A 57,671-nucleotide genomic window follows, 5' to 3' on the forward strand; every position below is an offset into this window, starting at 1 on the left:
ATAAAGTTAGTTTGTCTAGCATCTAAAATAAAAATTGACGTTTCACGTTGTTTGTTTCGTTCAGTTTTCAAAGAACTAAAAGCGGGTGAAGAGAATCGAACTCTCGACCAGAGCTTGGAAGGCTCTTGTTTTACCACTAAACTACACCCGCGTGGTCGGGAAGACAGGATTTGAACCTGCGACCCCCTGGTCCCAAACCAGGTGCTCTACCAAGCTGAGCCACTTCCCGTAATTGGCGCGCCCGAGAGGAGTCGAACCCCTAACCTCTTGATCCGTAGTCAAACGCTCTATCCAATTGAGCTACGGGCGCTTATTCATGATGTTTTTTCGTCGTTGTATTTTGGCGACTCAATTATCTTATCATACTGCATTTTCAAATGCAAGTACTTTTTTAAAAAAGATTTTTGATGCGGCCGAGAGGACTTGAACCTCCACGGGGTTTCCCCCACTAGGCCCTCAACCTAGCGCGTCTGCCGTTCCGCCACGACCGCGCGGAAAAAACAAAAGTGAGCCATGAAGGACTCGAACCTTCGACCCTCTGATTAAAAGTCAGATGCTCTACCAACTGAGCTAATGGCTCGTAAATGGCTGGGCTAGCTGGATTCGAACCAGCGCATGACGGAGTCAAAGTCCGTTGCCTTACCGCTTGGCTATAGCCCATCGAAATACTTATCTTATTTTCAAAGACAAATGTTATTGTACCATAATGACCAATAAAAAACAACTGCCAATTAGCAGAAGTTAAAATGGCGGTCCCGACCGGGGTCGAACCGGCGATCTCCTGCGTGACAGGCAGGCATGTTAACCACTACACCACGGGACCATTTAATCTTTACATTAATGTCATTTCACTTTTCATTATACTATTATGGTGGAGGATGACGGGATCGAACCGCCGACCCCCTGCTTGTAAGGCAGGTGCTCTCCCAGCTGAGCTAATCCTCCGAAGTGGTGACCCGTACGGGATTCGAACCCGTGTTACCGCCGTGAAAGGGCGGTGTCTTAACCACTTGACCAACGGGCCAATATGAATGGCAGAGAAGAAGGGATTCGAACCCTCGCACCGCGTTCGCGATCTACTCCCTTAGCAGGGGAGCCCCTTGAGCCACTTGGGTACTTCTCTATAAATATGGCTCCGCAGGTAGGACTCGAACCTACGACCGATCGGTTAACAGCCGATAGCTCTACCACTGAGCTACTGCGGAATAATAAAGACAATTTGTATCTTATAAAAATTCTCATCGTAAGTCAAGAAGTTTTTTCACAACATCTTGTACAAACGTGACATGTTTATAATATACTGGATTGCGTTTTCACTGTCAAGATGTTTTCTTTATCAAGATTAGTTTCCCTTTACACTTTCCGCAGACATATCTTTTTGTATTAATTTGACGTCTTCTTACATATTGAAGTGAGCATCCCATACATTCATACATATAAACCTTTTTTTCCTTCTCTTCATTCATCATTCGTTTACAAAACCGCGGCGCATCAACTGCCTTTAACAGTTCGCGAAAATCCTTATCCCGGTGCTTATATCCTCTTCCTGTAATATGTAAGTGATAATGACAAAGTTCATGTTTAACAATTCCAACTAATTCTTCTTTCCCATACATTTCGTAATATCGATAATTCAGTTCAATATTGTGTGTATTCAATAGATAACGTCCACCAGTTGTACGCAACCTACTATTAAACAGTGCCTTATGTAAAAACGGCATTCCGAAATATTGTAGCGATACTTCTTCCACTAGCCGCTGTATTTCTTGCTCATCCATTTTCATTCCTCCTAAACAAAAAAATATTTTTACACTTTTCTCCTCTCTTATACATATATTAAATAGTACATATACCCATCCTCATTCAAGAAGCGTGGTTTCTAAAAACATAGCAAAAATAGAAATCCACTCACCAACCTCTCATCAATATTACTTTACATTTATGAGAGTAGGATTAAACAAGGAGGGATTCCTATGCCTACATGGCTCAAAAAACAAATGCAACGCGCATATTTTGAAAAAAACCGGTATCAAATTAAATTATTAAATGAATGCTGGTTTTATTATAGCAAAATACATCAAAGTTCTTAATCCATTACACGTTTTATCCTATAAAAAAAGAGCAGTTTCATCTGCTCTCTTCTCTTACTATTCAATCGGCAACATAGATAATGCAACGCGACCTTTTTTCGTATCAATATCATCTACCCATACTTTGACGATTTGTCCGACAGATACAACATCTAACGGATGCTTCACGTATTGTTTGCTTAGTTTAGAAATATGTACTAAACCATCTTGTTTCACACCTACATCAACAAAAGCACCAAAATCAACAACGTTACGAACTGTTCCTTCCAGTTCCATACCACGTTTTAAATCTTCTAATTTCAAAATCCCTTTTTTCAGAAGCGGTTTAGGCAACTCATCCCTCATGTCTCGCTCTGGACTAATGAGTGCATCTATAATATCAACTAATGTTGGTTCTCCAACTCCCGTTTCTTGCGACAACTTAGAAATCTCTACTTCTTCTAAACTCTTTTGTAATTGCGGTTGCCCTACGTCATCTTTTGATAATCCTAGACTCTTCAATAACAATTCAACATTTTTATATTGTTCTGGATGAATACCTGTACGGTCTAACGGATTTGCCCCTTCTAATATACGTAAGAAACCTATACATTGTTCATATGTCTTCGCACCTAGACGTGGTATTTTCTTTAAGTCTGTTCGTTTTGTAAATTTCCCTTCTTCTTCACGCTTTGCTACAATATTTTTCGCAACAGTTTTTGATAAACCCGAAACATATTGCAACAACGCAACTGAAGCTGTATTTACATTCACACCGACTTGGTTAACTGCCGTCTCTACTACAAACGTTAATGATTCATTTAATCTTTTTTGAGATACATCATGTTGGTATTGTCCAACCCCAACTGATTTCGGATCAATCTTTACAAGTTCAGCAAGTGGATCTTGCAGACGTCTACCGATAGAAACCGCACTTCTTTCTTCAACCTGTAAATCTGGGAATTCCTCACGTGCTAAATCAGAAGCCGAATACACACTCGCACCAGCTTCGTTTACAATAATATAGAAGACTTCTCGTTTCACATTTTGTAATACATCAACTATAAATTCTTCCGATTCTCTAGAAGCTGTACCATTCCCAATCGCAATCATTTCAACTTGATATTTATCTATAATAGAAAGAACTTTCGCTTTTGCATCTTCATATTTACGCACCGGTGGATGCGGATAAATAACATCAATATATAGAACTTTCCCCGTATCGTCTACGATAGCTAATTTACAACCCGTTCTATATGCAGGGTCTACAGCTAACACAACCTTTCCTTTCATTGGAGGCTGTAATAACAAATTACGTAAGTTCTCAGAGAAAATATGTATCGCTTGTTCCTCAGCTGTTTCTGTTAATTCTTTTCGAATCTCCCTTTCAATAGAGGGTTGAATTAATCGTTTATAACCATCCTCTATTGCTAATTTTACATACTGTGCACTTTTTGAATCGTTATCACGAATTACTTTCTTATATAAGAAAGTTACTATCTCATCTACTGGTGGAACAACAGAAACTCTCAATATATCTTCTTTCTCACCTCGATTCATCGCTAATACGCGATGCGGCACGACTTTCTGCAACGGTTCTTCATAGCTGTAATACATTTCATATATATTTTTTTCATCTTTCTCTTCATCTTTTACAGCCGAAGACATAACACCTTTTCTAAAAGTCACGTTCCGAATCCAACTACGATATACCGCTTCATCTGAAACGATTTCTGCAATAATGTCTTGAGCACCTTGCAATGCTTCTTCTGCAGATTGCACTTCTTTCTCGGCATTTATAAACTCTATTGCCTTCTGATTCGGATCTTCTTTCGTATATAACAATAACCATTCAGCTAATGGCTCTAATCCTTTTTCTTTTGCAATCGTTGCTTTCGTTCTTCTCTTCTCTTTATACGGACGATATAAATCTTCTACTTCTTGCAACTTTGTAGCTTTCACAATTTGCTGACGTAATTCTCCTGTCAGTTTCCCCTTCTCATCAATAAGACGAAGAACCTCTTCTTTCCTATCTTCAAGCTGCATCATATATTGCCATCTCTCTAAAATCATACGAATTTGCACTTCATCTAAAGAGCCTGTCCATTCTTTTCGGTAACGAGCAATAAATGGAACTGTGTTACCTTCTTCTGTTAATTGAATAACATGACGAACTTGCTTTTCGGTAAAGCCTAATTCCTTCACTAACATTTTCATTAACGCTTGTCGATTATCTACCATTTCCATATACAACCGCAACCTCCTCTATAATAAAAAAAGTTGCCCTTCAAAGAGAGCAACTTAAACTGCCGATTTAAAAATCTATTAGTCCTAAACTAATTTGTAGCGCTTCATCTACACGAATCATCATCACTTCATCTAAGTGAGTGATTTTGTCCGTTAAGCGCTGCTTATCGATTGTTCGAATCTGCTCAAGTAAAATAACAGAATCTCTCTCAAAACCGTACTTTTTCGCATCAATTTCCACATGAGTGGGTAATTTCGCTTTTTGAATCTGTGCAGTAATAGCCGCTACAATCACCGTTGGACTAAAACGATTTCCGATGTCATTTTGAATGACAAGAACCGGACGAACGCCTCCTTGCTCAGAACCAACAACTGGGGAAAGGTCTGCAAAATACACGTCGCCGCGTTTTACAATCAAAATATTACCCCCCGCTAACTAAGCGTTCTACTGTATGAGCTGCTTCATACTCTGCTAAGAAAGCTTCAGATGCAATACCAAGATTAATTTTTCCCATTTCAATGTACCCACGTCGCATTGATTCATGTTGGTAGCGTTTCTTCGTCTTATGTTGACGCAATAACAGTTGTGTTGCCTGGCAAATTAGTTCATGGCGATTCTTATTCTCTTGTTTTCCAATTCCGTCCAATTCCGTTACCATTTGCTTTGGCAACCGAACCACGATTTCAGTAGTTACACTTGATTCGGACACAAAAATACACCTCCACCGTCAACTACACACCCAAATATATATATGACACCTATTGTAATAATACCATTGTATGGAGCCTGTTGCAAAGACTTCCTTATTCCTTGCTTATGTTTTCCAATTCACAAACAAAACATTCATATTCTTTTATTTTTTATCTCATTACAACAAGAAACGGAAGAGTTTCCACGTTAAATTATGTTAAAAGTAATGATAAGTAAAAAGCTTCTCGTCAAAAAACGAACTTATTCTTAGCCACCGAAAAGTCCTCTCACATGACAAGAAGCAAATCATACTACATTCTATATATCATTCAAATAATTGATTACTTCCACAACTTTACCGTTCCGTATAAATATTCTCGGCACACGGAAACTAATCGTTGTAATAATTTCATAATTAATAGTCCCTGAATATTCCGCAACCTCTGTAGCGCTAATATATTCATCTCCTTGCCTTCCAATGAGTGTAACTTTCGTGCCAAGAGGCACTTCACAAGGAAGGTGAATCATGAATTGATCCATTGTTACTCGCCCTACAATCGGTACCCTTTTACCATTTACAAGCACTTCAAATCCTTGTAATCTTCTAAGCCAGCCATCTGCATAACCAATTGCAACAGTCGCAATCCATTCTTCAGTTTTCGTTCGATAAGTGACGTTATAACTAATTCCATCCCCTTTAATCACCTGTTTAATATGAGCAACTTTCGTATGCAATGATAGCGCTGGTTCTAATTTAAACGGTAAAAAAGGGCGTATTTCTACAGATGGAGATAACCCATACATCGCAATGCCAATTCGTACCGCATTAAATGTAATCCCTTGAAAACGTAGCGTTGCAGCACTATTAGCTGTATGAACAAACTTAGGATCCACTCCGAATTCTTTCAACCAACTTAACTGCTCCAAAAATGTGTTATATTGCTTATCAAAGTAAGAAGTCTCCACCTCATCTGCCGTTGCAAAATGCGTATAAACTCCTTCCAATTCTAAGAATGGTGCACCTTCTAAGCTTTTTAAAAATCCTTTTAATTCTTTACGTTCACGTATTCCAATTCTCCCCATACCACTATCGAAATTAATATGGTATTTCATCGTAGACGAACCATCCCAAAGTTTGATTGCTTCATCTACCCATTCCTTTTGAAAAACAGTTAATGCTACATCATTTTCAGCAGCTACATTTATATCACGAGGAGGAGAAGGACCTAACACTAAAATCGGCGCAGTAATACCAGCTCTTCGAAGCACTAAAGCTTCATCTAAGAACGCAACTGCTAACCTTGTCGCCCCCGCTTCTAATGCTGTTTTAGCCACCGGTACATAATCGTGCCCATATGCATTCCCTTTAACTACGGCAAAAATTTCTACACCACTTGGGATAAATTCTTTAATATGTGTAACATTGTTATAAATCGCATCTAAATCCACTTCCACCCAAGTGTCACGGTAAAATGGCGCTTCTTCCATAAACACACTTCCTTATACACGATATGCGAAGCTTATTCTTTTATATGCTTCTTTTATGAAATCCACCCTTCAAACTAAGAAAAGACGTGGTGCACATATATCACCACGTCTAAGAAGTTTACTTCACTTGCTTCTCTGTAACTGAACGAGCAACCATTAACAGCTCCTTCGGCTCTAAACCTTTAGACACGAGCATATATTCTACTCCGTTATGCGACCACGTTAAAGAGTCTTTCGTCAATGCTCCAATTGTAAAGCCAAGATCAACTAATTCTCCGCTCACACTTATCGCTGACGAAGCCTCTGCAACTTTTGCCTTTTCTTGTATTAAAGTAAAGGATTTCTTACTTCCAGTGTATGTGAGTATCGCACGCTTGCCACTGTCTGTCTTCAACTCTTTTTCATCTTTCAAAGTCATACCTTGCGGCGTATCACGCGGATACAAAATAGCAAATGGTTTTTCTTCTTTCGCTGTCGTTTGAACATCTACTTGCGCTCTAGACATATTTTGTTTCGTATCAAATGCACCTTTATCAAATTTCGCATCAAATTTCACTTTAGAGAAATCTACTTTTACAAGAACATTTTGATCATTATCCATTAACTTCACCGAAACTGGTGTTAAATCACTTTTCTTCAATGTAATCTCTTGTTTCGGCAACATGTTTTGGTGTTGATAATTTGTTTTTGTTTTAAAGATATAATACTTATCTGTTTTTTCAAAAGTAAGGTTTTTCTTATCCTGCAAAATATCCCTCACAAGGGATTCGTATAAATAAGCCTGGCTACTATTTTGCGGCCAATCACTTTGGAAACGGAAACTCTTATTAAGCGCTGGCGTTAATACAAATACACCTTCTTCATTCCTTAAAATAATTTGACTTTGATCTTTTTTCGCATTCTGCAAATTCACACGATAAAAAGAAGGTTCCTTATGCCATATTTCTACCTTATACTCCTGAGGCTCATTCCCTGTTTTAATAGATAATTTCGCTTCAGCTTGATAGCTTTTCAACCCTTTTACTTTCGCCTCTAAATCTCTCACAACATCATCTTGTTTCTTTTCCATACAACCGGCCAACACAAAAACGGTTAATAAACCGACAAGAACTAAAAACAGACGCCTTTTCATCACTTCAGCCCCTTTGCCCCTATAAATGAATGGAAGATGTACCTTCCTTATCGCTACCACAAATATATGAGACAAAGATATAAAATATGCAGACTAGCGTGACGAGCTTTCTAAAACAACTTGAGCAACAGCAAATTCCTTACTATGACTAATTGATAAATGAACAATATGCTCTGTACTTGTAATAAGAATCGGCTTACCTCTATCATCATTTCTTACTTCAATATCTAAAAAACTCACTTCTTTCCCGATACCAGTCCCTACCGCTTTTGAATACGCCTCTTTCGCTGCAAATCTTCCAGCTACAAACTCTGTAAGGCGACTTCCCTTCAGCCCCTTTGCAACATTACGTTCACTTTCAGTTAAAATACGTTCCATAAATTTAAGCTTTCCATCTATCATTTTTTCAATTCGATTCAATTCAATAATATCGATTCCAATCCCTACAATCATTTCAAAATCCCCTTCTTCTATTTAGCTTTCTTTTTTCATATTGTAAGAATAACAGAGAATCTTTCTGATGCAAAAGGAGTGATACTCACAACATGCTAATACCATCCGCCCGCATTTCCTTACAACCAATCACCATCGCTTTACTTCTCATACAATTAATCATGATTATATTAGGTGATTTTCCCCTCTTTCCTATGGCAGCTTCTAATGAATATATCGCTAAAGGAGAATGGTGGCGTCTCCTAACTTCCCTGCTCGTACATGTAGACTTACAACATTTTCTTTTTAATAGTATTTGTTTATTCGTGCTTGGCTCTTCTATTGAAAAACAACTAGGGCACTTGTCTTTCATCATTATTTTTTTCCTTTCTGGCATTCTCGGAAATATGTCCTCTTATCTTATTATGCCTTATGAATATATTCATGCCGGGGCATCTGGTGGCATTTTCGGATTGCTAGGCGCACAGTTATTTCTATTGTATAGCCGATATCGTTCTTCCAATCCAAGAGACATCGCTATTTTTTCAATTATGATATGTATATTGCTACTATTCACTTTCTTCAATCCCTCTGCCAACCCTATCAGCCATTTAACAGGATTGATCATTGGTGGTATTTGCACTCCTCTATTAATAAAAAAACTCGATGGTGCAGAGCTCATTTAATATAAAAGCTCGCACCATCGACAATTTCCACATCTGTTTGTTCACTTAAATCTCTCATGAGTTGAAATAAAGACTCATCCTTCTTCTTCGCTTCAATCATACAATCAATTTGCGGAACACTTCCTTTTATCTTTTTTAAAAAAGATAAAAAAGTATCTACATTAATAAAGTCCGCATGTGCCCTTGGGTCTTTTCCCTCTCTAGGACTAGAAATGTGCATTTTCACCGGTAACAAAGACGATTCCCACGTATGTATAACACGCGCCCAATCTTCATGCCAATCTTCTCGATCATGATTCATCATATGATGATGTAAATCAAATACAACGGGAATGTCCAACTTTTCTCCTAAATATAATGTGTCCTCGAGCGTAAAAGTTGTATCATCATTTTCTAACATAATCATTTCCTGAATACCTCTTGGGACGTTAGACCAATTCTCTATAAAACGCTCTAATGCGAGCTCTTTATCTTTATATCCGCCCCCAACATGCATTACACATCGTTGCTTATGTTCAATTCCCATACCTTTTAATAATTTTCTATGCATTTGTAATGTCTTGACAGATTGTTTAAAAATATTCTCCTCGGGTGAATTAAGTACAACAAAATGATCTGGATGAAAATCAATACGCATATTCATTCGAATAGCGTAATCACCTAACACTTTTAAATTTTCTTTTAAGGGACGAATGTAGTTCCACTCTAACAACTCCTCATGATTCGCTAAAGGAATCAACTTGGAACTAAGTCGAAAAAAGGATATATCATGGCCTTTGTTATGTTTTAATAACCGTAAGCAATTTTCCAAATTCGAATTAGCAATTCTTTCAAGTTTACGAATCGCCGCTTCCCGATCATCTATTTTTTGAAACTGCGCGTACGTCATCGTTTGAGATGGGGATGCGTTTTTCAAATGTACACTCATCGCAACATACCCAAGTCTTACAAGCATGTAGCACCTCATTTCTACACAAGTTATTATGTAGTATGTACAATTACAGAAATAAAAAAAGAGAATGCCGGAAAAGGGCATTCTCTTTTTTACTATTAAGCTTGTGGCTTACGGCTATGATGTTTTCTTTCGCCGCGTCCGTTTGAAGATCCTGGGCGACCTTGACCTTCTCCACGACGACCACGGTTGCCGCCATCACGATTGCGATCACGGTTACCGTCACGATTACGACCATCACGATTGCGGTCACGGTTACGACCATCGCCACCGCGTCCATCACGACTACGATTACGGTTACCATCACGGTATCCGCCTCCGTTACCGCCGCGTTTTTTAGAACCGCCACCTCTTGCAACAACTGGTGGTTCTGATGTTAAAGCGATTGGAGTTGTATCTGGCTCTTTTGTCATCATTTTTAAAGCAGCAGCTACTACTGTTACAGAGTCGTTCTCTTCTAACATTTCTTCCGCAATACGCTTGTAGTATGCTAAGTTTTCATTTTCAATTGTGTTTTGAAGTTTTTCAGCGATTAAACGTTGTTGACCTTCTAGTGCCTCGTCAAGTGTTGGTGCATCCATGCGGTCCATTTTACGTTTTGTTGTACGCTCGATATTTTTTAATTGTCCAGATTCACGTGGTGTTACAAATAGCATTGCAATACCTTTTTTACCTGCACGACCAGTACGGCCAATACGGTGAACGTATGATTCTGGATCTTGTGGAATATCGAAGTTGTATACGTGTGTTACACCTGAAATATCAAGACCACGTGCAGCAACGTCTGTTGCAACAAGAACTTCAATAGAACCTTCTTTGAACTTACGTAATACAGACATACGTTTCGCCTGAGTTAAATCACCGTGGATACCTTCCGCAGCATAACCACGTAAATTTAATGCTTCTGATAATTCATCAACACGACGCTTTGTACGACCGAATACAATCGCAAGCTCTGGAGATTGAATGTCTAATAAGCGTGTCAATACATCAAACTTTTTCTTTTCTTGCACTTCTAAATAGAACTGCTGAATGTTTGGCATTGTTACTTCTTTTGCTTTTACTTTAATGTGTTGAGGCTCAGTCATGAAACGCTCAGCAATACGACGGATTGGATCCGGCATTGTCGCTGAGAATAGTAATGTTTGGTGTGTTTCTGGCACATCTGTTAAAATTGCTTCAATATCTTCAATGAAGCCCATGTTTAACATTTCATCCGCTTCGTCAAGAACAACTGTCTCTACGTTTTGTAAGCGAAGTGTTTTACGGTTAATATGATCTAAAATACGACCCGGCGTACCAACAATAATGTGTGGGTGTTTTTTTAGAGCACGAATTTGGCGGTTAATATCTTGACCACCGTAAATTGGTAAGATACGAACGCGTTTATGTTTACCAATTTTGTATAGCTCTTCTCCAACTTGAATTGCTAATTCACGCGTTGGCGCGATAACAATACCTTGAACCGATTCTTTATGTGTATCCACTTTATCTAATAGTGGTAATCCGAATGCTGCTGTTTTCCCTGTACCTGTTTGTGCTTGCCCAATAATATCCTTACCTTGCAATGCATGTGGAATTGTTTCAGCTTGAATTGGCGTAGCCTCTTCAAAGCCCATACTTTCAACAGATTGCAGTAAAGAATCACTTAATCCTAATTCTCGAAATGTTGTCAATGTTACTTCTCCTTTTCTATCCTATACTTATCATTTAAAAAAAGGCGTTTTCCGAATTTGCGGAAAAGCCCTTTTCCTGAATGCTCACGTATATAAACGGGCGTATATTCTTCACGAAAATACTTCTAAACGTTATTACACTTTATCAATTATAAGTTTTGTATGTGTAAAAAGCAAACCCAACTGTTACCTTATTTTCATATTCAGAGGTTTTTTCTTCACTTTTATTTTTTTATATTTACTGTAAGCGCTTATTATAAGTTTCTTCTTTTTTCGTTGCTATCATCCCTATTTATATACACCAATTATTTCAACATCGTAATTACTTCTTCCAATTTCATACCGCGAGATGCTTTTATTAATACAACATCTTTTGCATCGACTACTGCTTGCAACTCTTTTACTAACTCTTCTTTATTATCATAAGCCTTTACACGTTCGTTAGGGAAATTAATTTTCGCTCCTTCAGCAATTTGAGCCCCTAATTTACCATATGTGAACACATAGGAGATTTTTGCTGGATCGATTAATTTACCTACCTCATAATGAAACTGTACTTCTTGATCTCCAAGCTCTAACATATCGCCGAGAACAACAATCTTTTTAGAGAATCCATCTAAACCATTCATTAGGTGGAATGCTGCTTCCATAGCTGTTGGACTTGCATTATAAGCATCGTTGATAATTGTTAATCCACTATTTGTTTTTACAATTTCCATACGCATGCCTGTCATTTGAAGTGTTACTAAACCTTCTTTCATCTCTTCCCACGTTACACCAAAATGTTTCGCAATTGCCATAGAAGCAAGCGTATTATACACATTGTGTTTCCCTAATACCGGTAGATAGAATGAAATGTTTTCTTCTCTATTCATTTTAAAGTGTGTCCCAGTTGCTTGTAACGTTACAGTCGTTGGATAGTAATCATTTGCTCTAGCATCACCAAACGTAACTGTTTCAGCTATTAAATTCATTTCAGGAACACGATTCGTTAATAACGGCTCATCTCCGTTATATACGAACACTCCACCTTCTTGTAATCCTGTCACAATTTCTAATTTCGCTTCAGCAATTGCCTCACGAGAGCCTAAGTCCATTAAATGCGCTTCACCAATGTTCGTAATGATAGCTGCATTTGGACGAGCTAACTTAGATAAGAATTCAATTTCCCCGCGGCTTGACATTCCCATTTCTAATACAGCTACTTCTGTATTTTCTTCTAAGTTTAAAATAGTAAGAGGTAGCCCGATATGATTATTGAAGTTTCCTTCTGTTTTTTGAACTTTGAATTTAGTCGCAAGAAGACTTGTTACAATATCTTTTGTAGATGTTTTACCGTTACTACCTGTCACACCAATCACTTTAACGTCCAATTGGTCGCGATAGTTTTTTGCTAACATTTGTAATGCTGATAGCGTGTCTTCCACAAAAATAACCGGAAGATTCTCAGGTGGATTTGCTACATCTTTCATCCATAATGTCGCCACAGCTCCATTTTCAACAGCTTTATCTACAAAAGCATGTCCATCGAAACGTTCACCTTGAATCGGAACATATAAGTTTCCTTTTTCGATTTTTCTCGTATCAATAGACACTCCTTGTATAGTAATTCCCTCATACTGCTCTGCTAATCCCGTACCATTTGTCATTTGTTCTACTTGTTTTAACGTTCGATTTATCATAAAAACACTCCTTACATAGAGGAAGCACTATTCCTTCGAATAGTGCCTCCTCCTTTTTTTGTTAGATTGTATATTTAATTTTTTGTTTTTCTTCGTGACGCTCCATTGCTAAACGAATTAGCTCTTCAATTAATTCCGGATACGGTAATCCAGTATGTTGCCATAGTAGAGGGAACATACTAAACGGCGTAAATCCTGGCATCGTATTCACTTCGTTAATATATACTTCTCCATCTTTCGTTAAGAAGAAATCAGCTCGCGTTAAGCCAGCGCCATCTAACGATTGGAATGCAACAATCGCATCTCGCTTAATAACATTAGACTCTTCTTCTGTCATTTCAGCTGGAATAATTAACGCTGTATCACCATCGATGTATTTCGACTTATAATCATAGAAGTCTTTTTTAGGTACGATTTCACCTACAACTGAACATTTCGGTTCATCATTACCTAGTACACCAACTTCTACTTCACGTCCAACGATATTTTCTTCCACAATAATTTTACGGTCAAATTGGAATGCTTCTTCAAATGCATTCTCAAGTTCTTCACGATTTTTACACTTATTAATCCCAACACTTGAACCAAGGTTTGCTGGTTTTACGAAGCAAGGGTATCCTAATACTTCTTCTACTTTTTCATATGCTGTTTCACGATCTTTTTCCCATGCACTACGAATAAATGATGCATATTTTGCTTGTTTCAATCCAGCTTCTGCAAAGATGTTTTTCATAACAACTTTATCCATACCAGCAGCAGATGCTAGAACACCATTTCCTACATACGGAATGTTCATTAATTCTAATAATCCTTGCACCGTTCCATCTTCACCATTTGGTCCATGTAGTAATGGGAAAATAACATCGATAGCATTTTCCTCAGCATTTGTAGATGGAATGATTTCTGTGCTTAATGATAACGGAGAAATCGCATTTTCTGCACCGCTCATTTTTAGAACTTCAACATCTGTTACTTCACCTTCAATACGCTCACCGCGTACCCATTGACCTTGTTCTGTAATATAAATTGGATGAATCTCGAATTTATCTTGATTTAATGCTTTAATAGCAGCAAGAGCCGTTTGTAGCGAAACTTGATGCTCAGCTGATTTTCCACCATATAATAAACCTAATTTAATTTTTGTCACTGAAATCACCCTAACCAATTGTTTTCATTTTTCTATTTTAGCACTTTTTATAAAAATAGGTAGTTCCTATTTGAAATAAAATGCAACTTCCACAAATAATTAAATGACACCACTTATTGGTTTTCTATACTTTTTCCACTTAAATTTCTTCATAGATATATAAAATTGCAACTCAATCTAGTTATGTACCTAAAATATGTAGAAATCCCCTTTTTGTGTATGTCATCTAATTATTAAGAAGATTGTTTGGTTAGTGTGCTTTTTTGCCTTTGTTCAACAAGGCGGTCTAAAGAAATATATACAATACCTGCAACTACACAACCTACAGCTAAAATTGTAAATAGAAAGTGGCCAAGTAATCGGTCTAATAAAAAACCTCCAAGAAGTGGGCCGAATGCACTTCCTGTAATCCACTGCAAACTTGCAGCTCCCATATAAGTCCCCCTCAAATGCTCAGGGGCCAAATTCGCTACAAACGTCATCTGTACAGGCGACATAATCATCTCACCTAACGTATATATGGCATATACAAACAGTAAAGTTATTAAAATAATCGTAGCATTTGTATCAAGTCCTCCAAACCACTTCGGTAACCACCCTATGAAAAATAACCCAATCCCAAACAAACATGCACCATATAACATCGTCTTTCCAACAGGTTTATCTGTGACCCATTTTGAAATTTGAAATTGGAACAACACAACTAATAGTCCATTTAAAGCCATTAAATATGGATATGGATTGTTAGTTCCAAAAATATCTTTCATTTCATTGTCAAAGTGCAGTGGCAACATGCCTTCTGTTTGAGAAAATCCCATCGAAATAATGATACCTGCTAATAAATAAATCATGAGTGCCTTATCTCGCAATACAATTTTCCACACTGCTCCTGATTCTTTTTCTGTATCACCTTCTTTATTCGTACTCTTTGGCATTGTCTCTTGAATAAGGACGAATACAAGTAATGCATAAAATAACATCGTAGATGCGGCAATAATAAACACAAGGTTCTTCGATAACATAACTACTGAAGCCCCCATTATCGGACCAATTGCAGCACCTATATTGTGTCCCATTCGCAATAAACCATATGCTTCTGTTCTTTTTTCTGGCGCCGTTACATCCGCAACCATCGCTGATGCAGCTGGATGAAATAACGAATTACTTAATCCTAAAAAAATAGATAAAATCGCATATGGAATAAATCCTTCTATAAATAAAAAACCGAGCATGAATACCGCATTGCTCGCCATCGAAAATATCATAATCGGTTTTCTTCCATATATATCAGCAATTCTTCCCCCTATAATTGATCCAAAGCTTGCAGCAATTGGAGAAAGCGCCATAATCACTCCGACCTGCAATAAAGAATCCACCTTATCTTTTAAATATAATGCAAAAAAAGGCATCAACATCATCATTGCAATTCCATTTAACGTCTCACCAATAAACCGAATCCATACGTTACGATCCATCTCCCTTAACTCACGCCACGTATTTTTCATCATTTCACCCCTTTAGTTCGCCAACAATTATCTTATAATACATTCAGAAAAATGTAAATTTTCAAATAAAAAAATCCATTCTAACAGAATTAGAATGGATTTTCCTACTTATAGATTTGCTACATCTTCTTCGTCTTTACTATTATTTAAAGCACTATGTTTACGGCTATATAAGAAGTAAACTGCAATACCGATAACCATCCATATCCCAAAACTAATCCAAGCCGTTCCGGATAATTGAAGCATTAAGTATAAACAAAAAATTACTGTTAACGCTGGTAAAAATGGTACAAGCGGCGCCTTAAATGCTCTTGGTAAATCAGGATGTGTTCTTCTCATTACAATAACAGCAACAGCTACAAGTGCAAAGGCTGATAAAGTCCCCATATTTACAAGATGCGCTAATACATTTAAATCTATTAATCCTGAAATAAGCGCTGCAATAATTCCCGTTGTCCACGTATTTAAAAACGGTGTTTTAAATTTCGGGTGAACTTTAGCAAGACGTTTCGGCAATAATCCATCTCTACTCATTGCATACGAAACACGTACTTGCCCATACATCATAACTAGCATTACTGTCGTGATTCCTGTAATTGCTCCTACTGAAATTACTCCCGCTAAACCATCTTGTCCAATAAATTGAAGTGCAAAAGCAACTGGATCTGATATATTTAGCTGTCCGTATGGAACAATTCCTGTCAAAATAAGCGAAACAACGATATAAAGAACTGTACAAATTAATAACGATGCAATAATACCAATTGGTAAATCACGCTGGGGGCGCTTCACTTCTTCTGCCGCTGTTGAAACTGCATCAAACCCTATGAATGCAAAGAATACTGTAGCAGCTCCAGCCATTACACCATCTAAACCAAACGGCATAAAAGGCGTCCAGTTTTCAGGTTTTACATAATTAAAACCAGCAAAGATAAAAATAAGAACAACCGCTATTTTAATAAATACCATAATATTATTTACACGTGCACTTTCACGAACACCTCTAGATAAAAGAACAGTCATCACTAAAATAATTAGAACTGCAGGTAAATCAATGATTCCACCCTTTCCTGTACCAGGGGCCGAGGAGAGAATGGTAGGAATATGGATTCCAAATCCCTTTAATAAAGATTGGAAATAAGCGGACCAACCGTTTGCCACAGCAGATGTAGCAAGTAAATACTCAAGCATTAAGTCCCATCCAATTAAAAATGCGAATACTTCTCCCATCGTCGCATATGTGTACGTGTACACACTGCCTGAGACAGGAACTGAAGAAGCGAATTCAGCATAACAAAATGCAGCAAAGGCACAGGCTAACGCGGCTATCGCAAATGATAATATAATAGCTGGTCCAGAATGTTTCGCTGCTACCACGCCCGTTAGAACAAAAATACCCGTTCCAACAATTGCCCCGATTCCAAACATCGTTAAATCTAGTGCGCCCAATGTTCTTGCTAACGTCTTTTGTTTACTCTCTTGCATTAACTTCGCAATAGGCTTCTTTTGAAAAATTTGCTTCATAGCATGCTCCTCCAAGTTTTAAATTTTCTGAAAATTTTTAATTCGCTTTTTTATTTTACTCATAGTACTTTCCCCAGTCAATACTTTTGTCGAAATAAGTAGAAACTCTTATGAATATGCACGATTTTTATCATTCTTTCTATATATCTTTCTATAACTTTCTTTGGTATTATTATACATGTCGATTCCATGAAAGAGGCATGCTCCGTTATTGAGCATGCCTCTTTTTACTTATTTCACAGTATATGATCCCTCTTCAATCCAGCTATACATATATTTTTCATCTTCTGTTTCATGTGCTTGTTTTACAATACGAAGCGGACGGAATGTATCTATCATAACAGCTAATTCAAGCGTTTCTTTTTTCCCTATACTCGCCTCTGTTTTCCCAGGATGTGGCCCATGAGGAATGCCGCTCGGATGAAGTGTAATAGACCCTTCCTCCACACCTTTTCGGCTCATAAAGTTACCTTCTACGTAGTACAGTACTTCATCACTATTCACGTTACTATGATAATACGGTGCCGGAATAGATTCTGGATGATAGTCGTATAAACGTGGTACGAAAGAGCAAATAACGAAATTGTGACCCTCGAACGTTTGATGTACTGGAGGTGGCTGATGAATACGACCTGTAATTGGTTCAAAGTCCTCTACATTAAAGACCCACGGATATAAATAGCCATCCCATCCAACTACATCTAACGGATGGTGTCCTAAAACATGTTTATGCATATACCCTCGCGACTTTGTCATTACGACAAACTCACCTTTTTCATCATACGTCTCTAATTTTTCCGGGCCACGAATATCTCTCTCACAAAACGGACTATGCTCTAACAATTGTCCATACTCATTGCGATAGCGGCGCGGTGTTGTAATTTGGCTATTCGCCTCTACAACAAGAAACTTAGTCTCTCCTTCATCAGGAATAACACGATAAATCGTTCCAATTGGGATTGTTACATAATCGCCTTTTCGATAGTGAATCGTTCCAAACATCGTTTCAATTTTCCCCGTTCCGTAATGAACAAATAACATTTCATCGCCATCACCATTACGGTAGAAATAGTCCATTTTTTCTGTTGGAGTCACTACTCCAATTAATAAATCCTCATTCCCAAGCATAAAGTTTCTTCCGCTTACTGCATCGCCAGTTTTTTTATTTTCTTTCGTGCGAAAATGACGATGAGCAAGAGCTACATCTTCTTCATACTGCAACTGACAAGAATGAGATAATGCCGCATGCCCTACTTCCGTTGGCATATAATGATGGTACAAAATAGATTGCGTACCAGAAAAACCTTTTGTTCCCATTACCTGTTCACGATAAAGCGACCCATCTTTTTTACGGAATTGTACATGTCGTTTATGAGGTAGCTCCCCCATGTGACGATAAAACATGCCCATCACCTGCTTCCCTTTCTTTTTTAACCGTATTACGTAACGTACCTAAACCAGTAATCGTAAGTTCTACCACATCACCATCTTGTAGCCACTCTTCTGTGCCTAGTTCTAAAATGCAACCTGTTCCTACTGTTCCAGAACCAATCACATCGCCTGGATATAACGTAACGTCTTCCGAAGCACGTTCAATCATTTCAGCAAATGTATAGTAAATATCTTGGAAGTTCCCTTTTGATAATAGCTTTCCATTTACATGAGCAGTCATCTCTAACTCATAACGGTCACCATTACGATAAATATCTAGTTCCTCTTTCGTAACAAGGTACGCTCCTAATGAAGTTGCAAAATCTTTTCCTTTCGCTGGACCAAGTCCTACCTTCATTTCTGTTGCTTGTAAGTCCCTTGCACTCCAATCATTCATAATACAATAACCAAAAATATATTCCTCTGCTTGCTCACGAGAAATATTTCTTCCTTCTTTCCCAATTACGCAAGCAATCTCTAACTCATAATCAAGTTTTTTAGATTTCTTCGGACTAATTACAACATCATCTGGACCAATTACAGCACGATGGTTCGTAAAATAAAAAACCGGGATATCGTACCATTCAGGTACAACATCTAACCCTCTTCGGCTACGTGCCGTTTTTACGTGCTGTTCAAATGCATAAAAATCCCTAATACTACTCGGATTAGGAATCGCTGCTGCTAATTGCACTTCCTCTAAAGAATATATGCCCTTTTCCAGATTATTAATATTACGCAACACTTCTACATACTCATCCGCTTTCTCTAAAAAGGCGAACATAGAAGAAGGTAATTTTCCACCACTAGCAAGATTCATATCGATTACTTTGTCACCTTCAAGCCATCCAGCTCGCATTTCTTTTGAAGGAAGACGAAATGTAACAAATTTCATCATGATTCCTCCTTATGAAAATGAAATTTCCACCAGCAAAAGAATGATTGCTGGTGGATATAAATTTTATAAATTCCCGCGACGCTCTTGTTCTCTTTCAATTGATTCGAATAACGCTTTAAAGTTTCCTTCTCCAAATCCACGAGAACCTTTACGCTGAATGATTTCAATAAATAAAGTTGGACGATCTACAATTGGTTTCGTAAAGATTTGTAGTAAGTATCCTTCATCATCGCGATCTACTAAAATCTTTAATTCTTTTAATTTATCAATTTCTTCATCAATTTTTCCAACTCGTGCAGTTAACTCATCATAATAAGTATCTGGTGTATCTAAAAACTCCACACCATTTGCACGAAGCGCTTCTACTGTTTTAACAATGTCATTTGTTAGTAAAGCAAGATGCTGTACACCTGCTCCATTGTAGAATTCTAGATACTCTTGAATTTGTGATTTTCGCTTTCCATCTGCTGGTTCGTTAATAGGGAACTTAATACGACTTCCATTTGTCATAACCTTCGACATTAATGCTGAATACTCTGTACTGATATCATCATCATCAAAATGGATCATTTGTTTAAAGCCCATAACGTTCTCGTAATAACTAACCCACTCTTCCATCTTTTCAACATTACCAACTACATGGTCTACAGCAATTAAACCTGACTCTTCAAATGGAATATCAAACTCAGCCTTTTGGAATCCTGGCATAAATGTTCCTTTATAATTTTTACGCTCTACAAGCGTATGAATTGTATCACCATACGTACCAATAACTGCTTTTTTCAATGTACCGTTCTCATCTGTTAACTCTACAGGCGGAGCAATTGCGACGGCACCACGTTTCACCGCTTCCGAGTATGCTTTATCAACATCGTCAACAAGTAACGCCACATCTTTCACGCCATCACCATGAGTCTTTACAAATTCTGCAATACGATTGTCGCTACTTAAAGCCCCAGACACAACGAAACGCATATTTTTTTGCACAAGAACATAAGATACTTTTTCACGATTACCAGTTTCTAATCCAGAGTAAGCCACAATTTTGAATCCGAATGCTCTCGCAAGGTAATAGCTTGATTGCTTTGCATTTCCTACGTAAAATTCCAAATGATCTACATCACGTACTGGAAAAAAGTCCTCCATTTGTGCAGCTAGCGTATCCATAGATTTTTGTTTCATAAAATCCTCATCCCCCTGTAAATAGATTAAATGGTCCATACTTAAAACCAACCGAAAACGCTTCCAACATCAATTAATAGAAATTAGTTAGCAAGCTAACAAATTCTGACCTTTAAAATTTTCTATCTTTTCTGTCAAATTCCTCTTTTTTTCTTACATATAAAATTCGACTTTTTTCTCTTTAAAATAAAGGGGACTATTCATACTTGAAGGGATATATAGAAGAAAAATAAAAAAGACCCCAACATATTAATTACTTACTAATATGCTAGAGTCTTTATTTTTTTTGAATAATTGTATTTATATGTCTCATACTAATACATTTGCAAGGAATAGAATAAATGATGTTAATACTACCGCTCCACCTAATGATCCTAATAAATCTGTTTTTGTTACTTGTAACACTTGTTCACTGTTCATATTCCTCATTCTCCTTTCATTTTGTATAATGTAAAACTTCTATTACACTAATACACTTGATAGAAATACGATTAATGCTGTTAATACTACCGCTCCACTTGCTGATCCTACAAAGTCACCTTTTGTTACTTGTAATACTTGCTCTTTCATTTCTTTCATTCTCCCTTCATTTGTTTTTTGTTACAAAGTTTTTATTATACTAACACGCTTGATAGAAATACGATTAATGCTGTTAACACTACTGCTCCACTTGCTGATCCTACGAAATCCCCTTTTGTTACTTGTAATACTTGCTCTTTCATTTCTTTCATTCTCCCTTCATTTGTTTTTTGTTACAAAACTTTTATTATACTAACACGCTTGATAGAAATACGATTAACGCTGTTAATACTACTGCTCCACTTGCTGATCCTACGAAATCACCTTTTGTTACTTGTAATACTTGCTCTTTCATTTCTTTCATTCTCCCTTCTCTTCTTTTGTTACAAAACTTCTATTATACTAATGCGCTTGATAGAAATACGATTAATGCTGTTAATACTACTGCTCCACTTGCTGATCCTACGAAGTCACCTTTTGTTACTTGTAATACTTGCTCTTTCATATTATGTATCCTCCTCTTAATAAGTTATCTATATGTAATTTCTAAGAAATGTTTATTTCATAGTTTTTATGTTGATGTTACATTAAATTTAATAACGTAACGTTTGTAACATTAATGTAACATATCTATTATTACGTTGCAATATAATTACGTAAATTTTATTACACTTTTTTTACGTTTTTTTATAAACACCCTTAAAAACCTTGTTTTAATGCAATTTCTACTAAGTTTATGTTTGTAATGTTATTGTAACATTACAGTCATATAACGAAATATCGCCATACTCACCTCTACTTTTGTTACAAATTAACATAAATCTTTCATTAATAAAGTGGAATCTATCAAATTCTTACTGATAGTTCATGAGAGGTAAAATACAATCTTTCCAAGATAAGTTTATATGTTTCCTCCATATAACTATGTATAATAAAAACAAAGAGGTGGTCATTTTGAAATTAATCGCATTAGATATGGATGGAACACTACTATCATCTAGTCTTGAAATCTCCAAAGAGAACTTACAAGCTATCCAAACTGCAAAAGAGGCTGGTCATATAGTCATGATTTGTTCTGGTCGTGCAAAAGAGGATGCTTTGAAATTATTGGAAGAATATAAACTATCTCTTCCAGTTGGAGCGAGCAATGGGGCAATTGTTTATGTGGATGGAAAAGTAATTAACTCGCGTTGTTTACAAAACGATAAAGTATACAAGCTTGCAAAATTACTAGAATCTGAAGGTTTTCCTTACAAGCTATATACGAATAAAGGAGTTTATTCTCCATATACATGGCAAGATCAAGTCATGCAAGCGTTCGAAGAGAACAAGCATGCACTAGATGTTACACTTGAGGAACTTGAAAGAATTACAGAGAAACAAAAGAAATCAAACTTAATTACTGATTTCCAAAAAATCGAAGATATTGTAAATAATCCAGAATTAGAAATATCTAAATTCTTCATTTTGACGTTTAACGCAGAGCATCGTACACAGCTATTAAGCGTGTTACAAGAAGACACCGACATTTCAGTTACAGCATCCGCTCCTACTAATGTAGAAATTATGGATAAGCATGGTCATAAAGGGAACGGTCTACAAGAAATGGCCGCTTATTTCAATATACCAATTGAAGATACTATTGCAATCGGGGACAACTTTAATGATGTGCCAATGTTACAAGTAGCTGGCTTATCAGTGGCAATGGGAAATGCTGAAGAAGATGTAAAAAAACTATGTGATGTTGTAACATTAACAAACAATGAACATGGTGTTGCTCATGCAATCGAGCAATTTGTATTGAAACAAACTTCATCTAGTAAATAAAAAAAGGACTCTTTCAACTTCTGAAAGGGTCCTTCTCTTTTATACATGATGACAAGCAACAAAGTGCTCTTCACCAACATTACGGAATTCTGGTACCGTTTGTTTACAAATATCTGTTGCAAATGGGCAACGTGTATGAAAGCGACAACCTGAAGGTGGATTCGCTGGACTTGGAATATCACCCTCTAGTATAATTCGCTCTCGCTTCACTGTTGGATCTGGTATTGGCACAGCGGATAACAATGCTTTTGTATACGGATGAAGTGGATTTATAAATAACTCATCACGTGGCGCTGTTTCCACAATCGTTCCTAAATACATAATTCCAATCTTCGTACATAAATGCTCTACTACGCTTAAATCATGTGAAATGAATAAATAAGATAGTCCTTTTTTCTCCTGTAACTCACTAAATAAATTAATGATTTGTGCTTGAATAGATACATCTAGTGCTGCCACAGGTTCGTCAGCTACAATAAATTCTGGATTTAATACCATAGCTCTTGCGATAACGATACGTTGACGTTGTCCACCAGAAAACTCATGAGGGTACCGGTCAATATGATATGGAGCTAAGCCACATAACTCTAATACTTCTGTCACCTTCTCACGAACATTTTCTTTCGTCGCTAATCCGTGAGCTAACATCGGCTCACCAAGCGCTTCCCCAATTCTCATTCTCGGATTTAATGAGCTAAATGGATCTTGGAAAACAAGTTGCATATTAGGACGATGTTTTCTCAATTCTTCCTTAGATAAAGAGTGAACATCTTGCCCTTTAAACTTCACTTCCCCTTCCGTTTTTTGAACGAGACGTAAAATTGTTTTTCCTATCGTCGTTTTTCCGCTTCCCGATTCACCAACGAGGCCGAATACTTCACCTTTATTAATAGTAAAACTTACCCCATCAACTGCTTTTACATGTCCAACCGTTCTACTAAATATGCCGCCTTTAATTGGAAAATATGTTTTTAAGTTCTTTACTTCTAATAATGGTTCACTCATTGTTCCGCACGCTCCTCATATAACCAGCAAGCAACTTTATGATTCTCATCATGTACATTCAAACTTGGCGCCTCTTCTTTACATATTTCCATACAATGCTCGCAACGGCCACTAAAGTAGCAAAACTCATCTAAACCAACTAAATTAGGAACTTGCCCTGGAATAGAATATAGTTTATCTATTCGTTTACCCATCACTGGTTTTGATTTCAACAAACCTTTCGTATACGGGTGTTTTGGATTTTTGAATATCTCTAGTACTGGGGCTTCTTCAATAACTTTCCCGCCATACATAACGACAACATAATCAGCCATTTCCGCTACAACGCCTAAGTCATGTGTAATTAATAAAATCGACGTTTTAAATTCTTCTTTCACTTGTCTTAGTAGATCCAATATTTGAGCCTGAATCGTAACATCAAGAGCCGTTGTCGGTTCATCCGCAATTAATAACTTAGGATTACAACTAAGTGCAACAGCAATCATAATACGTTGTAACATACCACCACTTAGTTCGTGTGGATAAGAATGGACGATTTCATCCGCACGAGCTATGCCGACTTTACGAATTAACTCAATCGCCTTCTTATATGCTTCATTTTTACTAAGCAGTTCATGCTCCCTTAACGTCTCTACAATTTGTTCCCCTACAGTAAATACTGGATTTAGCGATGTCATCGGTTCTTGGAAAATCATCGCAATATCATTCCCTCGTAAACTACGAAGCTCTTTCTCTTTCATTCCTAAAAGACTTTTTCCTTCATATAAAATATCTCCACCTACTACACTGCCTGATTCAGCAATAAGTCCCATAATAGATAAAGCCGTTACACTTTTCCCGCAACCAGATTCACCTACAACACAAACAGTTTCACCTTCTCGAACTGTAAAACTAACATGATTCACAGCTTTTACTGTTCCTTCTTCTGTCTGAAAGTGTGTTTGTAAGTCTTTCAACTCTACTACCGCTTTACTCATATTCCCTCACCTACCGTCTCATCTTTGGATCTAACGCATCACGAAGTGCATCACCAAGTAAATTAATGGATACAACTGTTATAAAAATTGCAAAACCAGGCGGAATCCATAACCACGGACGCTTTTGGAAATCAATTAATGAGTTCGCTGCACTAATCATATTCCCCCATGACGGTGTAGGCGGGACGACCCCGAGACCTAAGTAGCTTAGTGCGGACTCACTTAAAATAGATCCAGCCACGCCCAAAGTTGCTACAACAATAAGTAACGGAAAGACATTAGGAATTAAATGATGAATAATTTTTCGAGAATCCTTTAATCCTAATACATCTGCTGCTTGCATAAAGGCTTGCTCCCGCAATGTTAAAATTTGTCCTCTCACAAGACGAGCAAGCCCTGGCCATCCTACTAAACTTAAAATAATCATTACAACATATAAACGGTATTCTGATGGTAATTTCCATTCTGATAAAATCGCTCCCATTATAATAAGTAGCGGTAATCCCGGAATGGACATTAGCACATCCGCAACACGCATAATTAAATGATCCACAACCCCTCGATAAAAACCAGCAATTGCTCCTAATAAAGCTCCTAGTATAACGGATAGTAGCATCGACGCTAAACCAATTGTTAATGAAATACGCCCTGCTTGCATAAGTCTAGTTAAAATATCCCGCCCCAACTGGTCTGTTCCAAGCCAATGTGAAAGGCTGGGCGGTTTATTAATTTGTGTTACTTGTACTTTCCCATCTGCATATGGTGAAAAGATTGGACCGATAAAACTAAATAAAAACATAAATATTAAAACGTATAAGCCACACAGTGCCATCTTATTTTTCTTGATTTTTTTATACGCTTGGCGCCATGGTGATGATTCATTTTTCTTTTTCCGTTCTTTCTTTTTCCGTTCTTTCTTTTTCCCTATTATTGGTGTAATAGTCTCCATATCTTTCCCCCCTTTACTTCAATCGAATTCTTGGATCAACAAACGCATATACAATATCAGCTAAGAAATTAGCCATAATTGTTAAACAAGAAAGAAACATTGTAAACGCCATTAATACGGTATAATCACGGAAGTTTAATGCCTCTAATTGAATACTCCCAATCCCTGGCCAATTAAAAATCTGTTCAATAATAATAGCTCCTGAAAATAAACCCGGTAATTCAAAAGCGAGTAATGTAATTGCTGGCAAAATTGCATTTTTCAATGCATGTTTATAAATAACGGTTCTTTCTTTTAAACCTTTTGCACGAGCGGTACGAATATAATCTTGTCTAATAACATCCAACATGCCGGTTCTAAAATATCGTGTTAACGATCCTACACCAAGAAGCGTTAAAATAAATACAGGTAGAATCATATGACGTAATACTTCTAATATGTATGCTATCCCTGTTGAGTTACTCCCAATATCAATCATGCCACCAATAGGTAATAACTTTAAATCAACTGCTAATAATTTAATTAAAAATAGTCCGATAAAGAATGATGGAAATGACATTGCTGCAAAGACACCGATTGTTACCAATCTATCAAACCAAGAGTGCTGCTTTGTTGCAGAAATAACCCCAATAATAAGAGCAATAATCCAAGTGAAAAATAAAGCTGCAACAGCAACAATAAATGTATTCCAAATGAATTTATTAAGTAATGAAGTTACCGGTTCTTGATACTGTAAAGAAAATCCAAAATCACCATGCAAAGCATTCACTAACCAATGAAAATACCTTTCAATAATTGGTTTGTTTAAGCCGTATAATTCCCTTAATTCTTGGGCTCTCTCTGGTGTTAACTTTGGATTTGAATCAATATAATCTCCCGGCAAAAGTGCAAATAAGAAAAAAATAATAATAGATGTACCAAACAATGTAGGGATCATTTGAAGGAACCTACGAATGATATATGTTTTCACCTTTTGTCTCCCCAATCCTATTTACTTAAAAATAGAAGAACATTTTTTCAAAACAGCTACCATTCCATTGCTGTGTGAAAAAACGTCTTCTATTATTTAGGTCAATCCTTATTGTTCAATAGATAATACTGGTAAGTTAGAACTGATGCTATCGTACTTTTCTGGATCAATTCCTTTTATACGTGCATTATGAGCATACAGTAGTTTACGATAGTTTAATAAAATAACTGGTGGATCATCACTTAACTCTTTATACAGTTCTTTATAAATTGCTTTACGTTTTTCAATATCTGTCGTCCCTATACCTTTTACAATCAAGTCATCTACTTTCGGATTACTATAACCCGTATCACTTTTTGGATTAGTCGATAAGTAATCACTTACAACTTCACTTGGATCACTAATTCCTGGTGTTGAAACTGCCGCTAAATCGTAGTCACCTTTCCCTACTTTTGAAAGCATCGTATTAAAGTCCATCAACTCTGGATTTAATTCAACACCGATTTCTTTGTAACTTTCTTTTGCAATTGGAATAAAGATATCATTTGTTTTACCTGTATTTGATGCGTAGTATGTTAATTTTAATTTTTGACCATCTTTTTCACGAACCCCGTCAGAACCTACCTTCCAACCAGCCTCATCTAATAATTTTTTAGCCTTTTCTACGTCGTGTGGATATTTATTAATACCTTCTTCTGTATATGCCCATGAAACTGGCGCAATTGGTACGTTAGCAACAGATCCATATCCTTGTAAAGCTGTATCCACATACTTCTTACGGTCTAATCCATAAGTAAGTGCTTGACGTACCTTTTTATCTTTCAAATACGATTTCTTATTATTTACATAGATATAAGCAATATCACTTGATGATTCAAGATTAATGTTTGCAAACTCTAATCCTTTTAATTGGTCTATATTCTCAGGATTTGCTCTAAATCCACTATAGTCCAGTTCACCGGTTTGGAATAATTGGAATCCAGTATCACCTGATGTGATTTTGTAAATAAAGTTTTTGATTTTTGGTTTACCTGCATAATAATGTTCGTTAGCAACAAAGCGTACTTCTTGACCTGGAACATATTTTTCAAATTTATATGGACCCGCCGCAATTGGTTGCCCATATAATGCTTTTAAATAGTCTAAACTTGTATTTTGTTTATAATCTTTTCCATAATAAGCTTTTGATAGCACTGGACCACCTAAATTAATTAGCGCCTGTGAATTAACTTTTTCAGTTGTAATTTTAATTGTTTGTGGATCAACAACTTGAATTCCTTCAATAGAAGTTGCTTTTCCTTCTTTATATTCTTTTCCACCTTTAACAGCATACTGAGCAATGTCCATTCCACCTTCATACGCTTTATCATGAAGTAGTGTTAATGTAAATGCTACGTCCTCAGCCGTTAAAGGCGAACCATCACTAAATTTTAGATTTTTACGTAAATGGAATGTATATGTTAACTGGTCAGCAGAAATATCCCATTTTTCTGCAAGGTCCGGAATAGGTTTACTTTGTTTGTCTGTTGTTACTAGTGATGCAAAAATTACAGACGTTACATTTCCATCCCAACCATTCTCTTGGAAATATGGAAGGAAAACTCCCCCTGGCTTAGAAATAGCCGTAATAAAAGTATCCTTTCGCTGATTTGCTTTCTCTGGACTTTTCTTTTTATCTGTAGCTGGAATTGATTCAATCTTAGCGTCTTTTAAGTCTTGTTTTTTTACCGGTTCTGTAGAAGCCGTCTCTTCCTGTCCCCCACAAGCAGATAACACAAGCGAACTACTCAGTAATACCGAAAATACACCAGCCCATTTTTTTGTCTTTTTCTTCATTGTCCCCACCCTAACTTTTTAATAGTGATACCCTTTGAACTTATTAGCTTATGTATGCCTCCCACAGCACATTTATAGCCAATCGGAAAAGTCGGTTTTAATCGTAAAAAAATAGATGTTTTTGAGGGGTAACAATCCTATTCCGACCTTTCCGGTAGACTTTATGGTTATTAGCTTATATCTTTCGTTATATTTTGTCAATTCTTTCTAAATAAATATTTTGAGAATTTTTCCAAAATTATTGTTCTATCTTTAATTTAGGTAAACTTAACAAGATACCGTTATAGTTATCTTCTTGTAATCCTTGAATGCGTGCATGATGTGCAGACACAACTTTACTATTATTTAAGAAGATTACAGGCGGATCTTCACTCAACTCCTGGTACAACTTTTTATAAATTTCTTTTCGTTTTTCAATATCTAATGTTTCTAGTGCCTGCTTCGCTAATTCATCTACTTTCGGATTATGGTATCCATCATAGTTTCGTTTACTTGTTGAAACAAACTCCTCAATTGTTCCACTCGGATCATCAATCATTGGCGTAGATACCATTGCTAAATCATAATCACCTTTTATCACTTTTGAAATCATCGTATTAAAGTCCATATATTCTGGGTTAAACTCTACACCAAGCTTTTTATAATCCTCTTTCATCACCGGGATCATTACATCATTTATTTTACTTGCAGAAGAAGCAAAATAACTTACCTTCAATTTTTGACCATCTTTTTCGCGGATTCCATCTGAACCAGCTTTCCATCCAGCCTCATCCAATAATTCCTTTGCTTTCTCTAAGTTATACTCATATTTATTAATACCTTCTTCTGTATACGCCCAAGAAACTGGCGTAATCGGTACATTAACGAGTGAAGCATAACCTTGGAAATACGTATCAACAACTTTTTGACGCTCTAATCCGTAAATAAATGCTTGGCGGACACGCTTATCTTTAAAGTATGGTTTCTTATAATTCATTTTAATGTAGCCATAAGAGCTTCCTGTATATACATTAATATTGGCAAAACCTAAATCCTTTAACTGTTCAATCGTCTCCGTATTTGTCGTAAAACCATCATAATCTACTTCCCCGGCTTGAAATTGTTGTAGCTTTGTATCACCTTTTGAAATTTTATAAATAAAGTGCTCAATCTTCGGTTTTCCTTCAAAATAATTTTCATTAGCTACAAATCGAACCTCTTGACCAGGAATATATTTATCTAATTTATAAGCTCCTGCTCCCATCGGTTTTCCATATAACCCTTTTAAATACTCCAGGTGCCCTTGTTTATACTCTTTCCCGTAATAAGCTTTAGATATAACTTCTCCACCGATTAATGATAGTGTTTGGGCATTTACCTTTTCAGTCGTAATCGTAATTGTTTTCGGATCAATGACTTGAATTCCCTCAATAAAGGTTGCCTTTCCTTCTTTATACGCTTGCCCACCCTTTATTGCTGTTTGACTTATATCAGTCGCTCCACTATAAGTTGGATCGTGTAATAGCGTTAATGTAAATGCTACATCATCTGCAGTTAGTGGTGATCCATCACTAAACTTTAAACCATCTTTCAAATAGAACGTGTATGTAAGCTGATCCTCCGAAATATCCCACTCCTTCGCTAAAATTGGAATTGGTTTTCCTTCCTTATCGAGTCCAACAAGAGGTGCAAAGATAGCTTGTGTTATATTACCATCCCATCCATTCTCCATAAAGTGCGGAAGGAATATCCCTCCAGGACTCGGCATTCCAACTACAAAAGTATCTTTTCTTTCTTTTGCTTTTACGGGACTTTTTGCTTTGTCGCTTGCCTGAATAAATTCATCTTTTACTTTCGGTACGTTCCCAGCTTCGTTTGTACTCGCTTCCTCTTGACCACATCCGGCTAGTAATACTGATACACTCAAAAATGTAGCAATTGCTCCTTTAAAAACATTTTTCATTGCACTATCACCTTTACCTTCTTAATTTTTAACGATGTAGGAACATAGGACTTCTTTCTACAACCATATTAATTATTCCTATAAAAATAGTATGAATTAATTTCAAGATTATTCCTTTCCTTTAAATATGTCAACCGTTCTCTTTTATTTCTTATTAAAAAATTAAAAATTCACTTCTATTCGTTCCGTATGAAACATAGAATACTAATAACCAATAACCAAAAAGGGGGCGAAAACATGGACAACCTATTCCAATACGTCCTGCACTACGTATTATTAACAATTATGATAGTCGGGGCGCTATTACTATTCCCATTCTTCCCAAAGTTCGTCCTCTTTTTAGCTTTTTTTATTATGCTCGGGATCGCTATTATCATTTCGACAAGAGAAGATACGACACAAAAAGAAAACAGAGTTCAGCGTGTAAAGCTGTAACTCTGTTTTTTTGTTTTCAATCATGCTTTGCTGTTACACATACTTATGTCTCGGGAAATAATTAACCGATCTAAAAAGCTCCTAATACTATTTATGTTTCACAACCTATGCAAGTTACGAAACAAAGATTTATCAAATTTACTGTTTCACGTGAAACACAACTTTTATTTATCTCTTAAAGCAAAACAGCAGTATAAAAAAGCGAATCCCTTCAGTAAAACTGAAAGGATTCGCTTTTTATTTTTCACTCCACAATATTCTCTAACTCATTATATAACTCCGCTCGTAACAACTCTTTCTTCGTTTTTTCTTCATACAATTGTTCAAGCATTTCAACATCAACTACTTGTTCCATCTTACACTCAAGCGTATATATATCTTCTTCAACATGCATTAACTCGGTTTCAATCTCCTCAATATTCCTAACTTCTTTCTTTTTTACAGGGACTGTTTCAATATTTTTTCTTCCTTGGCGTTGCTGCTTTATCACTTGCGTCTCGAGCTTTTCCTCCCACTTTTGACGCGCCCATGCATAGTTCCCTGCAAACTCAAATAATTTACGCTCATCAATCCAATACGTCTTTTCAAATAACTTATTTAAAAAATAACGATCATGTGAAACAGCTAAAATCGTTCCATTATATTGTTCAAGAGCTTCCTCTAAAACTTCTCTTGATTCAATGTCGAGATGATTTGTCGGCTCATCTAAAATTAAAAAATTGATATCTTGATACATAAGTTGTGCAAGTCTTAACCTCATTTTTTCTCCACCGCTCAGTTGCGTTACTTTCTTAAACACCGCTGGACCATAAAATAAAAACTTAGCTAATATATGTCTCGCTTCTCCCTCTGTTACAGCTACACATTCCCTGAAAGCCTCCAATACATTACTCTTCATATTTCCGTACGCATGCTGGGATAAATAACCGATTTTCACACTACTTCCAATTCGAATTTCTCCAGCGTCTGGTTCTATTTCTTCTAATAATAACTTTAATAGCGTTGTCTTTCCTGTACCATTACGACCAACGATAGCTGCACGCTCTTGAAAACGAACATGTAAGTTTGCTTCGTTAAATAAAAGATGTTCCGCAAACCCTTTACTCACTTCTTTCATTACAACAACATCTTTCCCACTTCTCTCTTGCCCTTCAAACTGAAGGCCCATTTGTTTTCGTTCTAAAATAGGTTTCTTTAGTTTTTCCATACGTTCCAGTGCACGTTCCATACTTCTCGCTCTCTTATGCAACCCTTCATTTGGAGGATTCGCCTGATTTGCCCATTCACGTAGTCGCTTAATTGCTTCTTTCATTTTCTTTATTTTCTTTTGCTGTTCTTGATAAGCCTGAAACTCCTGAAGCAACCTTTCTTCCTTCTCTTCAACAAACCGAGAATAGTTTGTATGATACACGTGAATCTCTCCATCTTCTAAATCAAAGATCTTCGTTACAACTTCATCAAGGAAATAGCGATCATGTGAAATAACCATAACTGTTCCGTTGTATTCTTTTAAAAATTGCTCTAACCATTCGACTGCAAATAAATCTAAATGATTGGTTGGTTCATCTAATAAAAGTAAATCTGGTTTCTGCAACAGCATGTATGCAAGGCTTACTTTTGTTTGCTCCCCACCACTTATCTCCACAAATGATCGTGGGAATAGTTCTGTCACCTGTAAACCATTTGCTACCTTCATAATGTTCGCTTCGATTTCATAACCACCAAGAAACGCAAACTTTTCTTGGATGATTCCGTATCTTTCCATTAATTTTTGTAAAACAGAAGATTCCTGTTCTTCCGCCATATCTTTTTCTAAAGTACGCATTTCTCTTTCTAATTCCTTTTCTATTTTAAAAGCGGAACTCAATACTTCATATACAGTCATACTCTCATCAAATTTCGGAATTTGTGCCACATGACCAATACGTGTACCTTTCTTCATATGAATGGCCCCTGCATCCAAACTTTCCATTCCAGTTAAAAGCTGAAAGATTGTTGTCTTCCCGCTACCGTTACGACCAACTAATCCAACACGTTCACCATTCTTTATTTCAAGCGATATATTTTCAAATATGATGTTTCCACCAAAAGATTTCGTTACATTATTTACACTACAAATTGTCATTTTCCGTACTCCTTTCAATATAAAAAACCATGGTAAAGAAACATTCCCCATGGTTTTCGGCATAGAAAAAGGAAGCTAAATAGCTCCCTTTTCACACGTTTATTAAAAATGGGTGAAGAGATTTCTATCGTTCTATAGCTACTATGCAATTGTTAAAAAAGGACAGACGTATCCCGTTAACAACTACATCATGAAAAATCGCACGACAAAAATAGATAAAATCTAAAAATTTGGCACGTGCAGCTAAAGAACCTTTCATCTCATTCACCTCTTTCGTACGGAATTTAATACTTACTTCTTTATTATACTTTCCCATTTCATGTTTGAATAGTCATTTTTCTGAAAATAATGAAGATAGACTAAACATTTCAATAAGTGACATCAAATCTTACAAAACTGTTATGTTCACGTAATGGAAAGCGATAGTACGAAAAGATGCCTCCCTATACAATAAAGATGTAAACAAGAGAGACAACAAAAGGAGGAAACAATCATGATGAAAGAAATCGTAAAAGCAATCTTTGAGGTATTAGTGAACGGACAAGCAGTTGTAAAAGAACTAAATGAACTATAAAAAGGAGTGAAAGAATATGATGAACATGGTAAAAATGATTTTACACGCTCTAGTTGATGCAAAAGCAGTTAGCCAAGAATTAAACCAACAATAAAAAAGGGGTAAACGAATATGAAGAAAGCCATTATTGTCATCGCAAGTACAGCAATTGCCTTATACACAATAAAAAATAGAAAAAAGAAGCATAATAAAAACGATTTATATTATCCATACACATTATTAAAGAAAAAATAAAAGACAAGGTACCCTATCTTAATGAGGATATCTTGTCTTTTATTTTTTATATTCCCTTTAAAGGATTTTCTTCTCCTTTTCCCGAATGTATTAAGCGGGATTTTTACACATATTTTAAAGGGGCATATATACAAATGGATACACAACAACTATACTTTTTAAACGATATCGGCAAACAAAAACCAGAAAGCATCCGGAATAGAAGCGCTGCATGTCCTTTTTGTGACAGAGAAAATTTAACGGATATTTTAGCAACTGAAGGCTCAATTATTTGGCTAAAAAACAAATTTCCTACATTAAAAGATACATTTCAAACGGTGCTAATCGAAACAGATAATTGTGAAGATCATATTGCGACATATACAGAAGAACATATGCGATCGTTAATCCGTTTCTCCATTAAACATTGGTTAGATTTACAGAAGAATGAAGAATTCACATCTGTAATTTTATACAAAAATCATGGTCCATTCTCAGGTGGAAGTTTGCATCATGCACACATGCAGATTATTGGAATGAAATATGTAAACTACCTCGATAACGTAGAACACGACAACTTCCAAGGCGTAATTGTTCAAAAGAACGAACACATTGAACTCAATATTTCAGATCGTCCTATTATCGGTTTTACTGAATTTAATATCATTATTGAAGATATTGGATGCATAGATGAACTAGCAACTTATATTCAGCAAACTGTACGTTACATACTGACAGATTTCCATAAAGGATGTAGTAGTTATAACTTATTCTTCTATCACTTAAACGGAAAAATCATTTGTAAAGTTGTTCCTAGGTTTGTCGTTTCACCATTGTATGTAGGATATAAAATACCGCAAGTTTCCACCAAACTAGAAGACGTGAAAATACAACTAGCAGCGTATTTCACAAAACAAAACGACGTGATTATCCACAAAAAAATAGAGTAGGTATCAAAAACCTACTCTTTAATTACACCTTTATTTCGATAGTACACATCTTCTAATCCGATGTTATACTTCATGTTATTATCTGTCCACTCTGGCCCTAAATTCCCTGGCCATCCAGATGTATTTGCTATATATTTTAATAATGCAAAATCCGTCAAACCTTTTTGCACCCCGCGCTTATATCCTTTCATTAAATGCGGCATTGCAATTTGCGCATTTGTACGTGGATCTTTCAGCTCATCATCCGTTAAATGATCCGGTGCAAGTCCACCACCGCGATGCAATTGAAACAATCCGAATGAAGTTCCGTTATCTCCAACACTTCTTGGATTTAATCGACTTTCATGTTCGGCAATTGTAAGAGGTATCCATTCTGGAAGATTGACTTTCTTTGCTTCCTCTATAATAATTTGTTTCATCTGTTTTGCTTCTTCTGAGTCAACATAGCTTGTCTCATTTACTAATTTGCCCATTCCTTCAGACTTTCCTTGGAAGTATAAGTACACTCCAAGAACAACTAAAAATCCTACAAAGAATTTCTTCACTACCTCTACCTCTTTCTCCGCTGAAATTTGTCCCCTTTCAGCCTTCTTCCCTTTACAATTACCCACATTCTATCATTCTCTTACTCTTTTATCATAGCAAATAACTATACATATTATCATCATGCTTTAGACCGATTTTGTGAAAAAACAGCTGGTAAATACGTGCAAAAATGTAACTTTCATAGACTACAACGTATTTCTTGTATATAATTGTAAATTGAACTCTACATATAGAATAGGAGCAGACCAAATGAAAAAGTGCATAATACTCTTGTTCAGTATTTTACTTCTTATACCTATCCACATCTCTGCACAAACGTCATCAAAACCAAAAGTACTTGTTTTATATAGTACAAAAGAAGATAAAATTACAAATAATATTCAAATTCTTAACACTCAATTAGGACATTTTACAAACGATATAACTACGAAAAGTTTAAACAAAGCTCATGAAATTACTAATTCATCTTCTTATACACATATTGTCTATATCGGTGAACAAAAAGAAGAGTTTCCTACTGAAGCAAAACAACTTATAGAAAATTTCTCAGGCCCAGTATTAGTTTTAGGACAAAATGTTGAACAATTATCTAATCGTTTTTCATTCATTACCCTAAAGGATAATGATATACGAACTAATAAAATCGAATATCCAAGTAATAAATTAAAAAACACTCTAGAAGAAGAACGTTTGATTCAATCTTTTGATACAAACGGAACTGTTCTTGCTAACGCTTTAAGCTCAAATAACAAGAACCCACTAATCGTTCAACATGAAACATCTTACTACGTTGCAACACCAAATCTCTTTGACTGGATTTCTCATTACGTCGGTGAAATGCTATTTTCTTACTTTGGACAAAAACCAACGACAAATAAAGTAGAAGCTTATTTACGTCTTGAAGACGTTCATCCAGCCGCAGATATAAATCAATTAAAAGAAATTGCTGAATTACTAAAAGAGAAAAAGATCCCCTACATGATGACAGTCATACCAGTATATAAAGATCCTGATACAGGAAAGACAGTACATTTAAAAGATAAACCCGAACTAGTCGATCTTTTACGCTCTATGCAAGACGATGGTGCAGCAATTATTATGCATGGTTATACTCACCAATTTTATGATAGCGAAACCGGTGAAGGTTTTGAATTTTGGGACGTAAAAACAGACCAGCCAATTCGTCAACCAAATCATGAACAACCAAAATCAAAAAATGACTTTCCTACTATAGATGCCTATAATGCATACGTAAAAAAAGGGGAAGAATTTGAAGAAAAATATACAACTGATCATATTGAAAAAGGCATTCAAGAACTTGTAGATGCCAAATTATATCCTGTCGCATTTGAAGCACCTCATTACACGATGTCTCAAAAAGGATATGAAATACTATCAAGATACTTTTCAACTTATGTAGGACAACTACAGTTAAGTGATACAACTTGGAAATCCATGCACTCACCATTTTATACAAGTACCCCATCCTTTTTACATGGCATGAAATTAATGCCTGAAACAGTTGGATTTATTGAAGAAGATAAGCCACATGCTATCGCTAAAATGAAAGAACGTGCTGTATCTGTTGCAAAACTATCTGACGGCATTATCGGTGCATTCTATCATCCTTACTTAGGTGTGAAACCATTAAAAGAAGTACTAAAGGATCTAGAAAGTATTCCAAATATAGAATGGATTGATTTACAAAAAGAAACAAATGAAGTGAAAATGAAGGATATTCATATTACTACTAATAAAGATGGCATTCACGTTGAAAAACCAACGAGCGCAAGCGACATAATGGATTATGTAAAACAATATGGATTCTTCCTTATACTTGGTTTCTTCATCATTGTCTTTCTATTGTTATTAAGACGTGCAAAAAAATTAGAATCCTAAAATAAAACCACCAAGCAAAATGCTTGGTGGTTTTTTAACTTAAACCAAAACGCGGCATATTATTAATAACCCATTGATTATTTTCATAAATAAATTCAACTTCCACTTTTTCCGTTACATTATCATAGTCATTATACGTTTCTACCTGCGCTTTTATTTTTCCATCCTTTAACTCGGCAGAAATAATTTTTGTAAATTTAGTTGCTGCTTTTGATCCTGGATCTCCAATAGCATAGTACATTTTTCCATTTAACTCTTTCATATACTTACTCTTCATATACTCTGCTATAAATGATTTTGAGAAATACGTAGATAGCGTAGTCTCTAAATTATCCTTCGTATTATAAATAGGGGTCACTAATTCCCCGTATGACAAATCCCCTACTCGTTTTGGATTTCCTGTTAGTGCAGCCATTTGAACATTAGTAAGTTCCTTCTGTGCATTCCATACTTTCTGTAACATAACATCATCTGCTAATTTCTTATCTTTTACTTCATTTGATTTCTTTGTATCTAGATTCATGATAGTGCCATTATCCGTATAGAGGTACATATCTCCTGCTACAAAATATAAATAAAATTTAGTTGGTTCAACCGCTTTATTATAAATTACTTTTTCATTTCCTCCATTCATTCTCTTCTTATATACTCCATCCTTTTTTATATAATAAAAAGTGTCCCCTTTCACATTCATCTGCAAGGCATCCTTTACCAATAACTTTTCATTATTTTGTTGAACGTCTATTTCATATATGCCATGCTCAGCTTCATTTGTTTCAAAAGGTAACGAAAAGTCGACAACAGCATATAATTTTTCATTATCATATGTAGCACTAGATATTGTTGCATAATTTTCTTTTGACCAAGTTTTATTATCTTTTGTAACTTGTGTTCCACGATTTTTATTCCAATGTAGAATACTATCATCTATCGTTTGAGACCAACCAGAATTTTTAAATGCCGCTTCTTCTTCCTGTCCCGTTTTCAAATCCATTTTTACAATCCCTACAATATCAAAACCACCATGCTCAGAATATTTTTTCGGATAAAATAAAGTTTGGTCTTTTATATAAACATAATTTGTATCCGCTTTTAACGTGTCTAGCTTTTTGTTAGATATATCATACTTCATTAAAGAAGATAATCCTGCATTCTTATCTTCATCCGTATGAATAAAATATAAAACCTTGTTTTTTATATTTATGTAAGAAGCATTTACACCTTCCACTACACGTTCCGAAGTCTGAAATTGATCTTTCGTACGATAAATGCCTCCTGTATTTTCATTACCATTTACTGCATAGTAAACCCATCCATCACTCTCTGCCATCTTCCCTTTATTAGAACTGTTTCCAACCGTATTGCCATTTTTCTCATTTTCTTTCATCTGTTTTTCAACTACTGGATCAATTTGTTCTTCTTTATTTTCTTGTGTTACGTTTGAATTGATAGCCTTTTTTTCTGCTTCACATCCAAACGCTGCAAATGAAAGTGTACCGATCATCATTGTAATAGCTATTTTTTTATATGCTCTCCCCATTTTCTTCCCTACTTCCTTCATCAAATTAAACACATCATAAATTATAGAAAATATTAGAAAAAATATCCATAATAAAAGGGATAAGAGTAACGCTCCTATCCTTTCAAATAAAGTGAAACTTTAATGTCCATCCCCCACTGGTTATTAGTTGAACCAATCAGGCTTTTACGGGCAGTTGATCTCCCACCTAACTCCTCCGCATTAGTCGAATTTTGAGGTGGGAGTCTTATTGCCCGTTAATGTGGGGGTAAAATTGAATCGTATTTTCATATATCGTTTTCATAACCTTATCAACAGACATGTTTTTTATAACACTAATTTCCTTTAGTACCTCTCTAATCATTCCCGGATGCGTCATAACATCGTCTTGAAACTCCCACGGTCCATCTGTTTCTACCATCATATATTCAAGAGGATAATACGAAACAATTTTTCTAATCTTCTCCTTATGCAAAACATCTGGTGTAATAGAAATATAATAACCGTTCCTCATCATACGTTTCATTGTTGTTTCACTTCCTTTAAACCAGTGAAAGTGTGCACGCGAAACTTTATATTTCTCCAATAAATCACATACAATATCAGCATCTTCATACACTGCATGCAATATAATTGGTAAATCATATTTACTAGCTAGTTCAACAAACCGTTGTAACACTGATATATACGAATTGACAGCAATGCGCTCATCTTCTTTTCTTAAATAATACGGTAAGCCAACTTCACCAATCGCAACTATATCCTCTACATGCTCTTCAATTAATTTATAAATTTTCTCACATTCTTCTTTATGAATCGGTTGCTCCGGATGAAAACCTATTGCTGGATGTACAAAAGGATATCGCTTTGCTAAGGATACAGTTTCTTTACTTGATTGATAATTCATAGATACTGCAATAAGCCCCTTTATCTCTTTACTATGCTCCACATCTTTAAGTAATTTACTTTTCTCTTCATCCTTATATTGGTCAACATGTATATGACTATCAATCCACTTCACCTTTATTCCCCCATAAAAAAAACAAGAAAGGATCTCCCTTCTTGTTTTGTCATCTATATTATTTAACAATTAAGTTTGTTATGATATCAAATAATCCAATACATACTACGGCAACAGTAAAGTAGCTACAGAAATCTTTAATTGGAAACTTCACTACTTCTTCTTTACGCATCCCATTCTTCTCCCTTCTTACTATATCCCTAATTATTTTTATCTATTTGTATCTATTATGCAAAAAATATGACAAATTTACTATCGAATTAACTTACGTAAACCTTACAATGTTGTAAGGTTTATAAAAAGGGCCTCATCTCCATACAGATGAGGCTATTAAAAAGTAGTTGGTTTTTCATTCTTCATTCATATTACAAACAGAAAGTAATACAGTGAGACTTTCTAATTACACTATATAAAATTCACTATCTTTTAACCATCGAATTACATTACAGAAGACTTACATGTTTGTAAGCTATGTGTAATGTAATTCGATAGTTTCTCTTACTGACATCTCGTACAATAAAGTTAGCAAGTAAGCCAAATAAGAAGAACACTCACATAACCAAATTACATTGCTAGTAGCTACTCTTCTTATACCTTTCACTCATGCTACTACAATGTACCCCCTTCCCCTTTATATATTAAAAAAGCCTTAGTCCATATGGACCAAGGCTTTTTTTGCACACATCAAAATACCCATACCTAGTATTTTTATTTTCGACAAAAAATAGGTGGGGGTATAATTCGCTATCTCATCGCTAAAAGTTTACTCTTTGCATTAATAGGAATATTTACAGCTTCAATTTCTTCAATTGACTCGCCGTAGCGTCCTTTTGCGTACACTTTTAATGTTTCATCTCTCTTTAACATATGCTTAACAGTCTTCTTTATTTTTTGTTCTCTTCCACGTTCGTCAAATGCAATAAATTCATATTCATACCACTCATCACCAATATGCTGACCAATTGTATTCACAACCGTATAGTATTCTTTCGTCTTATAAAATGGATTATATTTATCGATAACCGGTCCAAGTTTCGTAGGTAGTAACATTATTACTATGACTATCATCGCTATTATAGTAGTGATCATTTTTTTCTTCATAATAAACATTCCTCCTCTGCAGGATATATATACATCCATTTTAAAAAGAAGGAATACAATCTACTATTGAATCTCATTACATTACACTTACATTTTTGTAAGAATTAAAAAAAGGTGAACGAATTTACTCGTTCACCTTTTAGCTCGCTTTAAAGCCTCCGCCAAGTACATCACGTACATCATGGATAACGACGAAAGCATCGTCATCTACTCGGCCGATAACTTGCTTTAACTTAACAAGCTCTTGTTTATTAATAACAACATATAAAACTTCTTTATTTTTACCAGTATATCCGCCGCGCCCTTCTAATACAGTAACGCCGCGTGTCATGTTTTTCGTAATAGCCTCACGTATTAACTCTGGTTGATTTGAAATAATTGTAACAGCCGTTTTTGTGTCCATTCCTTCTACAATGAAATCAATTACTTTCGCTCCGATGAATACTGCAACAAGTGTGTACATCGCTTTTTCTTGCCCTATTATAAATACAGAACCAGCAATTACAACGATATCAATAATAAGTACACCTTTTCCGACACTCCAACCTAAATATTGATTTGCTAACCGTGCTAAAATTGCCGATCCCCCTGATGTACCTCCAGCTTTGAACATACAGCCTAATCCGATACCGACAAATACACCAGCAAATAGTGCCGCTAATAAAGTATCACTATTTACACGGTACTCAATATGTTCCGTAACATATAAAAACAAAGATGTTTCTACAATCCCTAAAATTGTATAAACCATCGTTTTCTTATCAAAAAATTTATAACCAACAGCTAGTAAAATTGCATTTATAGCAAAATTCACAATCCCCGGCGACCAATCAAATAAATAGTACGTAACAACCGTTAAACCAATAATTCCACCCTCTGATAGACGGTTTGGAATTGCAAAGTAATTAATACCAATTGCGAATAATAATGAACCAATTGTAATTAGTGTTATTTCCTTTATACGTTGATTAACCATAGTTCATACCCTCCCCCCATTTGACATTGTATCACTATCTCCTAGAGGTTTAGAAGTTGTTTTTATTCAGCATTTTTCCTCATAAAGACCAGGATATTATGTTTAAACAGAGGGGTGATTAATTATTCACATTCGCTCTAACTATACGGACAAATTGCTCCACATTCCCCCTCTGAATATACTTAGCTCGGATGGTTTCATGATTACAAATAAATTCGAAATACGGGCGAAAAACTATGCTATCTATATGCAAATATGAGTACTCTTTAAATGTTGAAGGATAGTAAGGAAATTTCCCGTAAAACAGGAGACGTCTAGTAGTCGCAACAAAAATCCCATGTTGATAACATAACGTGAAATGTTCCTTCTCAAAAACCCCCACCACAAAGACTAAAACATTTTCGTCTTTCCCTAAAAACTTTTTTATACTTAATAAAAGTTCATTCATGCATTTCCCTCCAAATACTATTCTTGAAAAGAATCCATGGATTGTTACAAACCGGTTTAACCCCTTTATAAAGTATGAAACGCGTTTCCTGTCAAAGGTATTTCAAAAAAATAATCCGTTATGCACTTATACACATAACGGATTAAAACTACACTGTAGATCGCTCCACAAGTTCATATGGAATTTCCACCTTTTCTTGTTTAGAACTCTCGTCACTTATTTGCCGATAAAACATTTCAAAAGCCGCTTTTCCTATTCCCTTCAAATTTTGATCAATGGTTGTAAGTTGTAACACTTGCGAAATAGGTTGGTTATCCAAACCAATAATCGCTAAATTCTCAGGAACTTGAATACCCAATTTCCCAACTTCCGTCATAACCCCAATCGCAACTTCATCTCCTGCTACTATTAATGCTTCAGGAAGATGCTGCATCTTCTTTAATTTATGAGCCACTCTCACACCATCTTCTAACGTAAAACATTCTGTGAAAATCCATTCTTCATTCACTTCTTCATCTATAGATTGCAATTGACGCTTATACACATCAAAACGCTTTTGACTACTCGGTCCTAGCTTTCTCCCCGTGCAATAACCAATTTTTTTATAACCTTTTTCAATAAGGTGATTCATTCCTAGCTGGAAAGCTGCCGAATGATTTGTATATACACTTGAGATATTTGAAATATCATTGTCTTCACAAGCAATGATTGTGCCGTACGAAGCATACGGTTCTATCATTTCCCAATCATTTGCACGCGAACAAATAATAAGGCCATCCAATTGTTTCGTTTTTAACATATGTAAACTTTTCATTTCTTCTTTTTTATTATAGTTTGTTTGGCAAAGTAGCACCCTGTAGTTATGAGTTAACGCTCCCTCCATCATTCCCCCTACCATTGCATCGAAGCTCGGGTGATTAATGTAAGGGAGAATTACACCAACAATATTCGTCTTTCCTTTTGATAAATGAACAGCATTTGCGTTTTGTGAGTAATTCAATTTCTCAACTATTTCTAAAACAACTCTCCTTTTTTCTTCACTTACGTATGGATGATCATTTAGCACCCTCGAAACAGTTGTAACTGAAACCCCAGCCATCTTGGCGATATCTTTAATATTAGCCATACACTCACCTCTACTTTTAAATTAATAAATTCCATGAACATATGTCAAACCTTCTCATCATTACACCTTCATTCGTTTTTCTTACAAAAGTGTAATTTTCCTGTAAGCTAATTCGATAGTTACTTCTTGCGATATTTCATACAATTAAGTCAGAAACAGGGCAACCATTATTCGAAAAGGAGCGGATCAATATGATGAACAAGATGAAAACGAACAATCTTTTAAATACAATGGGCATGGTATTTTCCGCTCTTATCGATGCAAAAGCTGTTGCTTCTACATTAAACAAGTAAGGAGAATATACGATGAACAACATTACTTTTAACAAATTAGATTTTTTAGGATTAGCTAGCGGCTCGATTCTTCTTACTACTTTGATTTACGCTGCTACGCTTGTATAACTTTGTGTCCCCTTTCCCCTTTATATAGAAGAAGACGACCGTCTATGCCCGGTCGTCTTTTCTTACTTTTGATTTGATTGCAAAGCTTCCTTTAGCTCCTCAAACCTCTCATTTAATTGATCTGTCATCATTTTCATAGCTGTTTTTCGATCTATTTGTTCTTCAGCATCAATTTGAATTGGGTCTCCAAAAATTAATTGTGCTCTTTTTCCTTTTATTAATTCTTTTACACTTGATGGACCAATATAAGCTGCCGGTATTAATGGAACGTTAGAACGCATCGCAATTGTCACAGCACCAGCTTTTAACGAAACGTCTTCTGTCGATCTCGTTCCACTCGGGAAAATCCCTACCACTTTTCCTTCTTTTAATAAGCGTGATGGAATTTTAAGTGTACTCGGTCCTGGATTTGCACGATCTACAGGGAATGCATTTACATTTTTAAAGAACCAATTTTTGAATTTCCCTTCAAATAATTCTTTTTTGGCCATGTAATGAATCTCTGTTGGGTACATCCCTGTAGCTAACATTAATACATCCATAAAACTTGTATGTGTACACGCAACAACATACGGGCCACCTTCTGGTAGCTTTTCTCTTCCTTGCACTTCTACTTTCCCAGCTGTTTTAAATATATATTTCAACAAAAATGTAATTGGTTTATACATTTGTTTCGTTCCTTTCTGAACATCCGAAGTATAATCATTTCCTTACCATGATTATAACACTAAGTTTTAGGAGTTAGTAATAATTTTAAGGTTTAAATATTAAATTTCAATTCTTACAAAAGTGTAATTATCTTGTAAGCTAATTCGATAGTTACTCTCCACCATTTTTCATACAATTAAATCAGAAAGAAACAACAACCATTCGAAAAGGAGCGGATCAATATGATGAACAAAATGAAAACGAACAATCTTTTACATACAATGGGCATGGTATTTTCCGCTTTTATCGATGCAAAAGCTGTTGCTTCTACATTAAACAAGTAAGGAGAATACATGATGAACAACATTACTTTTAACAAATTAGATTTTCTAGGATTAGCTAGCGGCTCGATTCTTCTTACTACTTTGATTTGCGCTGCTACGCTTGTATAACTTTGTGTCCCCTTTCCCCTTTATATAGAAGAAGACGACCGTCTATGCCCGGTCGTCTTTTTAAATGTTTTTTTCTTTTAACTCTTTTAAAAGCTGTATCATTTCAGCTTGTTGTTTTATCTTTTTACGACCATTTCGATTAATTGCTGCAAGCTCACAAGCAACTCCAACGGCGAAGAAAAACAATAAACTTTCTAACATATGAAATCCTCCAATTGCCTATTAAACAGCTTGACGTAATTGCTCTTCTTGTAACATCTTCTTATTTATATTTTCTTCTTTTCTCTGACAAACATTATTGCGAATAAGCGCTGCAATAACAAATAAAGTCCCTACAATATCAAACATCGTGATTTGATATCCTTGCATCATCATAATAACTAAAGTCGTAATAGGTACAAAGTTAATAAATAAAATACCATTAATAGATGATAAAATTTTCACACCGTAATTCCAAGCGAGTAGTGCTACAATTCCTGGTAATGTCATCATAAACAATAAATCATATTTCACAACAGAAATCGTTCCCATACTCGGAACTGAAACATATCCAAGCGACGTAATAAGTACCGTTATAATTCCTGTAACGGTCGTACCGAATACACACGTCAACGTAGAGTAACGTAATGTCGACCAATCGCTACACGTTTGACCACCCATCGTATAAATAACCCAACCCACAACTCCAACAAATATACATGCTAGCGAAAACATGTTATCTTTCAACGTTAAAAAGAAACTCATATCACCTTTTGTAATAACAAATACAGCTCCTATAAAAGCGATAATCATGCTCGTTATCATATACTTTTTCGGTTTTACACGCTTATATCCCCATAGAATACAAATAGAAATCATCGGCATAAGTGCTTCCATAATGGAGGCTACCATCACGCCTGATTTCCCCATTAACATTTGACCTAAAAATATAAGTACATTATATACAGTAAACGCCATCGTTCCGAAAAAGACGAGTAGCCTTCCTCTTCCTTCTAAACGAAATGCCTGTTTCCCTTCTTTCATTAACAACAATACAATCAGCATTATCGCCACCGCTCCATAGCGAATAAGAGAAAAATAAAACGGATCTATGTATTCTAACGCATGATCAGCAACTGGAAACATTGCTCCCCATGACATACTTGCAATTAAACACGCGAAAGCACCTATTATCATTTGACCTTTTCTCACCACAATCCCCCGCTTCTTTCTATTTGCACAAAGAGAATTGTAAAAGAAAAAATATATCACGTAAAATGATTCAAAATGATGTTAACTATCATTTATAATGATAGTTAACATCAAGGAGGACAGTATCATGGAATTAAGAGACTTGCAAATCTTCCAGAGCGTTGCCGACCAAGGTAGTGTAAGTAGCGCAGCAAAGGAATTAAATTACGTACAATCAAATGTAACTGCACGTATTAAACAGTTAGAAAACGAGCTGAAAACACCGCTCTTCTATCGTCATAAACGAGGCATGACTTTAACAGCTGAAGGAAGAAAAATGCTCGTTTATGTTAATAAAATTTTGCAAGATGTTGATGAGCTAAAACAAGTATTTTTAGATAGCGAAACACCCTCTGGCATATTAAAAATCGGTACTGTCGAAACAGTAAGTACATTACCTACCATTTTATCTTCTTACTATAAAAGCTATCCGAACGTCGATTTGTCATTACAAGCAGGTTTAACAGAAGAATTAATTAGAGAAGTACTCGATCATCAATTAGATGGCGCTTTTATATCAGGACCAATAAAACACCCACTTATTGATCAATACGATGTTAGTACAGAAAAATTAATGCTTGTAACACAAAATAAAGCTTTTCATATAGAAGAATTTACAACAACGCCTCTACTCGTTTTTAACCAAGGTTGTGGATACCGTTCCAAACTAGAACGATGGCTGAAAGACGAAGGTTTGCTACCAAAAAGAATTATGGAATTTAATATATTAGAGACAATATTAAACAGTGTTGCACTCGGCCTTGGAATTACGCTCGTACCACAGTCTGCTGTCCACCATCTTTCTAAAGCAGGGAAAGTACATTGTCATGCAATCCCTGAAAAATACGGCAGTATTTCAACGGTTTTCATACGCCGCAAGGATAGCTATATGACGAATTCAATGCGTAGCTTTTTAAAAACAATTGAAGAGCACCACCACATTAATATGCTTTAAAAGACATTCTTACACGAATGTCTTTTTTTCTTACAAAAGTGTAAGTCTTCCGTAAGCTAATTCGATAGTTGCAGACGATCATATTTCCTATAATTAAGACATAAAGCAGGGCAACAACAATTCGAAAAGGAGCGGATACGCATGATGAACAAAATGAAATCAAACAAATTTTTAAATACAATGGGCATGGTGCTATCCGCACTTGTCGATGCAAAAGCTGTTGCAACTACATTAAACAAATAAGGAGAGATTATAATGAACAACATTACTTTCAACAAATCAGACTTTTTCGGACTTGCAAGTGGAGCGACTCTTCTTACAGCTTTCATTTACTCACTTGCTCAAAGTCTTGTTTAACACTTTGTTTCCCCAAACCCCTTTATATAGAGAAAAAGCTGCTCGTCTTATAGACAAGCAGCTTTTTAGTTTGTCCCGCTTTAATGGGCAGTAAGACCCCCACTGATTAAAGTTTCACTTTATTTCATATATAATTTGACCTGTTTTCGTCATATCATATCCGCCAATCGCCTTTAATTCATTATGAAATTCTTCCGATTGCAGAATGTCTTTCACAACTTCGATCAGCTCTTCATTTTCTTTATTCTTCAAAATCACTAAATCATACTGTTCTTTCATGATTGGAATAAAGTCTACATTTACAATTTGCGAAAACTTTTCTGACCCTACTCCGACGTCAGCTTTTCCATTCGCCACTTGCGTGGCAACACCAAGATGGTTCGATTCTTCCCACTCATATCCACTAATACGTTCTTTATTTAACTTTTGAATGCGCAATTGTTCATCGACTAACACCCTAATACCAGAACCTTTTTCTCGATTTACAAATCGTATAGATGATTGAGATAAATCAGCCCATGTTTTTATATTTTTTGGATTTCCCTTTTGCACATAAAACCCAACGTTCCTTGCTAATAAATTAATCATCGTACATGGTTGTCCTACTAAAATACGTTTTACGTAAGGAACATTATATGTACCCGTTTCGCCATCAAACAAATGCAAGCTAACGATACTTCCTTCTCCTTGATACATTTTTACTAGACTCGTTAAACTACCTTGATATGCCCTTAATATATTTGAACTTGGCAGGCGATTTTCTATACGTTTTGCCAACATGTCTAACGTTAGTTCTTGTCCGCTAATAATACATGTATTCGAGATACTATTACTGTTATTCTTTACAGGAGTAACTTGTACGTTACCTGTTTTCATTTGCTTAATATATTGTTCTAAATCTGCTGCATCAATGCGCATCTGTCTACCAATTCTATAAGAAGGAAGTTCTCCTTTTTTAATTAGATCGTATACAGTTAATTTTGATACTTTTAATCGCTTCGCTACTTCTTCCGTTGTGTAGGAATGATGATCCATAGACGATTCCTCACTTTCTTCCTTCATTGTAACAAAGAAAAGAATATTTCTCCTATATTTTAAGAGCAACTACATCTTTCAAATTATAACTAGTTATATTTAGTTATAATTAGTTATAATTGAATATGTCAAAATGAAAGGGGATTTTCTTATGAACAAGTTTACATTACGATCCATAGGGGCGCTTATATTTTCTTTTCTTCTTATATTTAGCGTTGCATGTACAAACGGAGATAAGAAAGAGAAATCAACTGCTAAAGAAGGAAAAACAGTTGAACTTACTATATCGGCAGCTGCAAGCTTACAAGATGCATTAAAAGAAATTGAAACAAAATATAAAGAAAAAGAACCTAATATTAAACTTTCTTTTAATTTCGGTGCTTCTGGTGCACTTCAACAACAAATCGAACAGGGCGCACCCGCTGATTTATTCTTCTCAGCAGCAGAAGATAAATTCCAAACTCTTGTTAAAAAAGGATTCATTAATGAAAAGGAAGGGAAAAATCTTCTTGGAAATGAACTAGTTCTAGTCATCCCTAAAGATAGTTCTCTTACAAAATTTCAAGATTTAAAAGATGAGAAAATCAAAAAAATTGCACTTGGTACACCTGAATCTGTACCTGCTGGCAAATATGCAAAAGCTTCTCTAACGCACGAAAACCTTTGGAATGATGTTCAAAATAAAGTCGTATTTACAAAAGATGTTCGCCAAGTGTTAACATATGTAGAAACAGGGAATGTCGATGCTGGTATTGTATACAAAACAGATGCTCTTATTTCAGAAAAAGTGAAGATTGGCGAGACAGCAGCTGCTACTTCTCATGAGCCAATTCACTATCCTTTAGGTGTTATAAAAGAATCTAAGCATAAGAAAGAGGCGACTTCATTTTATGAGTATTTGCAGTCAAAAGATGCACAATCTATCTTTAAGAAATATGGATTTACCGTCCTATCATAATTGCCATGAGCTTTGATACTATTTTATCACCAATCTTTCTATCTTTACGAGTAGCCACATGTGCCACCATTATCGTTACCATTTTAGGAACGATAATCGGAAGAGCGCTAGCACGTTCCTCATGGAGATATAAAGTAATACTAGAAACGATTTTCTTATTACCAATGGTACTTCCGCCAACTGTAATCGGCTTTTTTCTCATTATTATTTTTGGAAATAACAGCCCCATTGGAATGTGGATAGAATCAATATTTCAGCAATCTATTATGTTCACATCTACTGCTGCGATCATTGCTTCTACAGTTGTTGCATTTCCGCTTATGTATCAATCAGCAAAAACAGGATTTTCTATCGCGAATGTACAAATTGAAGAAAGCGCTCGTGATCTTGGTGCAAGTGAATATCAAGTTTTTCTACACGTCACACTTCCGCTCGCATTTCCTGCTTTACTAAGCGGAATGATTTTGAGCTTCGTTCGTGCGCTTGGTGAGTTTGGTGCTACACTCATGTTTGCCGGAAATATTCCTGGTAAAACACAGACTATCCCAACTGCAATTTATATGGCGATTGATGCAAGTAATATGCAGCTCGCCTGGACACTTGTCGTTATCACTATTAGTATGTCCCTCCTATTTTTGCTATGTATTCAGCTTATTAATAAAAGAATTACTAACTCTTAAGGCAGCTCTTTTTGAAGCTGCTTTTTTATTTCTTAGGAAATAAAAATATACCACTGGGAAATAACTGAATTTTACCTTTTATTTAAATATACATTCTATTTGAATTTACTTTCTAAAATAGGCAATTTCCTGTTATTATATGGAGGTGTTTGAAAAAATGAAGAAATGAAAACGCATTTATATTGTGAATTCTTCATCCTGTTTTAGCGATCGGTAATCTTCTACTCTAGTAGTGGGGCATTACCGATCGTTAGAACGATATGTAATTATATTGGTATAGCAAAACGAAGGGAGTCTTGTAATGGACATTTTATTAGCGCTTCTTCCTGCAATTGCATGGGGAAACATCTTATTAGTAAGCGTAAAAATGGGCGGTGGTGCATATAGCCAAACGGTAGGTATGACAATCGGTGCTCTATTCTTCGCAACAATTATGTATGTATTTACTCAACCAGCTTTAACAATGACAATCTTGATTGTTGGTTTTATTTCAGGTTTATTCTGGGCTTTAGGACAAGTAAACCAATTAAAAACAGTTGAAAAACTAGGTGTTTCAACTACTGTAACGATTTCTACTGGTATGCAACTTGTTGCAACTTCTATCTTTGGGGTTATCGCTTTCCGCGAGTGGACTACTACTACAACGATCATTCTGGGAACGATTGCAATCCTATTAATCGTAGTTGGTGTTGTATTCACATCATTAGATGATAAAGAAAATGCTCAGCCACCAGGACAATTGAAAAAAGGACTTCTTACTTTAATTGTTTCTACTTTTGGCTATCTTGTATATGTAATTATTATTCGTTGGTATAACATCGATGGTTGGTCTGCTATTTTACCACAAGCAGTTGGTATGTTTGTTGGTGCAGTTGTACTGACATCTAAACATAAACCATTTAACAAATATGCAATCCGTAATGCTTTATCTGGTTTACTATGGGGAACTGGAAACTTATTCTTACTTCTTTCACTACCACGTGTCGGAGTAGCAACAAGCTTCCCATTATCTCAAACTGGAATCGTTATCTCAACATTCGGTGCGATTGTCTTCTTAGGTGAAAAGAAAACAAAACGTCAATTGATCTTTATTGCACTTGGTAGTGTTTTAATTATCGGTGGCGCTGTATTGTTAGGTATGACAAAAGCATAAACTTATAACCTATTAGTAAACCCCTGAAGCGTATGTGCTTCAGGGGTTTTTCTCTTTCAATTACTTTCTAAATATAATTATTGACATGCCCTTGTCTTTTATAGTTGCTCTTCCACTCTAGTAAACCAGCTATACATATAAAGAGATTAATAACAGCTAATATTAGCATAACGTATAACCCGGCGGAAATATAAATTGAAATACTAACTACATTATATAAAATCCATAAATGCCAGTTTTCTAAGATTTTTCGACTTAGCATAAATTGAGCTACTAAGCCTAATACAGCATTTAAAGCATCTAAATATGGACTTGTTGATTCTAAGTAATGGACTTGATAATAACCCCAACCAATCCATGCAGCTAAAATAAAGACTATATAGAAAATCCAACCTTTCAAATCTAAACGAACTGTTGCTTTTACCTCTTCCTCCCCACTACGTGCAATCCAATGATACCAACCATATACATTAAATATAAATTGAAAGGCTGCCAATACTGCCATTGCATATAAACCTTGTGTAATAAAAATATATAGAAATACCGCAACAGTAATCATACCGAATAAAAAGTTGGATACTTTTTCTCTTGCTAATAGCCAAACATTGATAATTCCCATGACCGATGCAAAGATTTCAATATAGCTCGATTGAATATACAATCCAACCAATACACAAATAATACTAGTAATGAGTAAAAAGAGCGGACTTCTAATCATAATCATCTCTCCCCAGATGTGTAATAAATTCCCTATCACCAGTATAAGGAATCACTCTCCCTTTCACCATTAATTTCCTACTTTTCATTATCTATTCCATCTACAATAAGCCTTTTCTTTTTACAAAATTCTCTTAAAAATGGTATCGTTTTTTATAACATATCTCCACTAGAAAGGAATAGAGGATATGCTAACTAAACATCGAATTCTATTTATTGGTGCTGGTCGTATGGCAGAAGCTATATTTTCCGGATTACTGAAAACAAGCAAAGAATACATCGAAGAAATTATCGTTTCTAACCGAAGCAACGTAGAAAAACTGGAACAATTACAAGCGCGATATAATGTGTCTACTACAACAGATTGGAAGCAGCATGTTACATCTGTTGATACGATTGTTTTAGCAATGCCGCCTTCTGCACATGAAGGTTTATTAGCGGAATTATCTCCGTTACTATCGAATCAACTTGTCGTAACGGTAGCTGCTGGCATTGGCCCATCTTATTTAGAAGAAAGACTTCCTAAAGGAACACCTGTTGCTTGGATTATGCCAAATACAGCTGCTGAAATCGGAAAGTCTATCTCCTTATATACAATGGGACAATCGGTAACCGAGATGCATCAGGAAACCTTGCAACTGCTTTTAAGAGGTATTGGTACTTCGCAACTTTGCACTGAGGAAGAAGTTCATCAGCTTACTGCAGTTACGGGAAGTGCACCAGCCTTCCTTTATTACTTTGCTGAAAGCTTAATTGAAGCAACAAAAAGTTATGGAGTTGATGAAGCGACTGCCAAACACCTTGTCATTCAAATGATTTCTGGCTCTGCCTCTATGCTCGAACAAACGCAAGATCCAGCTAACCTCCGCGAACAAGTAACAACACCAGGTGGTTCCACAGCTGAAGGTCTCAAAGCTTTATATGAATATAATTTTTCAGAGGCAATTCAAAAAGCAGTAGAAGCAACAAACAAAAAAGCTAGGGGGAAATAATATGAGTTTAACAAGTTTAAAAGACTATACAACATTACATAACGGTGTAAAAATGCCTTGGTTCGGCTTAGGTGTTTTTAAAGTAGAAGATGGTTCAGAAGTAATTGAGTCTGTGAAAGCAGCAATTAAAAATGGCTACCGCAGTATCGATACTGCAGCAATTTATCAAAATGAAGAAGGCGTTGGCCAAGCAATCCGTGAATCAGGTGTTTCACGTGAAGAATTATTTATTACATCAAAAGTATGGAATAGCGATCAAGGATATGAAACAACACTTCAAGCATTTGAAACTACATTAGAAAAATTAGGACTAGAGTATTTAGATTTATATTTAGTACATTGGCCTGTAAAAGGGAAATATACTGAATCATGGAAAGCGTTAGAAAAACTTTATAAAGACGGCCGTGTTCGTGCAATTGGCGTGAGTAATTTCCATATTCACCACTTACAAGACGTATTTGAAATTGCTGAAATTAAGCCAATGGTCAATCAAGTGGAATACCACCCACGTCTAGCACAAGAAGAGTTGCACGCTTTCTGTAAAGAACATAATATCCAGCTTGAAGCTTGGTCACCATTAATGCAAGGACAACTATTAGATAATCCAACGTTGCAAGAAATTGCGACAAAATATAATAAATCAACTGCGCAAATTATTTTACGCTGGGATCTACAAAACGAAGTTGTAACAATCCCTAAATCTATTAAAGAACATCGCATTATTGAAAATGCAAACATCTTCGACTTTGAATTAAGTGCTGATGATATGAAAGCAATTCAAGCTTTAAATGAAGACCGTCGCGTTGGTCCAGATCCAGATAACTTTAACTTCTAGTAGAAAAACCACTGCCATATGCAGTGGTTTTTCGCTAGAGAAAACTGAAAATTTAAACTATATTCCATTCAGTTGACACTTCATCATCCAAGGTGTAAGATTTTGAATTATCAAAGAAACACAAAAATTAATAAAGTTTATTCGTTTACTCATTGTATCAAGAGAGGTGGAGGGACTGGCCCTTTGAAACCTCGGCAGCAGGTTCATTTTTGAATACTGTGCCACTTCCTGCAAGCTTTATAGCTTGAAAGATAGAATGAGGGACTTCGTTTATATACGGGTGCATAACTTGTACGTAAAATTCCCTCTTTCTCAATATGAAAAGAGGGATTTTTTATTTTTCATTTCCCTCATCATCATCCAAACTTAATTATTTAGGAGGAAAATCAAATGAAAAATAAGTTTGTACCCGGTATTGCATCAGTTGTAGGAGTAAGTATTTTATTAACTGGTTGCGGTAGCTATAAAAACGAAGCAAGCGGAGCAAATGCAAAAGACGAGGCGCCTAGTAAACAGGTTTTAAACTTATCTTCACCTACTGAAATACGAACAATGGATACAGCTCGTGCTACAGATACTGATTCTGGTCAAGTAATGAGAAACGTATTTGAAGGTTTGTATAACCTTGGTGAAGGTAATAAACCTGTCCCTGGTGTTGCAAAATCTCATGAAGTAAGTGGCGATAAAATGAAATACACATTCCACCTGCGAGATTCAAAATGGTCAAACGGCACTCCTGTTACAGCGAAAGATTTTGTCTTCGCTTGGCAAAGAGCTGTCGATCCAGCAACAGCCTCTGAATATGCATTTCTATTCTTTGATATTAAAAATGCAACAAAAATTAACAACAAAGAACTTCCAGCCGACCAACTTGGTGTAAAAGCAGTTGATGACCATACGTTTGAGGTAGAATTAGAACGCCCTGTTCCATATTTTATTAGCTTAACAGCGTTCCCAACATTTCTACCAATTAACGAGGAATTCTTTAAAAAACAAGGTGATAAGTACGCTTTAGAAGACAATACAATCTTGTACAACGGCGCTTTTACACTAAGCGATTGGAAGCATGAACAAAGCTTTAAATTCAAGAAAAACCCTACCTATTGGGATAAAGATACTGTCAAACTAGAGGAAATCAATTTTAACGTCGTAAAAGAAAAATCAACAGAAGTAAACCTATTCGAATCAAAACAATTAGACCGTATAAAATTAACATCCGACTTCGTTGATAAATATAAAAAAGATGCGAACTTTAAAGAACGCCCGAACGTAGGCGTACAATTTTTACGTATGAACCAACAAAACAAAGTACTACAAAACGTGTCTGCACGCCAAGCAATCGATCAAACAATTGATCGAAAATCCTTTGTAAATACGTTATTAAATGATGGCTCTACACCAACCTTTGGTCTCGTTCCAAAAAACTTTGCAAAAGGGCCTGATGGAAAAGACTTCCGTACTATAAACGGGGATTTAACCAAAGTTGATACAAAATCTGCACAAGAGTTATGGAAAAAGGCGAAACAAGAGCTTGGTTCTGAAAAAATAACATTAGAATTATTAACAAGTGATGCTGACCTTGATAAGAAAACTGGTGAGTTCTTAAAAGGACAACTAGAAAAGAATTTAGATGGATTAACAGTAAATGTGAAACCACAACCACGTAAACAACAAGTTTCACTTTTATTAAAAGGTGACTATGAAATTGGTATTGACGGCTGGAGCCCTGACTTTGCTGATCCAATTACATTCCTTGAATTGTTTACAACGAATAACCCTTACAACTTGGATCATTACTCTAATAAGGAGTTCGATGAAACAATTGAAAAAGTGAAAACGACTTTAGCTGGTGATGAAAAAGCTCGCTGGGAAGCATTACTAGCATCTGAGAAAATATTATTTAAAGACTCAGTTATCGCTCCTCTTTACCAAAAAGGCGAATCTTATTTAGAACGTTCTTATGTGAAAGGAATTGTGGAAGTAGACTTTGCAGGCCAATTAAACTTCAAATGGGCACAAATTGAAAAATAAAAGGCAAGCTGAATTGAAGTTTTTCTATCTACAGCAATTATTTTATTGGAAAAATGTATTAAAAGCGGATTCTCAATAAGAGAAAATCCGCTTTTTTAATATATTATTTTAAAAAATTAATGCTCAACTTTTTATTATTGACATATAGTTCTTTTCAGTGTTAATATTCTAAATAATCAAAGAAACAAAATATTTCACCATCATAATATAACGTCTACTACGTTGAAACATATAACGATAAATTATAGTTCAACATGTATATACATATAGAACACCTGACTACCTACATGCAAATATCTATAATAGGTTTTCTCTTCTATAGCCACACTTCAAGACCTGGACATTATGACGTTACGAACAACACATTTAGGGAGGAACGAACAATGAAGAAAAAAGTTATACCTGTTGTTGCATCTGTTTTAGGGGCAAGTCTATTACTAACTGCTTGCGGGGGAAATAAAGATAACGCAAGCGGAGCGAAAGCAAACGATAAAGCACCTGATAAACAGGCAATTAACTTATCATTCGCTTCAGAAATTCCAACAATGGATGTTGCAAAAGCAACGGATGGGGAATCCATGAACGTAATGCGCAATGTTTTTGAAGGGTTATATGCAATGGGAGAAGATAATAAACCGGTTCCTGGTGTCGCTGAGTCGGTTGACGTTAGTCCCGATAAAACGAAATATACATTCCATCTTCGTGATTCAAAATGGTCAAACGGTACTCCTGTTACAGCAAAGGACTTTGCCTTCGCTTGGCAACGTGCCGTAAATCCTGATACAGCAGCTGAATACGCATTCTTATTCTTCGATATAAAGAATGCGAAACAAATAAACCAAAAACAATTGCCAATTGATCAACTAGGGGTCAAAGCTGTCGATGACAAAACGTTAGAAGTACAACTAGACCGTCCTGTTCCCTACTTCTTAAGCTTAACGACATTCTCAACATTCTTACCAATTAATGAAGAGTACTTAAAGTCTCAAGGCGATAAATACGGTTTAGAAACAAATCATTTAATTTACAACGGTGCTTTCACATTAGAGAACTGGAAACATGAACAAAGCTTCCAATTGAAGAAAAACCCTAACTATTGGGATGCTAAAACTGTAAAATTAGAAGAAATCAACTTCAATGTCGTTAAAGATAAGTCTACAGAAGTGAACTTATATGATTCAGGACAAATTGATCGTGTTGCTTTAACTGCAGAGTTTGTTGATAAATATAAGAGCGATCCAAACTTCAAGGAACGCGCTGAAGTCGGCATTCAATTCTTACGATTAAATCAAAAAAATGAAACATTAAAAAATCAACATGCACGCCTTGCTATTAACGGCGCAATGAATAAAAAAGCTTACGTAGAAACAATTTTAAATAACGGTGCTATTCCAGCTGAAGGAATGGTTCCTGCGAAATTTGCAAAAAGTCCTGATGGCAATGACTTCCGTAAAGAAAATGGAAATCTAGTCAAGGATGATGTGAAAACAGCGAAAGAAAACTGGAAAAAAGCAAAACAAGAACTTG

The 57,671-nt window shown here is 35.7% G+C and carries 59 protein-coding genes, 11 tRNA genes and 1 riboswitch (1 of these 71 running past the window's edge); of the genes, 18 read left to right on the forward strand and 52 right to left on the reverse strand.

Features of this window, described 5'->3' with window-relative positions:
* Positions 1–80 precede the first annotated feature (80 nt).
* From PDK19_RS21385 to PDK19_RS21440, 12 genes are all read right to left on the reverse strand, one after another.
* Positions 81–151, reverse strand: a tRNA-Gly gene (locus PDK19_RS21385).
* Between the two features lies 1 nt (position 152).
* A tRNA-Pro gene (locus PDK19_RS21390) sits at positions 153–229 on the reverse strand.
* Positions 230–233: 4 nt separating this feature from the next.
* A tRNA-Arg gene (locus PDK19_RS21395) sits at positions 234–310 on the reverse strand.
* Positions 311–408: 98 nt separating this feature from the next.
* Positions 409–491, reverse strand: a tRNA-Leu gene (locus PDK19_RS21400).
* 16 nt (positions 492–507) lie between these two features.
* A tRNA-Lys gene (locus PDK19_RS21405) sits at positions 508–580 on the reverse strand.
* Between the two features lie 5 nt (positions 581–585).
* A tRNA-Gln gene (locus PDK19_RS21410) sits at positions 586–660 on the reverse strand.
* Between the two features lie 87 nt (positions 661–747).
* Positions 748–823 (reverse strand) — tRNA-Asp (locus tag PDK19_RS21415).
* Between the two features lie 46 nt (positions 824–869).
* A tRNA-Val gene (locus PDK19_RS21420) sits at positions 870–945 on the reverse strand.
* Between the two features lie 4 nt (positions 946–949).
* Positions 950–1,024 (reverse strand) — tRNA-Glu (locus PDK19_RS21425).
* An 8-nt stretch (positions 1,025–1,032) separates the two neighbouring features.
* Positions 1,033–1,123: transfer RNA gene (locus PDK19_RS21430), tRNA-Ser, on the reverse strand.
* A gap of 7 nt (positions 1,124–1,130) precedes the next feature.
* Positions 1,131–1,205: transfer RNA gene (locus tag PDK19_RS21435), tRNA-Asn, on the reverse strand.
* Between the two features lie 114 nt (positions 1,206–1,319).
* A complete protein-coding gene (locus PDK19_RS21440; RefSeq protein WP_000344243.1) occupies positions 1,320–1,778 on the reverse strand; it encodes a SprT family protein in 459 nt (152 codons plus the stop codon).
* Positions 1,779–1,973: 195 nt separating this feature from the next.
* On the opposite strand from PDK19_RS21440, the gene cmpA reads away from it, so the two are divergent.
* Positions 1,974–2,090 (forward strand): cortex morphogenetic protein CmpA, encoded by a 117-nt coding sequence (gene cmpA, locus PDK19_RS21445; protein WP_001143642.1) that lies wholly within the window; start codon positions 1,974–1,976, stop codon positions 2,088–2,090.
* 57 nt (positions 2,091–2,147) lie between these two features.
* On the opposite strand, the gene PDK19_RS21450 is transcribed toward cmpA, so the two are convergent.
* The 6 genes from PDK19_RS21450 to acpS all read right to left on the reverse strand — a co-directional run bounded on the left by PDK19_RS21450 (position 2,148) and on the right by acpS (position 8,080).
* Complete coding sequence (locus PDK19_RS21450; RefSeq protein ID WP_049112717.1) at positions 2,148–4,316, reverse strand: Tex family protein; 2,169 nt, start codon at positions 4,314–4,316, stop codon at positions 2,148–2,150.
* A gap of 67 nt (positions 4,317–4,383) precedes the next feature.
* Complete coding sequence (gene ndoA / locus PDK19_RS21455) at positions 4,384–4,734, reverse strand: type II toxin-antitoxin system endoribonuclease NdoA (protein WP_000635963.1); 351 nt, start codon at positions 4,732–4,734, stop codon at positions 4,384–4,386.
* A 4-nt stretch (positions 4,735–4,738) separates the two neighbouring features.
* Positions 4,739–5,026, reverse strand: coding sequence for an antitoxin EndoAI (locus PDK19_RS21460; RefSeq protein ID WP_000004570.1), 288 nt, complete (start codon positions 5,024–5,026; stop codon positions 4,739–4,741).
* A gap of 299 nt (positions 5,027–5,325) precedes the next feature.
* Positions 5,326–6,495 carry an alanine racemase gene (gene alr / locus PDK19_RS21465; RefSeq protein ID WP_000390608.1) on the reverse strand — a complete coding sequence of 390 codons (1,170 nt, stop codon included), beginning with the start codon at positions 6,493–6,495 and terminating at the stop codon, positions 5,326–5,328.
* Positions 6,496–6,613: 118 nt separating this feature from the next.
* Complete coding sequence (locus tag PDK19_RS21470; RefSeq protein ID WP_049112731.1) at positions 6,614–7,564, reverse strand: LolA family protein; 951 nt, start codon at positions 7,562–7,564, stop codon at positions 6,614–6,616.
* 156 nt (positions 7,565–7,720) lie between these two features.
* Entirely contained in the window at positions 7,721–8,080 is a 360-nt protein-coding gene (gene acpS, locus PDK19_RS21475) for a holo-ACP synthase (protein ID WP_000635037.1), read from the reverse strand.
* A 92-nt stretch (positions 8,081–8,172) separates the two neighbouring features.
* On the opposite strand from acpS, the gene PDK19_RS21480 reads away from it, so the two are divergent.
* On the forward strand, positions 8,173–8,745 hold the full coding sequence (locus tag PDK19_RS21480; protein WP_049112720.1) for a rhomboid family intramembrane serine protease: 573 nt from the start codon (positions 8,173–8,175) through the stop codon (positions 8,743–8,745).
* On the opposite strand, the gene uvsE is transcribed toward PDK19_RS21480, so the two are convergent.
* From uvsE to PDK19_RS21550, 14 genes are all read right to left on the reverse strand, one after another.
* Entirely contained in the window at positions 8,738–9,700 is a 963-nt protein-coding gene (gene uvsE / locus PDK19_RS21485) for a UV DNA damage repair endonuclease UvsE (protein ID WP_049112721.1), read from the reverse strand. The genes PDK19_RS21480 and uvsE overlap by 8 nt on opposite strands.
* 95 nt (positions 9,701–9,795) lie before the next feature.
* Complete coding sequence (locus PDK19_RS21490; protein WP_000206582.1) at positions 9,796–11,373, reverse strand: DEAD/DEAH box helicase; 1,578 nt, start codon at positions 11,371–11,373, stop codon at positions 9,796–9,798.
* Between the two features lie 305 nt (positions 11,374–11,678).
* The gene (murF, locus tag PDK19_RS21495; protein ID WP_000610682.1) at positions 11,679–13,055 is read right to left on the reverse strand and encodes a UDP-N-acetylmuramoyl-tripeptide--D-alanyl-D-alanine ligase; all 1,377 of its coding nucleotides are present in this window, start codon (positions 13,053–13,055) and stop codon (positions 11,679–11,681) included.
* Positions 13,056–13,116: 61 nt separating this feature from the next.
* On the reverse strand, positions 13,117–14,202 hold the full coding sequence (locus PDK19_RS21500; RefSeq protein WP_000161446.1) for a D-alanine--D-alanine ligase: 1,086 nt from the start codon (positions 14,200–14,202) through the stop codon (positions 13,117–13,119).
* A gap of 233 nt (positions 14,203–14,435) precedes the next feature.
* Positions 14,436–15,707 carry an MDR family MFS transporter gene (locus tag PDK19_RS21505; protein ID WP_000799734.1) on the reverse strand — a complete coding sequence of 424 codons (1,272 nt, stop codon included), beginning with the start codon at positions 15,705–15,707 and terminating at the stop codon, positions 14,436–14,438.
* A gap of 108 nt (positions 15,708–15,815) precedes the next feature.
* Positions 15,816–17,231 (reverse strand): amino acid permease, encoded by a 1,416-nt coding sequence (locus PDK19_RS21510; RefSeq protein ID WP_270708024.1) that lies wholly within the window; start codon positions 17,229–17,231, stop codon positions 15,816–15,818.
* Positions 17,232–17,462: 231 nt separating this feature from the next.
* On the reverse strand, positions 17,463–18,635 hold the full coding sequence (locus tag PDK19_RS21515; protein WP_000499913.1) for a homogentisate 1,2-dioxygenase: 1,173 nt from the start codon (positions 18,633–18,635) through the stop codon (positions 17,463–17,465).
* A complete protein-coding gene (locus PDK19_RS21520) occupies positions 18,601–19,557 on the reverse strand; it encodes a fumarylacetoacetate hydrolase family protein (RefSeq protein WP_049112730.1) in 957 nt (318 codons plus the stop codon). The genes PDK19_RS21515 and PDK19_RS21520 overlap by 35 nt, the downstream gene beginning before the upstream one ends.
* A gap of 66 nt (positions 19,558–19,623) precedes the next feature.
* Entirely contained in the window at positions 19,624–20,742 is a 1,119-nt protein-coding gene (gene hppD / locus PDK19_RS21525) for a 4-hydroxyphenylpyruvate dioxygenase (RefSeq protein ID WP_000810913.1), read from the reverse strand.
* A gap of 309 nt (positions 20,743–21,051) precedes the next feature.
* Positions 21,052–21,162 carry a DUF3948 family protein gene (locus tag PDK19_RS21530; protein ID WP_001083700.1) on the reverse strand — a complete coding sequence of 37 codons (111 nt, stop codon included), beginning with the start codon at positions 21,160–21,162 and terminating at the stop codon, positions 21,052–21,054.
* Positions 21,163–21,204: 42 nt separating this feature from the next.
* The gene (locus PDK19_RS21535) at positions 21,205–21,321 is read right to left on the reverse strand and encodes a DUF3948 family protein (RefSeq protein WP_000661718.1); all 117 of its coding nucleotides are present in this window, start codon (positions 21,319–21,321) and stop codon (positions 21,205–21,207) included.
* A gap of 35 nt (positions 21,322–21,356) precedes the next feature.
* Complete coding sequence (locus PDK19_RS21540) at positions 21,357–21,464, reverse strand: DUF3948 family protein (protein WP_000664237.1); 108 nt, start codon at positions 21,462–21,464, stop codon at positions 21,357–21,359.
* A 44-nt stretch (positions 21,465–21,508) separates the two neighbouring features.
* Positions 21,509–21,625, reverse strand: coding sequence for a DUF3948 family protein (locus PDK19_RS21545; protein ID WP_000661718.1), 117 nt, complete (start codon positions 21,623–21,625; stop codon positions 21,509–21,511).
* A 33-nt stretch (positions 21,626–21,658) separates the two neighbouring features.
* Positions 21,659–21,766, reverse strand: coding sequence for a DUF3948 family protein (locus tag PDK19_RS21550; protein ID WP_000664235.1), 108 nt, complete (start codon positions 21,764–21,766; stop codon positions 21,659–21,661).
* A gap of 449 nt (positions 21,767–22,215) precedes the next feature.
* Here PDK19_RS21550 and PDK19_RS21555 point away from each other — a divergent pair, with 449 nt between their 5' ends.
* Positions 22,216–23,088, forward strand: a complete 873-nt coding sequence (locus tag PDK19_RS21555) for a Cof-type HAD-IIB family hydrolase (RefSeq protein WP_000766437.1) — start codon at positions 22,216–22,218, stop codon at positions 23,086–23,088.
* Between the two features lie 39 nt (positions 23,089–23,127).
* Here PDK19_RS21555 and PDK19_RS21560 read toward each other — a convergent pair whose 3' ends face one another.
* From PDK19_RS21560 to PDK19_RS21585, 6 genes are all read right to left on the reverse strand, one after another.
* The gene (locus PDK19_RS21560; RefSeq protein ID WP_001294511.1) at positions 23,128–24,093 is read right to left on the reverse strand and encodes an ABC transporter ATP-binding protein; all 966 of its coding nucleotides are present in this window, start codon (positions 24,091–24,093) and stop codon (positions 23,128–23,130) included.
* On the reverse strand, positions 24,090–25,070 hold the full coding sequence (locus PDK19_RS21565) for an ABC transporter ATP-binding protein (RefSeq protein ID WP_000030795.1): 981 nt from the start codon (positions 25,068–25,070) through the stop codon (positions 24,090–24,092). Before PDK19_RS21565 ends, PDK19_RS21560 begins: the two co-directional genes overlap by 4 nt.
* A 10-nt stretch (positions 25,071–25,080) precedes the next feature.
* Positions 25,081–26,019, reverse strand: coding sequence for an oligopeptide ABC transporter permease (gene opp4C / locus PDK19_RS21570; RefSeq protein WP_049111054.1), 939 nt, complete (start codon positions 26,017–26,019; stop codon positions 25,081–25,083).
* A 13-nt stretch (positions 26,020–26,032) separates the two neighbouring features.
* Positions 26,033–26,989: an ABC transporter permease gene (locus tag PDK19_RS21575; protein ID WP_000860691.1), complete on the reverse strand. Its 957-nt coding sequence runs from the start codon at positions 26,987–26,989 to the stop codon at positions 26,033–26,035.
* A gap of 108 nt (positions 26,990–27,097) precedes the next feature.
* The gene (locus tag PDK19_RS21580; RefSeq protein ID WP_000730690.1) at positions 27,098–28,825 is read right to left on the reverse strand and encodes an ABC transporter substrate-binding protein; all 1,728 of its coding nucleotides are present in this window, start codon (positions 28,823–28,825) and stop codon (positions 27,098–27,100) included.
* A gap of 238 nt (positions 28,826–29,063) precedes the next feature.
* A complete protein-coding gene (locus tag PDK19_RS21585) occupies positions 29,064–30,767 on the reverse strand; it encodes an ABC transporter substrate-binding protein (RefSeq protein WP_270708025.1) in 1,704 nt (567 codons plus the stop codon).
* 237 nt (positions 30,768–31,004) lie between these two features.
* Here PDK19_RS21585 and PDK19_RS21590 point away from each other — a divergent pair, with 237 nt between their 5' ends.
* Entirely contained in the window at positions 31,005–31,202 is a 198-nt protein-coding gene (locus tag PDK19_RS21590) for a hypothetical protein (RefSeq protein WP_000369258.1), read from the forward strand.
* 244 nt (positions 31,203–31,446) lie between these two features.
* On the opposite strand, the gene abc-f is transcribed toward PDK19_RS21590, so the two are convergent.
* Together abc-f and PDK19_RS21600 are read right to left on the reverse strand one after the other, a co-directional pair.
* A complete protein-coding gene (gene abc-f, locus PDK19_RS21595; protein WP_000150898.1) occupies positions 31,447–33,327 on the reverse strand; it encodes a ribosomal protection-like ABC-F family protein in 1,881 nt (626 codons plus the stop codon).
* 124 nt (positions 33,328–33,451) lie between these two features.
* Entirely contained in the window at positions 33,452–33,586 is a 135-nt protein-coding gene (locus tag PDK19_RS21600; protein ID WP_041184477.1) for an RAxF-45 family protein, read from the reverse strand.
* Positions 33,587–34,012: 426 nt separating this feature from the next.
* Here PDK19_RS21600 and PDK19_RS21605 point away from each other — a divergent pair, with 426 nt between their 5' ends.
* Together PDK19_RS21605 and PDK19_RS21610 are read left to right on the forward strand one after the other, a co-directional pair.
* On the forward strand, positions 34,013–34,135 hold the full coding sequence (locus PDK19_RS21605; RefSeq protein ID WP_000709145.1) for a hypothetical protein: 123 nt from the start codon (positions 34,013–34,015) through the stop codon (positions 34,133–34,135).
* A 134-nt stretch (positions 34,136–34,269) separates the two neighbouring features.
* Entirely contained in the window at positions 34,270–35,064 is a 795-nt protein-coding gene (locus PDK19_RS21610; RefSeq protein WP_000381048.1) for a DUF4931 domain-containing protein, read from the forward strand.
* Between the two features lie 11 nt (positions 35,065–35,075).
* On the opposite strand, the gene PDK19_RS21615 is transcribed toward PDK19_RS21610, so the two are convergent.
* On the reverse strand, positions 35,076–35,609 hold the full coding sequence (locus PDK19_RS21615; protein WP_000713259.1) for a transglycosylase SLT domain-containing protein: 534 nt from the start codon (positions 35,607–35,609) through the stop codon (positions 35,076–35,078).
* A gap of 250 nt (positions 35,610–35,859) precedes the next feature.
* On the opposite strand from PDK19_RS21615, the gene PDK19_RS21620 reads away from it, so the two are divergent.
* Positions 35,860–37,509: a DUF2334 domain-containing protein gene (locus tag PDK19_RS21620; RefSeq protein WP_000710539.1), complete on the forward strand. Its 1,650-nt coding sequence runs from the start codon at positions 35,860–35,862 to the stop codon at positions 37,507–37,509.
* Positions 37,510–37,543: 34 nt separating this feature from the next.
* Here PDK19_RS21620 and PDK19_RS21625 read toward each other — a convergent pair whose 3' ends face one another.
* The 6 genes from PDK19_RS21625 to PDK19_RS21650 all read right to left on the reverse strand — a co-directional run bounded on the left by PDK19_RS21625 (position 37,544) and on the right by PDK19_RS21650 (position 43,700).
* Entirely contained in the window at positions 37,544–39,049 is a 1,506-nt protein-coding gene (locus PDK19_RS21625; protein WP_124878433.1) for a DL-endopeptidase inhibitor IseA family protein, read from the reverse strand.
* Between the two features lie 226 nt (positions 39,050–39,275).
* Positions 39,276–40,049 (reverse strand): TatD family hydrolase, encoded by a 774-nt coding sequence (locus PDK19_RS21630; protein WP_000871073.1) that lies wholly within the window; start codon positions 40,047–40,049, stop codon positions 39,276–39,278.
* A 744-nt stretch (positions 40,050–40,793) separates the two neighbouring features.
* Entirely contained in the window at positions 40,794–41,150 is a 357-nt protein-coding gene (locus PDK19_RS21635; protein WP_000728419.1) for a YxeA family protein, read from the reverse strand.
* A gap of 139 nt (positions 41,151–41,289) precedes the next feature.
* On the reverse strand, positions 41,290–42,126 hold the full coding sequence (locus PDK19_RS21640; RefSeq protein WP_014893367.1) for a YitT family protein: 837 nt from the start codon (positions 42,124–42,126) through the stop codon (positions 41,290–41,292).
* 118 nt (positions 42,127–42,244) lie between these two features.
* Positions 42,245–42,574 (reverse strand): PH domain-containing protein, encoded by a 330-nt coding sequence (locus PDK19_RS21645; RefSeq protein ID WP_014893368.1) that lies wholly within the window; start codon positions 42,572–42,574, stop codon positions 42,245–42,247.
* A gap of 148 nt (positions 42,575–42,722) precedes the next feature.
* The gene (locus PDK19_RS21650; protein ID WP_001273929.1) at positions 42,723–43,700 is read right to left on the reverse strand and encodes a LacI family DNA-binding transcriptional regulator; all 978 of its coding nucleotides are present in this window, start codon (positions 43,698–43,700) and stop codon (positions 42,723–42,725) included.
* Positions 43,701–44,005: 305 nt separating this feature from the next.
* On the opposite strand from PDK19_RS21650, the gene PDK19_RS21655 reads away from it, so the two are divergent.
* Positions 44,006–44,101 (forward strand): DUF3948 family protein, encoded by a 96-nt coding sequence (locus tag PDK19_RS21655; protein WP_001060004.1) that lies wholly within the window; start codon positions 44,006–44,008, stop codon positions 44,099–44,101.
* 62 nt (positions 44,102–44,163) lie between these two features.
* Here the strand turns inward: PDK19_RS21655 and PDK19_RS21660 are convergent, their stop codons facing one another.
* Complete coding sequence (locus PDK19_RS21660; protein WP_000277773.1) at positions 44,164–44,769, reverse strand: lysophospholipid acyltransferase family protein; 606 nt, start codon at positions 44,767–44,769, stop codon at positions 44,164–44,166.
* A gap of 336 nt (positions 44,770–45,105) precedes the next feature.
* On the opposite strand from PDK19_RS21660, the gene PDK19_RS21665 reads away from it, so the two are divergent.
* Positions 45,106–45,201, forward strand: a complete 96-nt coding sequence (locus PDK19_RS21665) for a DUF3948 family protein (protein ID WP_001060003.1) — start codon at positions 45,106–45,108, stop codon at positions 45,199–45,201.
* 60 nt (positions 45,202–45,261) lie between these two features.
* Here PDK19_RS21665 and PDK19_RS21670 read toward each other — a convergent pair whose 3' ends face one another.
* Together PDK19_RS21670 and PDK19_RS21675 are read right to left on the reverse strand one after the other, a co-directional pair.
* Entirely contained in the window at positions 45,262–45,402 is a 141-nt protein-coding gene (locus PDK19_RS21670; RefSeq protein WP_000894067.1) for a YrzO family protein, read from the reverse strand.
* 21 nt (positions 45,403–45,423) lie between these two features.
* A complete protein-coding gene (locus tag PDK19_RS21675; RefSeq protein ID WP_001225432.1) occupies positions 45,424–46,392 on the reverse strand; it encodes a DMT family transporter in 969 nt (322 codons plus the stop codon).
* 127 nt (positions 46,393–46,519) lie between these two features.
* Between PDK19_RS21675 and PDK19_RS21680 the strand changes: the two genes are divergently transcribed.
* Positions 46,520–47,386, forward strand: a complete 867-nt coding sequence (locus tag PDK19_RS21680) for a LysR family transcriptional regulator (protein WP_000423053.1) — start codon at positions 46,520–46,522, stop codon at positions 47,384–47,386.
* A 255-nt stretch (positions 47,387–47,641) separates the two neighbouring features.
* Complete coding sequence (locus tag PDK19_RS21685; RefSeq protein ID WP_001060012.1) at positions 47,642–47,743, forward strand: DUF3948 family protein; 102 nt, start codon at positions 47,642–47,644, stop codon at positions 47,741–47,743.
* A gap of 114 nt (positions 47,744–47,857) precedes the next feature.
* Here the strand turns inward: PDK19_RS21685 and PDK19_RS21690 are convergent, their stop codons facing one another.
* Positions 47,858–48,805, reverse strand: a complete 948-nt coding sequence (locus PDK19_RS21690) for a helix-turn-helix transcriptional regulator (RefSeq protein ID WP_000657102.1) — start codon at positions 48,803–48,805, stop codon at positions 47,858–47,860.
* A 124-nt stretch (positions 48,806–48,929) separates the two neighbouring features.
* On the opposite strand from PDK19_RS21690, the gene modA reads away from it, so the two are divergent.
* The 3 genes from modA (at position 48,930) to PDK19_RS21705 (ending at position 51,569) form a co-directional block, all read left to right on the forward strand.
* Positions 48,930–49,736 (forward strand): molybdate ABC transporter substrate-binding protein, encoded by an 807-nt coding sequence (modA, locus tag PDK19_RS21695; RefSeq protein ID WP_001032225.1) that lies wholly within the window; start codon positions 48,930–48,932, stop codon positions 49,734–49,736.
* Positions 49,737–49,741: 5 nt separating this feature from the next.
* The gene (modB, locus tag PDK19_RS21700) at positions 49,742–50,416 is read left to right on the forward strand and encodes a molybdate ABC transporter permease subunit (RefSeq protein ID WP_000007159.1); all 675 of its coding nucleotides are present in this window, start codon (positions 49,742–49,744) and stop codon (positions 50,414–50,416) included.
* 301 nt (positions 50,417–50,717) lie between these two features.
* Positions 50,718–51,569 (forward strand): GRP family sugar transporter, encoded by an 852-nt coding sequence (locus PDK19_RS21705; protein ID WP_000353544.1) that lies wholly within the window; start codon positions 50,718–50,720, stop codon positions 51,567–51,569.
* A gap of 67 nt (positions 51,570–51,636) precedes the next feature.
* Here PDK19_RS21705 and pnuC read toward each other — a convergent pair whose 3' ends face one another.
* Positions 51,637–52,287: a nicotinamide riboside transporter PnuC gene (pnuC, locus tag PDK19_RS21710; RefSeq protein ID WP_000621364.1), complete on the reverse strand. Its 651-nt coding sequence runs from the start codon at positions 52,285–52,287 to the stop codon at positions 51,637–51,639.
* Positions 52,288–52,474: 187 nt separating this feature from the next.
* Here pnuC and proC point away from each other — a divergent pair, with 187 nt between their 5' ends.
* The 4 genes from proC to PDK19_RS21730 all read left to right on the forward strand — a co-directional run.
* Positions 52,475–53,278, forward strand: a complete 804-nt coding sequence (gene proC / locus PDK19_RS21715; protein ID WP_000956269.1) for a pyrroline-5-carboxylate reductase — start codon at positions 52,475–52,477, stop codon at positions 53,276–53,278.
* A 1-nt stretch (position 53,279) separates the two neighbouring features.
* Positions 53,280–54,113: an aldo/keto reductase gene (locus PDK19_RS21720; protein ID WP_000060176.1), complete on the forward strand. Its 834-nt coding sequence runs from the start codon at positions 53,280–53,282 to the stop codon at positions 54,111–54,113.
* Positions 54,114–54,264: 151 nt separating this feature from the next.
* A riboswitch (SAM riboswitch) is annotated at positions 54,265–54,371 on the forward strand.
* Between the two features lie 132 nt (positions 54,372–54,503).
* Complete coding sequence (locus tag PDK19_RS21725; protein ID WP_270708032.1) at positions 54,504–56,144, forward strand: peptide ABC transporter substrate-binding protein; 1,641 nt, start codon at positions 54,504–54,506, stop codon at positions 56,142–56,144.
* A gap of 383 nt (positions 56,145–56,527) precedes the next feature.
* On the forward strand, positions 56,528–57,671 hold the 5' portion of the coding sequence (locus PDK19_RS21730; protein WP_074568019.1) for a peptide ABC transporter substrate-binding protein. 497 nt of this gene lie beyond the right edge of the window; only the first 1,144 of its 1,641 coding nucleotides appear in the window; its start codon is at positions 56,528–56,530; the stop codon falls past the right edge of the window.

This window comes from Bacillus cereus group sp. BcHK124 (assembly GCF_027712065.1).
GTDB classification, from domain to species: domain Bacteria; phylum Bacillota; class Bacilli; order Bacillales; family Bacillaceae_G; genus Bacillus_A; species Bacillus_A pacificus.

Excerpts from the sequence above, each read along its gene's own strand:
- PDK19_RS21440 (WP_000344243.1), bottom strand. The coding sequence starts at position 1,778 with ATGGATGAGCAAGAAATACAGCGGCTAGTGGAAGAAGTATCGCTACAA.
- cmpA (WP_001143642.1), top strand. The coding sequence starts at position 1,974 with ATGCCTACATGGCTCAAAAAACAAATGCAACGCGCATATTTTGAAAAA.
- PDK19_RS21450 (WP_049112717.1), bottom strand. The coding sequence starts at position 4,316 with ATGGAAATGGTAGATAATCGACAAGCGTTAATGAAAATGTTAGTGAAG.
- alr (WP_000390608.1), bottom strand. The coding sequence starts at position 6,495 with ATGGAAGAAGCGCCATTTTACCGTGACACTTGGGTGGAAGTGGATTTA.
- PDK19_RS21470 (WP_049112731.1), bottom strand. The coding sequence starts at position 7,564 with ATGGAAAAGAAACAAGATGATGTTGTGAGAGATTTAGAGGCGAAAGTA.
- acpS (WP_000635037.1), bottom strand. The coding sequence starts at position 8,080 with ATGATTGTAGGGATTGGAATCGATATTATTGAATTGAATCGAATTGAA.
- PDK19_RS21480 (WP_049112720.1), top strand. The coding sequence starts at position 8,173 with ATGCTAATACCATCCGCCCGCATTTCCTTACAACCAATCACCATCGCT.
- uvsE (WP_049112721.1), bottom strand. The coding sequence starts at position 9,700 with ATGCTTGTAAGACTTGGGTATGTTGCGATGAGTGTACATTTGAAAAAC.
- murF (WP_000610682.1), bottom strand. The coding sequence starts at position 13,055 with ATGATAAATCGAACGTTAAAACAAGTAGAACAAATGACAAATGGTACG.
- PDK19_RS21505 (WP_000799734.1), bottom strand. The coding sequence starts at position 15,707 with ATGAAAAATACGTGGCGTGAGTTAAGGGAGATGGATCGTAACGTATGG.
- PDK19_RS21510 (WP_270708024.1), bottom strand. The coding sequence starts at position 17,231 with ATGAAGCAAATTTTTCAAAAGAAGCCTATTGCGAAGTTAATGCAAGAG.
- PDK19_RS21515 (WP_000499913.1), bottom strand. The coding sequence starts at position 18,635 with ATGTTTTATCGTCACATGGGGGAGCTACCTCATAAACGACATGTACAA.
- PDK19_RS21520 (WP_049112730.1), bottom strand. The coding sequence starts at position 19,557 with ATGAAATTTGTTACATTTCGTCTTCCTTCAAAAGAAATGCGAGCTGGA.
- hppD (WP_000810913.1), bottom strand. The coding sequence starts at position 20,742 with ATGAAACAAAAATCTATGGATACGCTAGCTGCACAAATGGAGGACTTT.
- PDK19_RS21530 (WP_001083700.1), bottom strand. The coding sequence starts at position 21,162 with ATGAACAGTGAACAAGTGTTACAAGTAACAAAAACAGATTTATTAGGA.
- PDK19_RS21535 (WP_000661718.1), bottom strand. The coding sequence starts at position 21,321 with ATGAAAGAAATGAAAGAGCAAGTATTACAAGTAACAAAAGGTGACTTT.
- PDK19_RS21540 (WP_000664237.1), bottom strand. The coding sequence starts at position 21,464 with ATGAAAGAGCAAGTATTACAAGTAACAAAAGGGGATTTCGTAGGATCA.
- PDK19_RS21545 (WP_000661718.1), bottom strand. The coding sequence starts at position 21,625 with ATGAAAGAAATGAAAGAGCAAGTATTACAAGTAACAAAAGGTGATTTC.
- PDK19_RS21550 (WP_000664235.1), bottom strand. The coding sequence starts at position 21,766 with ATGAAAGAGCAAGTATTACAAGTAACAAAAGGTGACTTCGTAGGATCA.
- PDK19_RS21560 (WP_001294511.1), bottom strand. The coding sequence starts at position 24,093 with ATGAGTGAACCATTATTAGAAGTAAAGAACTTAAAAACATATTTTCCA.
- PDK19_RS21565 (WP_000030795.1), bottom strand. The coding sequence starts at position 25,070 with ATGAGTAAAGCGGTAGTAGAGTTGAAAGACTTACAAACACACTTTCAG.
- opp4C (WP_049111054.1), bottom strand. The coding sequence starts at position 26,019 with ATGGAGACTATTACACCAATAATAGGGAAAAAGAAAGAACGGAAAAAG.
- PDK19_RS21580 (WP_000730690.1), bottom strand. The coding sequence starts at position 28,825 with ATGAAGAAAAAGACAAAAAAATGGGCTGGTGTATTTTCGGTATTACTG.
- PDK19_RS21585 (WP_270708025.1), bottom strand. The coding sequence starts at position 30,767 with ATGAAAAATGTTTTTAAAGGAGCAATTGCTACATTTTTGAGTGTATCA.
- PDK19_RS21590 (WP_000369258.1), top strand. The coding sequence starts at position 31,005 with ATGGACAACCTATTCCAATACGTCCTGCACTACGTATTATTAACAATT.
- abc-f (WP_000150898.1), bottom strand. The coding sequence starts at position 33,327 with ATGACAATTTGTAGTGTAAATAATGTAACGAAATCTTTTGGTGGAAAC.
- PDK19_RS21600 (WP_041184477.1), bottom strand. The coding sequence starts at position 33,586 with ATGAAAGGTTCTTTAGCTGCACGTGCCAAATTTTTAGATTTTATCTAT.
- PDK19_RS21605 (WP_000709145.1), top strand. The coding sequence starts at position 34,013 with ATGAAGAAAGCCATTATTGTCATCGCAAGTACAGCAATTGCCTTATAC.
- PDK19_RS21610 (WP_000381048.1), top strand. The coding sequence starts at position 34,270 with ATGGATACACAACAACTATACTTTTTAAACGATATCGGCAAACAAAAA.
- PDK19_RS21620 (WP_000710539.1), top strand. The coding sequence starts at position 35,860 with ATGAAAAAGTGCATAATACTCTTGTTCAGTATTTTACTTCTTATACCT.
- PDK19_RS21625 (WP_124878433.1), bottom strand. The coding sequence starts at position 39,049 with ATGGGGAGAGCATATAAAAAAATAGCTATTACAATGATGATCGGTACA.
- PDK19_RS21635 (WP_000728419.1), bottom strand. The coding sequence starts at position 41,150 with ATGAAGAAAAAAATGATCACTACTATAATAGCGATGATAGTCATAGTA.
- PDK19_RS21640 (WP_014893367.1), bottom strand. The coding sequence starts at position 42,126 with ATGGTTAATCAACGTATAAAGGAAATAACACTAATTACAATTGGTTCA.
- PDK19_RS21645 (WP_014893368.1), bottom strand. The coding sequence starts at position 42,574 with ATGAATGAACTTTTATTAAGTATAAAAAAGTTTTTAGGGAAAGACGAA.
- PDK19_RS21650 (WP_001273929.1), bottom strand. The coding sequence starts at position 43,700 with ATGGCTAATATTAAAGATATCGCCAAGATGGCTGGGGTTTCAGTTACA.
- PDK19_RS21655 (WP_001060004.1), top strand. The coding sequence starts at position 44,006 with ATGAACAACATTACTTTTAACAAATTAGATTTTTTAGGATTAGCTAGC.
- PDK19_RS21660 (WP_000277773.1), bottom strand. The coding sequence starts at position 44,769 with ATGTATAAACCAATTACATTTTTGTTGAAATATATATTTAAAACAGCT.
- PDK19_RS21665 (WP_001060003.1), top strand. The coding sequence starts at position 45,106 with ATGAACAACATTACTTTTAACAAATTAGATTTTCTAGGATTAGCTAGC.
- PDK19_RS21670 (WP_000894067.1), bottom strand. The coding sequence starts at position 45,402 with ATGTTAGAAAGTTTATTGTTTTTCTTCGCCGTTGGAGTTGCTTGTGAG.
- PDK19_RS21680 (WP_000423053.1), top strand. The coding sequence starts at position 46,520 with ATGGAATTAAGAGACTTGCAAATCTTCCAGAGCGTTGCCGACCAAGGT.
- PDK19_RS21685 (WP_001060012.1), top strand. The coding sequence starts at position 47,642 with ATGAACAACATTACTTTCAACAAATCAGACTTTTTCGGACTTGCAAGT.
- PDK19_RS21690 (WP_000657102.1), bottom strand. The coding sequence starts at position 48,805 with ATGAAGGAAGAAAGTGAGGAATCGTCTATGGATCATCATTCCTACACA.
- modA (WP_001032225.1), top strand. The coding sequence starts at position 48,930 with ATGAACAAGTTTACATTACGATCCATAGGGGCGCTTATATTTTCTTTT.
- modB (WP_000007159.1), top strand. The coding sequence starts at position 49,742 with ATGAGCTTTGATACTATTTTATCACCAATCTTTCTATCTTTACGAGTA.
- PDK19_RS21705 (WP_000353544.1), top strand. The coding sequence starts at position 50,718 with ATGGACATTTTATTAGCGCTTCTTCCTGCAATTGCATGGGGAAACATC.
- pnuC (WP_000621364.1), bottom strand. The coding sequence starts at position 52,287 with ATGATTAGAAGTCCGCTCTTTTTACTCATTACTAGTATTATTTGTGTA.
- proC (WP_000956269.1), top strand. The coding sequence starts at position 52,475 with ATGCTAACTAAACATCGAATTCTATTTATTGGTGCTGGTCGTATGGCA.
- PDK19_RS21720 (WP_000060176.1), top strand. The coding sequence starts at position 53,280 with ATGAGTTTAACAAGTTTAAAAGACTATACAACATTACATAACGGTGTA.
- PDK19_RS21725 (WP_270708032.1), top strand. The coding sequence starts at position 54,504 with ATGAAAAATAAGTTTGTACCCGGTATTGCATCAGTTGTAGGAGTAAGT.